This window comes from Mesorhizobium sp. 43Arga, assembly GCF_053714255.1.
In genome coordinates this window covers 111,290-168,960 of record NZ_JBSKBO010000004.1, presented here as the reverse complement: position 1 = coordinate 168,960, position 57,671 = coordinate 111,290, and the positions used below count along the sequence as shown (strand labels likewise).

Annotated in this window: 47 protein-coding genes and 1 riboswitch (2 of these 48 running past the window's edge); of the genes, 16 read left to right on the top strand and 31 right to left on the bottom strand. The window is 64.0% G+C overall.

Annotation, left to right across the window (positions count from 1 at the left end; all coding sequences use genetic code 11):
- Together ACWGS8_RS16415 and ACWGS8_RS16410 are read left to right on the top strand one after the other, a co-directional pair.
- Positions 1-2,030, top strand: the 3' portion of a protein-coding gene (locus ACWGS8_RS16415; protein WP_454581913.1) for a DUF1989 domain-containing protein. Its footprint begins 340 nt before the window's first position; only the last 2,030 of its 2,370 coding nucleotides appear in the window; its start codon lies beyond the left edge, outside the window; it ends in the stop codon at positions 2,028-2,030.
- Between the two features lie 256 nt (positions 2,031-2,286).
- The gene (locus tag ACWGS8_RS16410; RefSeq protein ID WP_454581912.1) at positions 2,287-3,996 is read left to right on the top strand and encodes an APC family permease; all 1,710 of its coding nucleotides are present in this window, start codon (positions 2,287-2,289) and stop codon (positions 3,994-3,996) included.
- 73 nt (positions 3,997-4,069) lie between these two features.
- Here ACWGS8_RS16410 and ACWGS8_RS16405 read toward each other — a convergent pair whose 3' ends face one another.
- The 5 genes from ACWGS8_RS16405 to ACWGS8_RS16385 all read right to left on the bottom strand — a co-directional run bounded on the left by ACWGS8_RS16405 (position 4,070) and on the right by ACWGS8_RS16385 (position 12,630).
- Positions 4,070-5,425, bottom strand: coding sequence for an LLM class flavin-dependent oxidoreductase (locus ACWGS8_RS16405; RefSeq protein WP_454581911.1), 1,356 nt, complete (start codon positions 5,423-5,425; stop codon positions 4,070-4,072).
- A 189-nt stretch (positions 5,426-5,614) separates the two neighbouring features.
- Entirely contained in the window at positions 5,615-8,755 is a 3,141-nt protein-coding gene (locus ACWGS8_RS16400) for an efflux RND transporter permease subunit (protein ID WP_454581910.1), read from the bottom strand.
- 243 nt (positions 8,756-8,998) lie between these two features.
- A complete protein-coding gene (locus ACWGS8_RS16395; RefSeq protein WP_454581909.1) occupies positions 8,999-10,141 on the bottom strand; it encodes an efflux RND transporter periplasmic adaptor subunit in 1,143 nt (380 codons plus the stop codon).
- Positions 10,142-10,195: 54 nt separating this feature from the next.
- Positions 10,196-10,804 (bottom strand): TetR family transcriptional regulator, encoded by a 609-nt coding sequence (locus ACWGS8_RS16390; protein ID WP_454581908.1) that lies wholly within the window; start codon positions 10,802-10,804, stop codon positions 10,196-10,198.
- A 185-nt stretch (positions 10,805-10,989) separates the two neighbouring features.
- Positions 10,990-12,630, bottom strand: coding sequence for an acyl-CoA synthetase (locus tag ACWGS8_RS16385; RefSeq protein WP_454581907.1), 1,641 nt, complete (start codon positions 12,628-12,630; stop codon positions 10,990-10,992).
- 201 nt (positions 12,631-12,831) lie between these two features.
- Between ACWGS8_RS16385 and ACWGS8_RS16380 the strand changes: the two genes are divergently transcribed.
- Both ACWGS8_RS16380 and ACWGS8_RS16375 read left to right on the top strand, forming a co-directional pair.
- A complete protein-coding gene (locus ACWGS8_RS16380; protein ID WP_454581906.1) occupies positions 12,832-13,797 on the top strand; it encodes a sugar-binding transcriptional regulator in 966 nt (321 codons plus the stop codon).
- Positions 13,798-13,884: 87 nt separating this feature from the next.
- A complete protein-coding gene (locus ACWGS8_RS16375) occupies positions 13,885-15,939 on the top strand; it encodes a bifunctional aldolase/short-chain dehydrogenase (protein WP_454581905.1) in 2,055 nt (684 codons plus the stop codon).
- Positions 15,940-16,005: 66 nt separating this feature from the next.
- Here ACWGS8_RS16375 and ACWGS8_RS16370 read toward each other — a convergent pair whose 3' ends face one another.
- The 3 genes from ACWGS8_RS16370 to ACWGS8_RS16360 form a co-directional block, all read right to left on the bottom strand.
- Positions 16,006-17,058, bottom strand: coding sequence for a substrate-binding domain-containing protein (locus ACWGS8_RS16370; protein ID WP_454581904.1), 1,053 nt, complete (start codon positions 17,056-17,058; stop codon positions 16,006-16,008).
- Positions 17,059-17,105: 47 nt separating this feature from the next.
- A complete protein-coding gene (locus ACWGS8_RS16365; RefSeq protein ID WP_091576572.1) occupies positions 17,106-18,101 on the bottom strand; it encodes an ABC transporter permease in 996 nt (331 codons plus the stop codon).
- Between the two features lie 76 nt (positions 18,102-18,177).
- Positions 18,178-19,689 carry a sugar ABC transporter ATP-binding protein gene (locus tag ACWGS8_RS16360; RefSeq protein WP_454581903.1) on the bottom strand — a complete coding sequence of 504 codons (1,512 nt, stop codon included), beginning with the start codon at positions 19,687-19,689 and terminating at the stop codon, positions 18,178-18,180.
- Positions 19,690-19,826: 137 nt separating this feature from the next.
- On the opposite strand from ACWGS8_RS16360, the gene mtnK reads away from it, so the two are divergent.
- Together mtnK and mtnA are read left to right on the top strand one after the other, a co-directional pair.
- Positions 19,827-21,098, top strand: a complete 1,272-nt coding sequence (gene mtnK, locus ACWGS8_RS16355) for an S-methyl-5-thioribose kinase (protein WP_454581902.1) — start codon at positions 19,827-19,829, stop codon at positions 21,096-21,098.
- On the top strand, positions 21,095-22,189 hold the full coding sequence (gene mtnA, locus ACWGS8_RS16350) for an S-methyl-5-thioribose-1-phosphate isomerase (protein WP_454581901.1): 1,095 nt from the start codon (positions 21,095-21,097) through the stop codon (positions 22,187-22,189). Before mtnK ends, mtnA begins: the two co-directional genes overlap by 4 nt.
- Positions 22,190-22,201: 12 nt before the next feature.
- On the opposite strand, the gene ACWGS8_RS16345 is transcribed toward mtnA, so the two are convergent.
- The gene (locus tag ACWGS8_RS16345) at positions 22,202-22,741 is read right to left on the bottom strand and encodes an Lrp/AsnC family transcriptional regulator (RefSeq protein ID WP_454581900.1); all 540 of its coding nucleotides are present in this window, start codon (positions 22,739-22,741) and stop codon (positions 22,202-22,204) included.
- A 48-nt stretch (positions 22,742-22,789) separates the two neighbouring features.
- Between ACWGS8_RS16345 and ACWGS8_RS16340 the strand changes: the two genes are divergently transcribed.
- The 4 genes from ACWGS8_RS16340 (at position 22,790) to dhaL (ending at position 26,522) form a co-directional block, all read left to right on the top strand.
- On the top strand, positions 22,790-23,959 hold the full coding sequence (locus ACWGS8_RS16340; protein ID WP_454581899.1) for an MFS transporter: 1,170 nt from the start codon (positions 22,790-22,792) through the stop codon (positions 23,957-23,959).
- Between the two features lie 126 nt (positions 23,960-24,085).
- A riboswitch (FMN riboswitch) is annotated at positions 24,086-24,228 on the top strand.
- A 77-nt stretch (positions 24,229-24,305) separates the two neighbouring features.
- Positions 24,306-24,779, top strand: coding sequence for a 6,7-dimethyl-8-ribityllumazine synthase (locus ACWGS8_RS16335; RefSeq protein ID WP_454581898.1), 474 nt, complete (start codon positions 24,306-24,308; stop codon positions 24,777-24,779).
- A gap of 69 nt (positions 24,780-24,848) precedes the next feature.
- The gene (locus ACWGS8_RS16330; RefSeq protein ID WP_454581897.1) at positions 24,849-25,862 is read left to right on the top strand and encodes a dihydroxyacetone kinase subunit DhaK; all 1,014 of its coding nucleotides are present in this window, start codon (positions 24,849-24,851) and stop codon (positions 25,860-25,862) included.
- Positions 25,863-25,877: 15 nt separating this feature from the next.
- On the top strand, positions 25,878-26,522 hold the full coding sequence (gene dhaL, locus ACWGS8_RS16325) for a dihydroxyacetone kinase subunit DhaL (protein WP_454581896.1): 645 nt from the start codon (positions 25,878-25,880) through the stop codon (positions 26,520-26,522).
- Positions 26,523-26,620: 98 nt separating this feature from the next.
- Here dhaL and derI read toward each other — a convergent pair whose 3' ends face one another.
- The 3 genes from derI to ACWGS8_RS16310 are packed head-to-tail and all read right to left on the bottom strand — an operon-like array spanning position 26,621 to position 28,668.
- Complete coding sequence (derI, locus tag ACWGS8_RS16320; protein ID WP_454581895.1) at positions 26,621-27,064, bottom strand: D-erythrulose-4-phosphate isomerase; 444 nt, start codon at positions 27,062-27,064, stop codon at positions 26,621-26,623.
- Positions 27,065-27,091: 27 nt separating this feature from the next.
- Complete coding sequence (locus ACWGS8_RS16315) at positions 27,092-27,901, bottom strand: triose-phosphate isomerase (RefSeq protein ID WP_454581894.1); 810 nt, start codon at positions 27,899-27,901, stop codon at positions 27,092-27,094.
- Complete coding sequence (locus ACWGS8_RS16310; protein WP_454581893.1) at positions 27,898-28,668, bottom strand: DeoR/GlpR family DNA-binding transcription regulator; 771 nt, start codon at positions 28,666-28,668, stop codon at positions 27,898-27,900. Before ACWGS8_RS16310 ends, ACWGS8_RS16315 begins: the two co-directional genes overlap by 4 nt.
- Before the next feature lie 267 nt (positions 28,669-28,935).
- Between ACWGS8_RS16310 and fba the strand changes: the two genes are divergently transcribed.
- Positions 28,936-30,000, top strand: coding sequence for a class II fructose-bisphosphate aldolase (fba, locus tag ACWGS8_RS16305; protein ID WP_454581892.1), 1,065 nt, complete (start codon positions 28,936-28,938; stop codon positions 29,998-30,000).
- A 60-nt stretch (positions 30,001-30,060) separates the two neighbouring features.
- Here the strand turns inward: fba and ACWGS8_RS16300 are convergent, their stop codons facing one another.
- From ACWGS8_RS16300 to ftsZ, 18 genes are all read right to left on the bottom strand, one after another.
- On the bottom strand, positions 30,061-31,002 hold the full coding sequence (locus ACWGS8_RS16300; RefSeq protein WP_454581891.1) for a sugar phosphate isomerase/epimerase family protein: 942 nt from the start codon (positions 31,000-31,002) through the stop codon (positions 30,061-30,063).
- Between the two features lie 49 nt (positions 31,003-31,051).
- A complete protein-coding gene (locus tag ACWGS8_RS16295) occupies positions 31,052-32,140 on the bottom strand; it encodes a class II aldolase/adducin family protein (protein ID WP_454581890.1) in 1,089 nt (362 codons plus the stop codon).
- Positions 32,110-33,627, bottom strand: a complete 1,518-nt coding sequence (locus ACWGS8_RS16290; protein ID WP_454581889.1) for a glycerol-3-phosphate dehydrogenase — start codon at positions 33,625-33,627, stop codon at positions 32,110-32,112. The genes ACWGS8_RS16295 and ACWGS8_RS16290 overlap by 31 nt, the downstream gene beginning before the upstream one ends.
- Positions 33,628-33,672: 45 nt before the next feature.
- Positions 33,673-34,713, bottom strand: a complete 1,041-nt coding sequence (locus ACWGS8_RS16285) for a 2-hydroxyacid dehydrogenase (RefSeq protein WP_454581888.1) — start codon at positions 34,711-34,713, stop codon at positions 33,673-33,675.
- 10 nt (positions 34,714-34,723) lie between these two features.
- Positions 34,724-36,277: an FGGY family carbohydrate kinase gene (locus tag ACWGS8_RS16280; RefSeq protein WP_454581887.1), complete on the bottom strand. Its 1,554-nt coding sequence runs from the start codon at positions 36,275-36,277 to the stop codon at positions 34,724-34,726.
- Complete coding sequence (locus tag ACWGS8_RS16275) at positions 36,277-37,401, bottom strand: ABC transporter ATP-binding protein (protein WP_454581886.1); 1,125 nt, start codon at positions 37,399-37,401, stop codon at positions 36,277-36,279. Before ACWGS8_RS16275 ends, ACWGS8_RS16280 begins: the two co-directional genes overlap by 1 nt.
- Positions 37,398-38,516, bottom strand: a complete 1,119-nt coding sequence (locus ACWGS8_RS16270; RefSeq protein WP_454581885.1) for an ABC transporter ATP-binding protein — start codon at positions 38,514-38,516, stop codon at positions 37,398-37,400. The genes ACWGS8_RS16275 and ACWGS8_RS16270 overlap by 4 nt, the downstream gene beginning before the upstream one ends.
- A 2-nt stretch (positions 38,517-38,518) precedes the next feature.
- Positions 38,519-39,376, bottom strand: coding sequence for a carbohydrate ABC transporter permease (locus ACWGS8_RS16265; RefSeq protein WP_454581884.1), 858 nt, complete (start codon positions 39,374-39,376; stop codon positions 38,519-38,521).
- 9 nt (positions 39,377-39,385) lie between these two features.
- Positions 39,386-40,309, bottom strand: a complete 924-nt coding sequence (locus ACWGS8_RS16260; protein WP_027046585.1) for a carbohydrate ABC transporter permease — start codon at positions 40,307-40,309, stop codon at positions 39,386-39,388.
- A 159-nt stretch (positions 40,310-40,468) separates the two neighbouring features.
- Entirely contained in the window at positions 40,469-41,914 is a 1,446-nt protein-coding gene (locus ACWGS8_RS16255) for an ABC transporter substrate-binding protein (protein WP_454581883.1), read from the bottom strand.
- A gap of 46 nt (positions 41,915-41,960) precedes the next feature.
- Entirely contained in the window at positions 41,961-42,935 is a 975-nt protein-coding gene (locus tag ACWGS8_RS16250; RefSeq protein ID WP_010914711.1) for a sugar-binding transcriptional regulator, read from the bottom strand.
- 208 nt (positions 42,936-43,143) lie between these two features.
- Positions 43,144-44,421 carry an amylo-alpha-1,6-glucosidase gene (locus tag ACWGS8_RS16245; RefSeq protein WP_454581882.1) on the bottom strand — a complete coding sequence of 426 codons (1,278 nt, stop codon included), beginning with the start codon at positions 44,419-44,421 and terminating at the stop codon, positions 43,144-43,146.
- Positions 44,422-44,443: 22 nt separating this feature from the next.
- Positions 44,444-45,484: an ABC transporter ATP-binding protein gene (locus ACWGS8_RS16240; protein ID WP_454581881.1), complete on the bottom strand. Its 1,041-nt coding sequence runs from the start codon at positions 45,482-45,484 to the stop codon at positions 44,444-44,446.
- 21 nt (positions 45,485-45,505) lie between these two features.
- The gene (locus tag ACWGS8_RS16235) at positions 45,506-46,351 is read right to left on the bottom strand and encodes a carbohydrate ABC transporter permease (RefSeq protein ID WP_454581880.1); all 846 of its coding nucleotides are present in this window, start codon (positions 46,349-46,351) and stop codon (positions 45,506-45,508) included.
- On the bottom strand, positions 46,348-47,193 hold the full coding sequence (locus ACWGS8_RS16230) for a carbohydrate ABC transporter permease (protein ID WP_454581879.1): 846 nt from the start codon (positions 47,191-47,193) through the stop codon (positions 46,348-46,350). Before ACWGS8_RS16230 ends, ACWGS8_RS16235 begins: the two co-directional genes overlap by 4 nt.
- A 79-nt stretch (positions 47,194-47,272) precedes the next feature.
- Positions 47,273-48,544: an ABC transporter substrate-binding protein gene (locus ACWGS8_RS16225; protein WP_454581878.1), complete on the bottom strand. Its 1,272-nt coding sequence runs from the start codon at positions 48,542-48,544 to the stop codon at positions 47,273-47,275.
- Positions 48,545-48,579: 35 nt separating this feature from the next.
- The gene (locus ACWGS8_RS16220; protein WP_454581877.1) at positions 48,580-49,623 is read right to left on the bottom strand and encodes a substrate-binding domain-containing protein; all 1,044 of its coding nucleotides are present in this window, start codon (positions 49,621-49,623) and stop codon (positions 48,580-48,582) included.
- 177 nt (positions 49,624-49,800) lie between these two features.
- Positions 49,801-50,838: a cell division protein FtsZ gene (ftsZ, locus tag ACWGS8_RS16215; RefSeq protein WP_019856808.1), complete on the bottom strand. Its 1,038-nt coding sequence runs from the start codon at positions 50,836-50,838 to the stop codon at positions 49,801-49,803.
- A gap of 386 nt (positions 50,839-51,224) precedes the next feature.
- Between ftsZ and ACWGS8_RS16210 the strand changes: the two genes are divergently transcribed.
- Entirely contained in the window at positions 51,225-51,923 is a 699-nt protein-coding gene (locus tag ACWGS8_RS16210; RefSeq protein ID WP_454581876.1) for a GntR family transcriptional regulator, read from the top strand.
- 267 nt (positions 51,924-52,190) lie between these two features.
- Complete coding sequence (locus ACWGS8_RS16205; RefSeq protein ID WP_454581875.1) at positions 52,191-53,546, top strand: glutamine synthetase family protein; 1,356 nt, start codon at positions 52,191-52,193, stop codon at positions 53,544-53,546.
- A 262-nt stretch (positions 53,547-53,808) separates the two neighbouring features.
- Here ACWGS8_RS16205 and ACWGS8_RS16200 read toward each other — a convergent pair whose 3' ends face one another.
- On the bottom strand, positions 53,809-54,669 hold the full coding sequence (locus tag ACWGS8_RS16200; RefSeq protein ID WP_454581874.1) for a MurR/RpiR family transcriptional regulator: 861 nt from the start codon (positions 54,667-54,669) through the stop codon (positions 53,809-53,811).
- A gap of 165 nt (positions 54,670-54,834) precedes the next feature.
- Here ACWGS8_RS16200 and murA point away from each other — a divergent pair, with 165 nt between their 5' ends.
- From murA to murQ, 3 genes are all read left to right on the top strand, one after another.
- A complete protein-coding gene (gene murA, locus ACWGS8_RS16195) occupies positions 54,835-56,091 on the top strand; it encodes a UDP-N-acetylglucosamine 1-carboxyvinyltransferase (protein ID WP_454581873.1) in 1,257 nt (418 codons plus the stop codon).
- The gene (locus ACWGS8_RS16190) at positions 56,088-56,972 is read left to right on the top strand and encodes a BadF/BadG/BcrA/BcrD ATPase family protein (RefSeq protein ID WP_454581872.1); all 885 of its coding nucleotides are present in this window, start codon (positions 56,088-56,090) and stop codon (positions 56,970-56,972) included. Before murA ends, ACWGS8_RS16190 begins: the two co-directional genes overlap by 4 nt.
- 156 nt (positions 56,973-57,128) lie before the next feature.
- A protein-coding gene (murQ, locus tag ACWGS8_RS16185) for an N-acetylmuramic acid 6-phosphate etherase (RefSeq protein WP_454581871.1) crosses the window boundary here: on the top strand, positions 57,129-57,671 show its 5' portion. It continues 381 nt past the right edge of the window; 543 of the gene's 924 nt are visible here — the first part of the coding sequence; the start codon lies at positions 57,129-57,131; its stop codon lies off the right edge, out of view.

The window sequence follows — 57,671 nt, the reverse complement described above, 5'->3', positions numbered from 1 at the left end:
AGCTCGATCAGGCAAAGGCGGTGCGGGTGTTCGGCGCCACCACGCCTGCCGGTACGGAACAGGCATTCCCCGTCACCCGCGACGGCTCGATGATCATCGCCGCCCCCGGCGGGCCGATGCTGGTCGACGGCCATGACACGGCTACGCCGCTTACCGTCATCGTGCGCCGTGCCACGATCCGCCTGAAAACAAGATCGCAACTTGCAGATCCCCTCGCCGATCCGGTGCTCGATCTGCGCGTCCATTCGGCAACCGCCGAATCCTATTTCGTCAAAGCGGGCGACTATCTGCAGATCATCGATGTCGACGGCCGCCAATGCACCGATTTCCAGTGCTTTTCGGCGCGCAAGCTGGACAGGGGCATCGACCATCCGCTCGATGTGACGACGACCCGCACGCTGATGGGGTCCAGCTATCCGATGCCCGGCCTGCATTCGAAATACTACGACCAGGACATGGAGCCGCTGGTCGAGGTGGTGCAGGACACATGCGGCCGGCATGACGCCTTCGCGCTGGCGTGTGCCGCCAAATATTACGACGACATCGGCTATCCCGGCCACACCAACTGCTCGGAGAATTTCAACGGCGCGCTGGCCGGCAAGGGTGTCAATCCCCGCGCCGGCTGGATGGCGATCAACTTCTTCTTCAACACGACGATCGATGCGCATGGCGTGATGGTGTCCGATGAGCCGTGGTCACGCCCTGGCGACTATGTGCTGCTCAGGGCGTTGACCGACATCGTCTGCGTCTCCTCCGCCTGCCCCGACGACACGACGCCGGCCAATGGCTGGGATCTCACCGACATCCATGTGCGGACCTATTCCGGCCAGCACAAATTCTCGCGAGCGATCGCCAGACGCATGACGCCCGATTCGGAACCGAAAATGACCCGCGAGACATCCTTTCATTCCAGCTTTGCCAAGCATACCCGCAACTTCGCCGAATACCGGGGCTACTGGCTGGCCAACTCCTTCGCCAAGGAAGGCCCGATCGCCGAATACTGGGCCTGCCGGCAGGACGCCGTGATCATGGACCTGTCGCCGCTCAGAAAATTCGAGGTCACCGGCCCGGATTCGGAAGCACTGCTGCAATACACCCTGACCCGCGACGTGAAAAAACTCGGCGTCGGTCAGGTCGTCTACTCCGCCATGTGCTACGAGCATGGCGGCATGATCGACGACGGCACGCTGCTGCGGCTCGGCAAGGACAATTTCCGCTGGGTCGGCGGCGACGATCTGTCCGGCGAATGGCTGCGCGAGACGGCGACAAAGCTCAACCTCAACGTGCTGGTGCGCTCGTCGACCGACCAGATGCACAATGTCGCCGTACAGGGGCCGAAGAGCCGTGACATTCTCAGGGAGGTGATCTGGACCTCGCCGCTGCAGCCGTCGATCGATGAACTCGAATGGTTCCGCTTCGCCGTTGCCCGCATCGGCGGCGGCAATGGCATTCCGGTCGTGGTGTCGCGCACCGGCTATACCGGCGAGCTCGGCTATGAGATCTGGTGCCATCCGCGCGACGCCGAAAAAGCTTTCGACGCTATCTGGGAAGCCGGCCAGCCGCACGGGCTGAAGCCGATGGGGCTGCAGGCGCTCGACATGGTGCGCATCGAGGCCGGGCTGATCTTCGCAGGCTACGAGTTCTCCGACCAGACCGATCCGTTCGAGGCCGGCATCGGCTTCACCGTGCCGCTGAAGACCAAGACCGACGATTTCATCGGCCGCGACGCGCTGATCCGCCGCAGGGAACACCCGCAGACGAAATTGGTGGGCCTCGACATCGACAGCAATGTCGCGGTCGGCCATGGCGATTGCGTGCATGTCGGCCGTGCCCAGATCGGCGTCGTCACGTCAGGCATGCGCTCGCCGGTGCTGAACAAGAACATCGCGCTGGCGAGGCTCGACGTCACCCATGCGGCCATCGGCAGGGAGGTCGAGATCGGCAAGCTCGACGGCCATGCCAAGAGGCTGCCGGCGCGAGTCGTCGCCTTCGCCCATTACGATCCGCAGAAGACCCGGCCGCGCTCCTGACTGCTGCCTTCCGGACAGGGCAAAACCGGGCGCCGGCAGCGCCGCGAGGCGTATAGTTGCCTGCGCGCGCAAGCGTGATGTGCACGGCGTCACAAAACGCTTGACGTGAAAGCGCGTCGGATCAATCTTCACTCCTAAGAAAAAAATACGACTGAGTGGAAACACCGGAGTCGTGAGGTCATGTGCCGGGGAGCAAAGCTTCGCAAAGCCGAGGCATCGCTGGCGGGGAACACGAGAAAAAGGGGAAGTCACTGACATGAGCACCATAAGCACGGCCCTCGAGCAGCCTGCCGAAAGCAAGCTGCTCAGGCATATCGACTGGCGCGGCGCCTTCTGGGTGGCGAGCGGCGTTCCGGCGCTGGTCCTGTTTTCGATCGGCGGCATTGCCGGCACGACCGGGACGCTGGCCTTCCTGATCTGGACGGTGTCCATGATCATGGGCTTCCTGCAATCCTTCACCTATGCCGAGATCGCCGGCCTGTTCCCGAACAAGTCGGGCGGCGCCTCGATCTACGGCGCCACCGCCTGGCTGCGCTACTCCAAGTTCATCGCGCCGCTGTCGGTGTGGTGCAACTGGTTCGCCTGGTCGCCGGTGCTGTCGCTCGGCTGCTCGATCGCCGCCGCCTATATCCTCAACGCACTGGCGCCGGTGCCGATCTTCACCGAGACCTCTGCGGAAGTGGTCGCCTATATAGCGGCGCATGCCGGAACGGCGCCGGCCGACGCCATCACGGCGGTGACCGCGGCCGCGACGCCGGCGATCCGCAACTGGACGCTGTACAGCCACACGCTGGGTCCGGTCTCCTTCACGCTCAACGCCACCTTCGTCATCGGCGCGGTACTGATGCTGATCATCTTCTCGATCCAGCATCGCGGCATCCTCGGCACGGCCAATGTGCAGAAATATATCGGCCTGCTGGTCATCATCCCGATGCTGATCGTCGGTGTCGTGCCGATCTTCACCGGACAGATCAACTGGGCCAACTTCTCGCCGTTGGTGCCGCTGGCCGCCGCCTATGCGCCGGACCCAGGCACCTGGAACATCGCCGGCTGGACGCTGGTGCTCGGCGGCATGTTCATCGCCGCCTGGTCGACCTACGGCTTCGAAACCGCCGTCTGCTACACCTCCGAGTTCAAGAACCCCGGTACCGACACGTTCAAGGCCATCTTCTATTCCGGCCTGCTCTGCATGCTTCTGTTCATCCTGGTGCCCTTCACCTTCCAGGGCGTGCTCGGCTTGAACGGCATGCTGGCGACACCCATCGTCGACGGCTCGGGGGTCGCGGACGCGCTGGCCGGCATGGTCGGCGGCGGCAAGATCATCCACAGCCTGCTGGTGATGCTGATGATCCTGGCGCTGGTGCTGTGCATCATGACGGCGATGGCCGGCTCCTCGCGCACGCTCTACCAGGGCTCGGTCGACGGCTGGCTGCCGCGCTATCTCAGCCACGTCAACGAACATGGTGCGCCGACGCGGGCGATGTGGACCGACCTCTGCTTCAACCTGATCGTGCTGGCCATCGCCTCGGCTGACGCGACGAGCTTCTTCTTCATCCTCGCCGTGTCGAACTGTGGCTACATCATCTTCAACTTCCTCAACCTCAATGCCGGCTGGATCCACCGCATCGACAACGGCCACATCGCGCGGCCGTGGAAGGCGCCGACCTGGCTTCTCGGGATCGGAGCGATCTTCGCCTATGTCAACGCGATCTTCATGGGCGCCGGCGCCAAGGTGTGGAACCCGATGGCGCTGTGGGCCGGACTGATCACAGCGGCCCTGATCATCCCGGTGTTCTGCTTCCGCCACTACATTCAGGACAAGGGCAAGTTCCCCGACCACATGCTGGCCGATCTCGGCATGACGGGAGCTGACCTCGCGGTGAAGAAAGCCGGCATGCTGCCCTATCTGACGCTGGTCGCCGGTGTGGCGGTGATGCTGATCGCCAACTGGATATTCGTCATCTGACAGGCCGACTTAACTGACATCGGGCGCGCTACGGCGCGCCCGATTTTTTTCGGCCACTGACCAGAGCCTCGCATCAACCAGCCTTGCGAACTGCCGATTTCGCGTCTTCGAAGAACCGGTTAGGCGGCCGCTTCAGGCCGAGATTCTCGCGCAGCGTCGATCCCTCATACTGCCGCCTGAAGATGCCGCGCCGCTGCAGCTCGGGCACCACCTTCTCGACGAAATCGTCGAGCCCGGCGGGCAAATAGGGGAACATGATGTTGAAACCGTCCGATCCCTCGGTGACCAGCCATTCCTCCATCTCGTCGGCGATCGTTTGCGGTGTGCCGACGAAGGCGAGGCCGGAATAGCCGCCCAGCCGCTGGGCAAGCTGGCGCACGGTCAGGTTTTCGTTCCGGGCGAGCTCAATGACGCGCTCGCGGCTGCTCTTCGAGGCATTGGTTTCCGGTATTTCAGGCAAAGCGGCGTCAGGATCAAAGGTCGACGCGTCATGCCCAAGGGCGATCGACAGCGAGGCAATGCCGCTCTCGTAATAGACCAGGCTGTCGAGCTTCGCCCGCTTGGCCCGCGCGTCCTCGACACTGTCGCCGACGATGACGAAAGCACCAGGTAGGATCTTGATGTCGTCACGGGAGCGGCCGAGTTTTTGTGCCCTGCCCTTGACGTCGGCAAAGAAGCGTTGCCCGGCGGCGAGATCACCATGGGCGGCGAAAATCACCTCGGCCGTTTCAGCCGCCAGTTGCCGCCCGGCTTCCGACGCACCGGCCTGGACGATGACCGGCCAGCCCTGTACCGGACGCGCAATGTTGAGCGGCCCGCGTACGGAGAGGTGCTCGCCCTTGTGGCCCAGCACATGCAGTTTGGCCGGATCGAAATAGAGCCCGCTCTCGGCGTCGCGGATGAAGGCGTCGTCGGCGAAACTGTCCCACAGGCCGGTCACGACATCGTAGAATTCCCGCGCCCGGTGATAGCGCTCGTCATGCTCGACATGTTCGTCCAGCCCGAAATTGAGGGCCGCATCAGGGTTGGACGTGGTGACGATGTTCCAGCCGGCGCGGCCGCCGCTGATATGGTCGAGCGACGCGAAGCGGCGCGCAATGTGATAGGGCGCGTCGAAAGTCGTCGATGCGGTGGCAACCAGCCCGATATGGTCTGTGACGGCGGCCAGCGCCGACAAGAGCGTGAACGGCTCGAACGAGGTCACCGTATGGCTGCGCCGCAGCGCCTCGATCGGCATGTTGAGCACGGCCAGATGGTCGGCCATGAAGAAGGCGTCGAACTTCGCGGCTTCCAGCGTCTGAGCGAAGCGCTTCAGATGCGCGAAGTTGAAGTTGGCGTCAGGATAGGCGCCGGGATAGCGCCAGGCGCCGGTGTGCAAGCTGACCGGGCGCATGAACGCGCCAAGCCGCAATTGCCGTTTTTCTGTCATGGAAAGACACCCTGATGAGGACGAGCGTTGCCGCTCCGGTGTCACCCAGCATGGAGCCGCTTTGCGGCCCTTGGAAGGAATTCTGTTTTGCAAAATCGGCAGCGGCGAGAATTTTCATCGGCGTGTCGGCGCAGCCGTCACGCCGCCTCATCCGCCATCGCCGACGGCGGATGATCCGACAGAACCGCTCTATTCCGCGGCCAGGGCCAGTTGCGGCCGCTCAGTCGCCAACTCTGGCTCGGGCGCCTGCTCACTGTTCACGACCTTCTTCGGTTCGCGGCCGAAGAACAGGGCGTAGCCTGCCGGCAGCACCAGGATGGTCAGCACGGTGGCAACCATGATGCCGCCCATCATGGCGTAGGCGAGCGGCCCCCAGAACACGGCGCGCGAGATCGGGATCAGCGCCAGCACCGCCGTCATCGCCGTCAGCACGATCGGCCGGAAACGGCGCACGGCCGAACCGATGATGGCCTCCGATCGCTCCATGCCCCTGGCGATGTCCTGGTCGATCTGGTCGACCAGGATGATCGAGTTGCGCATGATGATGCCGAGCAGCGCGATGACGCCGAGGATGGCGACGAAGCCGAACGGCGCACCGCTGATCAAAAGCGCGGCAGCCGCCCCGATGATGCCGAGCGGGCCGGTTGCCAGCACCAGCATCGCCTTGCCGAAGTTCTGCAGCTGGATCATCAAGAGCACGACAATGATGGCCAGCATGATCGGCGCCTTGGCGGCGATCGACGCCTGGCTTTCGGCCGAATCCTCGGCACCGCCCTGGATCTCGATCTTGTAGCCGGGCGCCAGACCGTCGCGCAGGCCCTGCATGTCCTTGTACATTTTGGTGACGACGTCGTTGGATTGCACACCGTCGGGCAGCGTTGCGCGCACGCTGATGGTCGGCAAGCGGTCACGGCGCCATTCGATGCCTTGCTCCAGCACCGGCACCACCTTGGCCACCTGCGACAGCGGCACGAAGCCGCCGAAATCGGTCGGGATATAGACCGAGTCGACCGAGGACAGCAGGCTCCGGCTGGCATCCGGCTCGCGGGCGACGATGGAGACCGTCTCCTCGCCATCACGGAAGTCGTCGAGCGGCGCACCAGCCATGGTCGCCTGCAGCATCTGGCGGATGCGCTGCGAGGTGACGCCGAGCGCCCGGGCGCGATCCTGGTCGATGACCAGCTTCATCGCCGGCACCGGCTCGAGCCAATCGTCATGCACGGCGCCCAGCAGCGGATCCTCGCGGAATTTCGCCTTCACCTGGTCGGCGATGCGGCGCACCTCCTGGCGGTCGGGACCCATGACGCGCATCTGCACCGGCCAGCCGGTCGGGGGGCCGAGGAACAGGCGGTCGACCTTGGCGCGGATCGAGGGGAAATCCTCGGCCAGAACCGTGCGCAGCTTGACGATCAGCCGCTCGCGCGCCGGCTCGTCATTGGCCATCACCAGCATCTGGGCGAAGTTCGGGTTGCGCAGCTGCTGGTCGAGCGGCAGGAAGAAGCGCGGTGCGCCTTCGCCGATATAGGTGGCGATGAAACGCTTGTCCTTGTCGTCCATCATCTTGGCTTCCAGCGCCTTGGCCTGCGTTTCGACCTCCTTGATGCTGGTGCCTTCCGGCAGCCAGAGATCGACCAGGATTTCCGGCCGCGACGATTGCGGGAAGAAGTTCTGCGGGATGAACTGGAACGCCCAGAGGCTGGTGCCAAAAGTCACCAGCGTCATGACGAGCACGATGATGCGGTGGCGCACGGCCCAGCCGACGGTAGCGCGCAGCCGACGGTAGAAACGCGTGTCGAAGACGTCATGATGGGTGCCGGCATGCTTGCGCTGCTTGAGGATCATGTTGCCGAGCCATGGCGTGAAATAGACCGCGACGAACCAGGACACGATCAGCGCGATGCCGACGACATAGAACAGGGTGCGCACATATTCGCCGGCCGTGGAGGCGGCGAAGCCGACCGGGATGAAGCCGGCGGTGGTGATGAGCGTGCCGCTCAGCATCGGGAAGGCGGTCGACGTATAGGCGAAGCTCGCGGCCTCTATCTTGACCAGCCCCTCCTCTAGCTTGCGCTCCATCATCTCGACGACGATCATGGCGTCGTCGACGAGCAGGCCGAGCGCGATGATCAGGGCGCCCAGCGAAATGCGCTGCAGGTCGATGCCGAGCTCGTACATGATGGCGAAGGTGGCGGCCAGAACCAGTGGAATGGCGATGGCGATGACCAGCCCTGAACGCCAGCCGATCGAAAGGAACGAGACGACAAGCACGATCAGCAGCGCCTCGCCGAGCGCATGCATGAATTCGGCCACCGCATCCGTGACGACGCCCGGCTGGTCGGAAATCTGGTCGACCGACACGCCATAGGGCAGCGCTTCTTCAAAGCGCTTGTAGGTCGCCTCGACATCCTTGCCGACATCGGTGACCTTGAACCCCCTGGCCATGACGACACCAAGCTGCACGCTGTCATGACCGTTGAAACGGTATTTGCGCTGGAATGGATCTTCGAGCCCGGATGTCACAGTGGCAATGTCGCCGAGACGGGTAACCTGTCCGCCGGCACGCAGGCGCAATTCCCTGATATCGGCGGCCTTGGTGACGTCGCCTTCGACGGAGATGCGCACCGAATTGACGCCGGTGTCGACGGCACCGGCCGGATCGACATTGTTCTGGCCCTTGATGGCGTTCTGCAGATCGGGCAGCGTCAAGCCACGCTCGGCGAGCGCCTTGGACGAGACGTCGATGTAGAGCTTTTCCGGCTGGTCGCCGATGATGACGGCCTTCTCGACGCCGGGCGTCGTCAACAGCATGTCGCGCGCCTGGATGGCGAACTTTTTCAGCTCTGGATAGGAGAAGCCGTCACCGCTGATCGAATGCAGGGTGATGAAGGTGTCGCCGAACTCGTCGTTGAAATAGGGGCCGAGCAGGCCTTGCGGCAGGTCGCCGGAGATGTCGCCGACCTTCTTGCGCACCTGATAGAAGGCGTCCGCCACTTCGGCGGCGTTGGTGTCGCCCTTGATCTGCACGGTGATGATGGCGCTGCCGGCGCGGGTGAAGGAGCGCACGAAGTCGAGATGCGGCGTTTCCTGCAGCTTGCGCTCGATCTTGTTGACGACCTGGTCCTCCATTTCCTGGATCGAGGAGCCAGGCCAGATCGCCTGCACGACCATGACGCGGAAGGTGAAATCCGGGTCTTCCTTCTGGCCCATGCGCATCAGGCCGAGCGCACCGGCGATGATGATCAGCCCGAACAGGAAGCGCGCGATGGAGGGATGGCCGATGGCCCAGCGCGACAGGTTGAAGGGCCGCTTTTCTTCAGTGGAGGTCGTCATCGTTGCAGGTCCACTTTGCTTGTTTGCCGGCGCCTGGCGCTTCGAAGAAGCACGGCGCGCGAAACGAAATCATCCGCGTTCGATCTGGCTTCCGGGCGGCGAGGCTTTCCGAGCGGAGAGACACTCATCGCGGTGGGACGCTTAGGTCGATGCGGGGGTACATCGGCCGTGACGTCTCAACCTTCGGGCGCACGCCGCCCGGAAACCTGCGGCCGCGGGAACGCGCGGCCGACCTATCTGTCCTCAGCGCAGCCGGCTGGCGTCGTCGCCCTCGGCTGAGGCTGATTGCTGCGCTACGCCGCCGGCGAGCTTCACCCTGAGATTCTCGGTCATGAACTGGGTGCCGGCGGCGACCACGACATCGCCGGGCTTCAATCCTTCGGCGACGCGCACGCCATCGGCGGCGAACTTGGCAACCTTCACCGGACGGGCATGAACGGTGTCGGCGCCACGATCGACGGTCCAGACGATCGACTGGCTGTCTTTTTCTGCCAACGCGCTCAAGGGGATCGAAACCAGCTGCTTCTCATTGGCGGCCGAGGCCTCGATACTGGCGGTCATGCCGAGAAGCACACGTGGATCATTGGGCAGGCTGACACGGACGGCGAAGGTGCGCGACTGCGGATCGGCGCTGCCGGCAACCTCGCGGACCTTGCCGTCAAGCGCCAGCGTGCTGTCGGCCCAAAAGCCCGCCTTGACTGACTTGCCCGGCTTGAACTCGGCGATTTCCATTTCCGGCACCGCGATCAGCACTTCCTTTTCGCCGTCGACAGCGACTGAAACCACCGGCGTGCCGGAGCCGACCACCTGGCCGACATCGGCGTTGACAGCCGTGACGATGCCGTCCCTGTCGGCCTTGAGGTCGGTATAGCCGACCTGGTTCTTGGCCTGGTCAAGCGACGAACGGGCGGAATCGCGCGTGGCGACGGCCTGATCGCGGGTCAGCGTCGCCTGTTCTAGCTGCGATTTCGGCGCGAAGTTCCTGGTGAAAAGCTGCTCGGCGCGCTTGCGCGCAAGCTCCGTCGTCTCGACCTGCCGTTCGGCGGCATCAAGCGCTGCCTGCGCGCTCTTGACCGACAGGTCGTAGTCGATGGGATCGATGCGGGCGAGCACATCGCCCGGCGCCACATGCTGACCGATGTCGACCAGACGCTCGGTGATCTTGCCGTTGACGCGGAAAGCCAGGGCGCTTTCGGTGCGAGCCCGCACAGACCCCGAATAGGAAAGCATGCGGGTGTCGTGCGCCTGAGCGATTTCGACGACCTTGACCGGGCGGATGATCTCCTTGACCTCGGCCTTCTCCTGGCTGCAGCCGGCAAGCGCGAGCGCCGCGACGACAAGGCCCGCGACCGGCAACCGGCGGATGATGGAATGGGACAAAGACACCTTGGCACTCCCGAACTGGAGATAAACTGTCGACCTGCGCCCGACGGGCGCCGGCTATTTCTTCAAGGCCTTGATCGCATAGTCGATCAGGTCGTCGGGCATGGCCCGGTTGGTCTTGGCAAGGCACTGCGCCACCATCTGCGGATGGCAAAGGATGATTGTAGCGGCGCCGAAGCAGCGCGAAGCGATCGCCGGGTCCTGCTCCGCGAACTCGCCGGCCTCGATGCCGTCACGGATGACCTCCGCGAAAAGATCGTGGATGCTGTCGACGTGCTTGTCGATGACGCCCCAGTCGCGCTCCAGCGCGACGATGACCATCTCATGGACCTTCTGCGCATCGAGCATGGTCTCGAGCGTCATCTTGTATTGCGCATGGATGTAGCGACGAAGCCGCTCTTCGGCGCCGATCGGCAGATGCATGATCTCGTAGGCCATCTTGTAGCTGGCGCCGAGCATCCGGCCACACACCGCCTGGTGGATTTCGACCTTGGAGGCGAAGAACCGATAGATGTTGGCCGGCGACATGCCGAGCTCGCGGGCGATGTCGGCAACATTGGTCTTGCCGTAGCCGTAGTGCCGGAACAGGCGCTCGGCGCAATCGAGAATGCGCGTCACATTCTCCTGTCTGGCGGCATCAACCACGATGTTGGCGGCTTCGGACATGGCTCTTTCGTTTGACAAGTGACGAATTTCAATTTTCGTCAGTCGTAAATTGAAGCAGGCGGGATGTCAACGCGAAATCGACGTACGCGTACAACATAGTGACAGATGGTGACATCCAACAGACGTCACCAAGCGGCCAAAGGATGCGGGCAACTCAAAATATTTTGAAAGAGGCCGCCGGCGCTTCAGGCGAGTTTGGCCATTTCCCGCAGCCGGAATTTCTGGATCTTGCCGGTCGAGGTCTTCGGGATCTCCGCGAAAATCACCGCTTTCGGCACTTTGAAGCGAGCAAGCAGCGCGCGGCAGTGCTCGACGATCTCGGCCTCGGTCGCGGTCTTGCCGGGTTTCAGTTCGACATAGGCAACCGGCACCTCGCCCCATTTGTCGTCATGGCGCGCCACTACGCCGCAGGAGGCGACCGACGGGTGTTTGTACAGCGCATCCTCGACTTCGATCGAGGAAATGTTCTCGCCCCCCGAGATGATGATATCCTTGGAGCGGTCCTTGAGCTGGATATAGCCGTCTGGGTGCATGACGCCGAGATCGCCGGAATGGAACCAGCCGCCGGCGAAGGCTTCATCACTGGCCTTGCGGTTTTTCAGATAGCCCTTCATGACGATGTTGCCACGGAACATGACCTCGCCGATGGTCTCGCCGTCGGCCGGCGTCGCCTGCATCGTCTCGGGGTCCATGACGGTCAGGCCCTCGAGCGCGGCATAGCGCACGCCCTGCCTTGCCTTCCTGGCGCTGCGCTCGCCCTTTGCGAGGCTGTCCCATTCGCCGTGCCATTCGTTGACCACGGCCGGGCCATAGGTCTCGGTCAGGCCGTAGAGATGGGTGACGGCAAAGCCGGCATCGGCCATGCCCGACAGCACGGCTTCCGGCGGCGGCGCGGCCGCGGTGTTGAAGGTCACCGTCTGCGCGAACGTGCGCTTGTCCTCATCCCTGGCATTGATCAGCACCGACATGACGACCGGCGCGCCGCAGAGATGGGTGACGCCATGATCGGCGATGGCATCGTAGATCGGCTTCGGCCGCACCCAGCGCAAGCAGACATGGGTGCCGGCCTGGACGGCCAGCGTCCACGGAAAGCACCAGCCATTGCAGTGGAACATCGGCAGCGTCCAGAGATAGACGGCGTGCTTGGCCATGCCGGCATGGATGGTGTTGGTGTAGGCCATCAGGGCGGCACCGCGATGGTGATAGACGACGCCCTTGGGATTGCCCGTCGTGCCCGAAGTGTAGTTGAGCGAGATGGCGTCCCATTCATCGTCGGGCATCGACCAGGCGAAATCCTCGTCGCCGCCGGTGACAAAATCCTCATAGTCGAGCCCGCCGATCCGTTCCCCCTTCGGATAGGGGGCGTCGGCGGCGTAGTCGGGATCGTCATAGTCGATGACCAATGGCTTGACCTTGGCCAGATCGAGCGCCTGCCGGACGACGCCGGAGAATTCGCGGTCGACGATGAGCACCTTGGTCTCGGCATGGTCGAGCTGGAAGGCGATGACCGCGGCGTCGAGGCGGGTGTTGAGCGAATGCAGCACCGCCTTGGTCATCGGCACGCCGAAATGCGCCTCCAGCATTGGCGGCGTGTTGGACAGCATCACGGTGACCGTCTCGCCCTTGCCGATGCCGCGCTTTTGCAGTGCCGAGGCAAGCTTCAGCGAGCGGCGCCAGAAATCGCGGTAGCTGATGCGCTGGCGGCCGTGGATGATGGCGACGTGATCGGGATAGGTCTTTGCCGCGCGCTCCAGATAGGTGAGCGGCGTCAGTGGCTGGTGGTTGGCCGCGTTCCTGTCGAGATCCTGTTCGTAAGGATTGCCCATCCGTCCTCCCCAAAGTCCTTTTCGAGCTTTCTAACCTTAGGGCTCTCGTCATGCCATCCCCCTGAATGGCCGAAAATGCTATGCTATCCGGGCTTTCTAGAATGACCATCCCGGATACTGTTTGTTTAGAGACGATCGCGCTCACACATCCCAATTTGACTTTTGTCGAGAGCCGTGACTAATGTCAGCCGAGGAGACGGCATGGCGATCCGACCGGCAGAACAACTCATTCACAAAGCCGCCTGGCTCTACTATGCGCATGGCCTGCGGCAGGATCAGGTTGCAAGCCAGCTTAACATTTCGCGTGCTTCGGTGGCCATGTATCTGCGCAAGGCGCGCGAGACCGGCATCGTCAACATCTCGACCTCGACCCAGCTATTCACCGACGACGTGATGGCGCGCAGGCTCGAGGACGCGCTTGGCCTCGACGCGGTCTGGATCGCGCCGGAGAACGGCCATATCCCGGACCCATCGACTGATATCGCCGTACTGGCGGCGAGCGTCTTTCTCGAACTGGTCAAGAAAGGCGACCGCATCGGCGTCGCCTGGGGCCGCACCGTCTACATGATCGCCGATATCATGTCCTATGCCGACCTGCAGGATGTCACGGTGGTGCAGCTCTGCGGCAATCTCGGCGCGCCCTACTCCTATCGGCCCGACCAGTGCACCATGGAGATCGCGCGGCGGCTCAACGCCAAGGGGCTTAATTTCTACGCGCCGCTGGTGCTGTCGACGGAAGAGCTGGCGCGTGCGCTGCGCGCCGAGCCGGTGATCCGTGAGCAGTTGGGCGGCGTCAGTGATTGCAATCTCGCGCTTTTTTCCGTCGGCACCGTCGATGCCGACAGCCATGTCGTCAAATGCGGCGCGCTGAACCCGGACGAAATGGCCGCGTTGCGCGGGATCGGCGCCGCCGGGGTGATCGCCGGACAGATCATCGACGCCAGGGGCGAGGCGCTCGACTGCAGCTACAACCGCCGGGTCATTTCGGCTGAACTCGCTTCGCTGCGCGCCATCGAAAAACGCCTGATGGTGGTGCAGGAGGACAGCAAGTTCGAACCCCTGCTGGCGGCACTCGCCGGCGGGCTTTGCACGCATCTGGTGGTCGGCGCGCATATGGCGCAACGGCTGCTCGATCATGCCGGAGCGGCACCACAAAAAGCATCCTGAAAAAGCACCCCCTCGCCGGCGCATTGTCATCAAGGCGTCGCGGCATTCCTGTTTCACCACCCAAGACAGCAACTGGACGAAGCGAACATGAAGAATTTGTGGAACGACGACGCGGCCGAGAAACTTGTTGCCGACTATGCCAAGAAAGGCGTCGGCCGCGACCTCGCACTGCGCGTCTACACGACGCGGCTGCTGGGCGGCGTGCCGCAGCTGGTCCTGCATGGCGGCGGCAACACGTCCTGCAAGATCAAGGCGACCGACCTGGTCGGCGATGAGTGGGACGTGCTCTGCGTCAAGGGCAGCGGCTGGGACATGGCCGTCATTGAGCCGCAGGGCCTGCCGGCGGTGAAGATGGGCGCGCTGCTCAAGGCGCGTGCTCTGGACAGGCTTTCCGACGAGGACATGGTGGCACTGCAGCGGGCGAACCTCATCGATCCGTCCTCGCCCAACCCTTCGGTCGAGACGCTGCTGCATGCCTTCCTGCCGCACAAATTCGTCGATCACACCCATTCGACCGCGATCCTGGCCATCGTCGACCAGGAGGACTCGAAGCCGTTGGTGAAGACGGTGTTCGGCAGCAAGATGGGCTATGTGCCTTACATCATGCCGGGCTTCGACCTCGCCAAGGCGGCGGCCAACGTCTTCGATGCCGATCCGACGGTCGAAGGACTGATCCTCGACAAGCACGGCATCTTCACCTTCGGCGACGATGCCAAACAGGCCTACGACCGGATGATCCACTATGTGAATGTCGCCGAGGAGTACGTCGCTGAGAATGCCAAGCCGAAGGCGGCAAAGGCGGCGTTGCCGGCAAAGCTCGCCACGCCGGCTTCCATCGCGCCGATGCTGCGCGGCGCCGTTGCGGTGCCGCGTGGCGAAGGCCGCTTCGACCGCATGATCTCTGACTTCCGCACGTCGGACGCCATTGTCGATTTCATCAATTCGGCCGCGATCGCCGACTATGCCGGACGCGGCGTGTCGACGCCGGATCTGTCGATCCGCATCAAGACCGGACCGATGGCGGTGCCGGCGCCCGATGCGGAGAAGGCCGGCGACTACAAGGCCGTCATCAAGAGCCATGTCGACGCCTTCGCCAAGGACTATCGCGCCTATTTCGAGACCAATGACGCGCTCGACGACGTCAAGCGCACCATGCTCGACCCGATGCCTCGGCTGACGCTGGTGCCGGGGCTCGGCATGTTTGGCCATGGCCGCACGCTGAAGGATGCCAGGATCGCCTCCGATGTCGGCGAGATGTGGATCGAGGCGGTGCGCGGCGCCGAAGCTGTCGGCCGTTTCCACCCGCTGTCCAAGGCCGATTTGTTCCCGCTGGAGTACTGGTCGCTCGAACAGGCCAAGCTTGCCTCCAACAAGCCGAAGCCGCTAACCGGCCAGGTGGTGCTGATCACTGGCGGCGCCGGCGCGATCGGGGCTGCGACGGCAAAACTGTTCGCCGACAATGGCGCCCATGCGGTCGTCGTCGATGTCGATGGCGACAAGGCCGCCGATGCAGCCAAGAAAGCAGGCAACAATTCGATCGGCGTCGCCGCCGACATCACCGACCCGGCCCAGGTGCGCGCCGCCTTCGACAAAGCGGTCGCCGTGTTCGGCGGCGTTGACATCCTGGTCTCCAATGCGGGTGCGGCCTGGGAAGGCCGGATCGGCGAGCTCGACGATGCGCTGCTGCGCAAGAGCTTCGAGCTTAATTTCTTCGCCCATCAGTCGGTGGCGCAGAACGCCGTGCGCATCATGCTGGAACAGGGCACCGGCGGTGTGCTTCTGTTCAACACCTCCAAGCAAGCGGTCAATCCGGGTCCGAAATTCGGCGCCTATGGCGTGCCGAAGGCGGCGACTTTGTTCCTGTCCAGGCAATACGCGCTCGACTACGGCGCCCATGGCATCCGTTCGAACGCGGTCAACGCCGACCGCATACGCTCGGGGCTTTTGACCGACGCCATGATCGCCAGCCGCTCCGGCGCGCGCGGCGTGTCTGAGAAGGAATACATGTCCGGCAATCTGCTCGGCCAGGAAGTGACGGCACAGGATGTGGCGCAGGCCTTCCTGCATCACGCGCTGGCCGAACGCACCACCGCCGACGTGACCACGGTGGACGGGGGCAACATCGCGGCAGCGCTGCGGTAGGCTTTTCGGCAGACAACAAAAAGGGCGGCCCGCGGACCGCCCTTTTCATATGTGCTACGACGACCCCTACTTCGCGTTCGGGTTCGGCATCCAGGCCGGCATGGCGACATTGGCATGGGCGAACTGCGGCAGCTTGGCCGACAGGTCTTCCATGTTCTTGATGTCCTTGTCGATCAGCTCCTTCTGGGTGATCAGCGTCGGCGGCACGATGACGTTGTGGCCGGGGTCTTCACCGGCGAGCAACTGCGCCAGAGCGCGCACCGAAACCTGGCCGACGACGGCCGGGTTGGTCGCCGCGGTCGCCGCCCAGGCGCTGTCGGGTTCGCGCATCGCGGATATGTCCGATGTCGAGATGTCGGCCGAGTAAATCTTGATGCCCTTGTTCAGGCCGGCTTCGTCGACGGCGATCTTCACGCCCTTGGCGAATTCGTCATAGGGGGCGAACATCACCTTGATATCCGGATGCGCCGACAGCACCGAACGCGCCTGATTGGCGACGGAGTTGGCGATCGGGTTGTCGAGCGTGCCGAACATCGCCACTTCCTTGATGCCCGCATATTTCTTCTTCACGTCGACCCAGGTCTCGTTGCGGCGGTCGAGCGGCGCGATGCCGGCGACATAGACATAGCCGGCATTCCAGCTGTCACCATTGTCCTTCACCGCCTGCTCGAGCGCGAGGCGGGCGAGGTCCTTGTCCGACTGTTCGATCTGCGGGATCTTGGGGTTTTCGACATTGACGTCGAAGGCCACCACCTTGATGCCGGCGTCGACCGCGCGCTGGGCCGCATCCTTCATCGATTCCGTCAGGCCGTGCTGAATGATGATGCCTTGCACGCCGAGCGCGATGGCCTGGTCGACCATGTCGGACTGAAGGGCGGCATCCTGGCGGCTGTCGAGCACGCGCAGGTCGATGCCGAGCGCCTTGGACTGCGCCTCGACGCCCGAGAGGTAGGCCTGGAAGAAGTCGCCGGTCGAGAGATAGCGCACCAGCGCGATCTTGACGCCGGGCTTGTCGAACGGCGCCGGCTTATCGGCGCCCAAAGCCGGGACCTGCATCAGCATGGTTGCGCCGGCCAGCCCGAGCGCCACCTTCCCCAGAAGTCTTCTCGTGATGTTCACCTTGTTTTCCTCCACTCTTGTTGAACCCAAATCCTGTCAGGTCGAGACTACCCCCTGCCCCTGCCCGAAAGGGCAAAGGTGAAGACAAGGGCGACGACCAGAACCACGCCCTTGACGAAATCCTGCGTGTAGTAAGGCGCGTTCATCATCGTCAGGCCTTGCAGCAAGATGCCGACGAACAGCGCGCCGACAGCGGTACCGAAGGCGTTCGGCTTGGCGGCGCCAAGCACCGCGTAGCCGATCAGCGCCGCGGCAACCGCATCGAGCAGCAGATTATTACCCGAGGCGATGTCGCCTCGTCCAAGCCGGGCGGCGAGCAAAATGCCGCCGATCGAGGCAAAAACTCCTGAAATAACGTAGGCCCAGATCTTGTATGCCTTGACAGGCGCGCCGGCGAGTTCGGCGGCACGCTCATTCGAGCCGACCGCATACATCATGCGGCCGAAGCGAGTGTATTCGAGGAAGAACCAGATCAGCACGGCCAGCACCAGCAGCACCACCACCGACACCGGAATGAGGTTCGGGATGAAGAAGTCGAAGCGGTGGCGGCCGAGCGCCAGGAAGGCGTCGCCGAACTTGCCATTGGCGACCGAACCGTCAGGCATGGTCATGCCGGTGGCGATCGAGCGGCCCTCGGTCGGGATGCGCTGCAGGCCAACCAGCAGGAACATCATGCCGAGCGTCGCCAAGAGATCGGGCACGCGCATATAGACGATCAGCCAGCCATTGATCAGGCCGACAATGGCACCGATGAGCAGGCAGACGACGACCGCCACGACGGCGTTCTGCTCCAGCACCACCATCACATAGGCAGCCGCCATCATGGCCGATGTAGCGACCGAGCCGATCGACAGGTCGAAGCCGCCGACGACCAGCGTGGCGGTGACGCCGAGCGCCAGCACGCCGGTGATGGCGACCGATTGGAAGATGAAGACGGCACTTTGCGGCGAGACGAACCCATCGGCGGCGATCGCGAAATAAGCGACGAGCCCAAACAACAGGACGATAAACCCATAGCGTATGGCGTGGTCGCGCAACGTCATTCAGCGCACCCGCGCGACGCAGCCATTCTTATCCAACTCGGACCCATGGTCTCTCCATTCCAATCTACCGCCACGCTCAGGCGGCGCTGTGCAGCGGCCCGCCGGCGACTTCGGCCAGCAGGCGATCGAGATCGACTTCGGCATTGCGGTGTTCACCGACGATTGTGTGTTCCGACATCACCAGGATGCGGTCGGCCGTCTCCAGCGCCTCGTCGAGTTCGGTGACGAACAGAAGCGTCGCACGGCCATTGGCGCTTGCCCTCAATTTGGCGGCGATGTCGCGCCTGGCCGAGATGTCGACGCCCTGAAAGGGCTCGTCGAGAATGAACAACGCGGCATTCTGCGCCATCCAGCGGGCAACCATGACCTTCTGCTGGTTGCCGCCGGACAATGCCGACATTTCGTCTTTCTCGGAGCGGCAGACGATGCTGAGTTCCTCGATCTGGCGGCGAGCGGTGGCGCGTTCGAGGCGGCGCTTGAGCACACCCAGATTCGACATCCGCTTGAGGAACGGCAGGCTGACATTGCGCTCGATGTTGAAGCCGCCGACGATGCCGCTGGTGGCGCGGTCCTTGGCGACGAGGAACACGCCGGCGTCGATAGCATCGCCGGCCGATCGCGGCGCATACGGCCTGCCGTTCATCGTCATGGTGCCGGCCAGCGGCTTGCGCACGCCGAACAGCGTCTCGGCAAGCGCCGTCTTGCCGACGCCGACGAGGCCGGTGATGGCAACGACCTCGCCATCGCCAAGCGTCAGCGAAATCGGCCTGGCGCCCTGCCCTATGCGCAGGCCTTCGACGGTCAGGACCGGCCTGGCGGAACTCCTGGCAACGATCTGGTCGAGATGGATCTTGCGACCGAGCATGGCATTGACCGCGCCTTCATAATCGAGCGGCTTGCTGTCGAAGACGCCCGAAATGATCCCGTCACGCATCGAGACGATGCGGTCGGCGAGCCGCCTGATGTCGGACATGCGGTGCGAGATGTAGAGGATCGCCACCCCTTGCTCGCGCAGCCGGTCGGCCAGCGCGAACAGCCGGTCGGCCTCGGCGCTGGAGAGCGAGGAGGTCGGCTCGTCGAGGATCAGCACTTTCGGCTGATGCGCCAAGGCGCGCGCGATCGCCACCATCTGGCGATCGGCCAGCGAAAGGTCGTTGACGCGGGCCCTGAGATCGATGGCCAGACCCATGCGGTCGGCGACCGCCTTGGCCTCGCGGCGCACCCGGGCGGGATTGAACAGGGTCGGCACGCCCTTGCCGCTCAGCCTGTCGAGCGTCAAATTGGTGGCGACATCGAGGTCAGCGACGACACCGTCATTGATATTCTGGTGCACGGTGACGACGCCGGCGCGGATCGCTTCCGCCGGCGTGTTCGGGGCAAAAGCCTGGTCGGCGAGGATCATGCTACCGCCGCCGCGTTCGTAGACGCCGCTGATGATCTTGACGAGGGTGGATTTGCCGGCGCCATTGGCGCCCATCAGCACGGTGACTTCGCCGGAATGCAGCTCGAGCGAGATGCCGCCAAGCACCTCGTTACGGCCAAAGGATTTCCTCAGTCCCTCTACACGGAACACGGCATTGCCGACCATGCGTTCCTCCCTGACCATGACGCTATGGGCTACATCGGCAATTGTCAACACGATTGACAATTGCCAGATCGCTTCCTAGCTTGGCCCCGCCGTCAAGGCTCCCTTATGATCGGAGCGCACAGACGGGAGGGAGACGAATGACCAGAAAATTGCCGTTCGAAGCACTGTCGGTGGAGACGCTCGCCACGCGCCTCGGCACGAACGAGGCGCTGTGCGCCAAGATCGGCAGGGACACGACACACTGGAAAGTCCGCGAGGTCGGCGACGGTAATCTGAACCTGGTGTTCATCGTCGAGGGCGCCGGCGGCGCGGCGGTCGTCAAGCAGGCCCTGCCCTATGTCCGCCTGGTCGGCGACAGCTGGCCGCTGCCGTTGAAGCGCTCCTTCTTCGAGTATCACGCGCTGACAAGGCAAGAGGCGCGCGCGCCGGGCTCCGTGCCGGCGATCTATTATTTCGATGAAGGCCAGGCGCTGATCATCATGGAGTATCTGGCGCCGCCACATGTTATTCTCAGGCGCGCCCTGATCGACGGGCGCCAGTTGCCCAACATCGCCAGGGATATCGGCTTGTTCATGGCCCGCACGCTGTTTCGCGGTTCCGACCTGTCGATGGTGACCAGGGATCGCAAGGCCGATCTGGCGCTGTTCGCCGACAATGTCGAGCTCTGCGACATCACCGAGAATCTGGTGTTCTCCGATCCCTATTTCGACGCCAAGATGAACCGGCATACACCGCAACTCGACAGCGTTGTTGCCGAACTGCGTGCCGATCGCGACCTCAAGGTCGAGGCGCAACGGCTGAAGCACATTTTCGCCGCCAACGCCGAGACGCTGCTGCATGGAGATCTGCATTCCGGCTCGATCATGGTCACCGACACGGAGACCCGGATGATCGATCCGGAATTCGCATTTTACGGGCCGATGGCCTTCGATGTCGGCATGCTGCTCGCCAATTTCTGGATGTCGTTCTTCTCGCAGCGCGGACATGAGGAGAAGGGCAAGCGCGACGCGATGCGCGCCTATCTGCTTGGGGTCACCGCACAGACATGGGCGGTATTCCGCGCCGAATTCTCGCATCTGTGGCACACGGAGCGCAGCGGCATGCTCTACCAAAGAAGCCTGTTCGAGGATCGGGGCGACAGGCTGGGCGCGGAACAGGCGCTCGACCATGTGCTGCACCAGATTTGGACCGATCTGCTCGGCTTTGCCGGCATCGAGGTGCACAGGCGCATCCTCGGCCTCGCCCACAATGCCGATTTCGAGACCATTGCCGATGAAGAGCTTCGCGCCAGTTGTGAGTCAAAGGCGCTGAAATTCGGCCGTCACATCGCCGTCAACCGGCGCCAGATACACAGCATCGACGAGGTCAACACCCTGGCCACGCTGATCGAACAGGAGAGCAGCATTTGAACGTCGGCGACCGCCACTACCGCACCATCTGGCTGAGCGACGACGGGCGTTCCGTCGAGATCATCGACCAGCGCTGGCTGCCGCATGATTTTCGCATCGAGACGATCGGCACGGTTGCCGGCATCGCCACCGCAATCCGCGACATGTGGGTGCGCGGCGCGCCGCTGATCGGCGTCACCGCGGCCTACGGCGTCGCCATGCAGATGGCGGATGATCCGTCCGACGCAGCGCTCGACGGCGTGTGGGAGACGCTGCACGAGACGCGCCCGACGGCGATCAATCTGCGCTGGGCGCTGGACGAGATGCGGCGCTTCCTCGAGCCGCTGCCAACGGAACAACGCGCCGCAGCCGCCTATCGGCGTGCCGGTGAGATCGCCGACGAGGATGTTGGACTGAACCGCGCCATCGGCGAGAACGGTCTCGCCATCATCAAGGCGATCGCGGCGCGCAAGCAGCCGGGCGAGACGGTCAATATCCTCACCCATTGCAATGCCGGCTGGCTGGCGACCGTCGACTACGGCACCGCCACCGCGCCGATCTATCTGGCAACGGAAGCCGGCATCCCGGTCCATGTCTATGTCGACGAAACGCGGCCGCGCAACCAAGGCGCCCAGCTCACCGCCTGGGAGATGGCCGGCCACGGCGTTCCGCACACGCTGATCGTCGACAATGCCGGCGGCCATCTGATGCAGCGCGGCGCGATCGACATGGTCATCGTCGGCACCGACCGGACCACCGCCGACGGCGATGTCTGCAACAAGATCGGCACCTATCTGAAGGCGCTTGCCGCCGCCGACAATGATGTGCCGTTCTATGTCGCGCTGCCCTCGCCGACCATCGACTGGACGGTGCATGACGGGCTCGAGGAGATCCCGATCGAGCAGCGTTCGGCGGACGAGGTCTCGCTTGTGTGGGGCAAGACCGCCGGCGGCGAGATCGCCCAGGTGCGCATCTCGCCCGAAGCGACGCCCGCCGCGAACCCGGCCTTCGACGTGACCCCTGCACGGCTGGTCAGCGGGCTGATCACCGAACGCGGCATCGCCAAGGCGTCACGCGAGGGCCTGAAGGCAATGTTCCCCGAGCGAGCATAGCGCCGAAACCGGCTAATACAGCGGCTTGCTCATGTGTCCCGGCGTCGGCCACTTGTCGGTGATGCCGGGCTGCACCGGCCGCTCGAGATAGGTCGACAGCACCACATAGCTGCGCGTCGAGGTGACGCCGGGCGTTTCGTAGAGGCGTGCAAGCAGGCCTTCCAGCGCCCTCGTATCTTCCGTGCGGACCTTCAGCAGCATGCAGGTATCGCCTGCGACGGTGTGGATCTCCTCGACTTCCGGATACTGCGAAACCGCCATCAGCTCCGGCGTCTTGCCCCAGCCCCTGGTGTCGATATGCACGAAGGCGAGCAGCGGCTTCTTCACCGCCTTGGGATCGATGATAGCAGCCGTGCCGCGAATGGCGCCGTTGCGCCGAAGGCGTTTGACCCGTTCATGCGCGGCTGGCGGCGAAAGCCCGACCCGATCGCCGAGTTCCGCATAGCTGACCGTCGCGTCGTCAACGAGAACGCCTAATATTTTTCGGTCAATTGCATCGATATCGCGGGGCGCCGGCCTGTTCTGCAGAATGCCATCTGTTTCTTCATCCATATCGACAATCCTGATTGCCACAGAATTTAATGCGGCCATTATGATGATATGTCGAACAGCAATCAAGCCGCTGCCCTGCCAGCAGACGCCAGACCGCCGATCCCGGCCCTCGCCTATCTGTTGACCGGCTGCATTGCCGTAATAGGCTCGAATTCGCTGGTCCTAGGCCCGATAGCTCCGGCCGTGGCGTCGTCCTTTGAAAGCAGCGTCCCGACCGTCATGATCGCGGCGGCGGCTTTTGGCCTCGGCACCTCGGCGAGCGCTCTGTTCCTGGCCCGCTATATCGACCGGCTCGGCGCCCGCCGGATGCTGCAAGGGGCATTGCTGTTGCTGGCCATTGCTCTCGTCGCCAGCGCGGCCGCCCCGATACTGATCATGCTGGTCGCGGCCCAGCTCGTCGCCGGTATAGCCGCCGGCGTCGCCATGCCGGCGATCTATGCCAGTTCGGCGGCGATCGCGCCGCCCGGCCGCGAAAGCGGCACCATCGGCGTCGTGCTGACCGGATGGACGCTCAGCATGGTGGCCGGCGTTTCGCTGTCGGCGGTGCTTGCCGATCTCGTGCATTGGCGCGCCGTCTTCGCCGCGGTCGCGGTGCTGGCAATGCTGGCGCTGGCCAGCCTCACCATGACGTCGCTGAGCGACATCAGGAAGAGCGGCCCGGCACCAACACCGCTGGCGGCGCTCGGCATTCCCGGCATTGTGCCGCTTCTCATCGCCTGCGCGGCCTTCATGACCGCCTTTTACGGCGTCTATGGCTATCTCGGCGACCACCTGCACAGCGGACTGGGCAAATCGGTGAGCGCCAATGGCTGGGCAGCACTTGCCTATGGCATCGGGTTCGGCACGGCTGCCCTCCTCGACGGCGTGATCGATCGCCTGGGCGCCCGCCGCGTCATGCCGTTCGCCTATCTTCTTGTCGCCGCTGTCTATGTCGCCATTGCCGCGGCGAGCGACAGTTTCGGCCTGACGCTCGCCATGGTGGCGGTGTGGGGGCTTGCCAATCATTTCGGGCTGAATGTCCTGGTGATGCGCCTCTCGGCGCTCGATCCCTCACGGCGCGGCACGATCATGGGCCTGAACAGCTCCGTGACCTATCTGGCGGTCTTCATCGGCACCACCGGCTTCGGGCCGATCTATTCCAGCTTCGGCTTTGCCATCTGCGCGATGGTTGCGGCGCTGCTGATGCTGGTTGCCGCTGCTGCGGCGGCGTGGCACTAAGGTGTATTGATATTCAGGTGACGCCGGCCCGACCTGAATCTCAACACACCTTAGTCGACGGAACGTGATGGGCCAGGACCTTCACGCGGTTGACAGCAGCGCCCTGCCCTTCCATACAAACCGCGTTAAAGTTCTCAGGGCGGGGTGAAAGTCCCCACCGGCGGTAAGGGTCTCGACCCAAGCCCGCGAGCGCTTTCCAATTGGAAAGGTCAGCAGATCCGGTGTGATTCCGGAGCCGACGGTTACAGTCCGGATGAAAGAGGACGAAACGGAAAACGGACCGCTCCGGCGGGCCGGATTGCGTATCGTGCGTCCTGATTCTGGTTCGAAACGGAAGGATGGACCCATGAATCAGCATTCCCACAAAGACTATGAAACTGTTCGCATCGCCGTCATCCGCGCGCGCTGGCATGCCGATATTGTCGACCAGTGCGTAAGCGCTTTCGAGGCGGAACTGGCCGATGTCGGTGGCGACCGCTTCGCCGTCGATGTCTTCGATGTGCCCGGCGCCTACGAAATCCCGCTGCATGCCAAGACCTTGGCTGAGACCGGCCGCTATGCCGCCATCCTCGGCACCGCTTTCGTCGTCAATGGCGGCATCTACCGGCATGAGTTCGTCGCCAGCGCCGTTATCGACGGCATGATGAACGTGCAGCTGTCAACCAGCGTTCCGGTGGTTTCGGCAGTGCTGACGCCGCACAATTATCACGACAGTGCCGAGCACCATCGCTTCTTCTTCGAGCACTTCACCGTCAAGGGCAAGGAAGCGGCCAGGGCCTGCGTGGAAATTCTCGCCGCACGGGAAAAGATCGCGGCATGAAATCTTCCCGGCCGGGTGGAAATCGCGATAACACCCGGTAGTATTTGCGAAATACCGAGTTCGGGGAGGATGCCGGTGCAGACCAAGAAGATCATCAATGACGGCAACCGCGCCGTCGACCAGATGCTCGAAGGAATCCTCGCCGCGCATCCTCGCCACCTGAGGAGCGCGGACGGCAGCCCGCGCTCGATCATCGCCCGCGACGGGCCACGACCCGGCAAGGTCGGGTTGGTGATCGGCGGCGGCTCAGGCCATGAGCCGACCTTTCTCGGCTTTGTCGGCAAGGGACTGGCGGATGCGGCGGCCATCGGCAATGTCTTTGCCTCGCCGCCGCCCGATCCGATCCTCGAATGCGCCAAGGCGGTCAGCGGCGGCGCCGGCGTCTTGTTCATGTACGGCAACTACGCCGGCGACGTGATGAATTTCGACATGGCGGCCGAGATGGCTGCGATGGACGACATCGAGGTACGCACTGTCCTGACCACCGACGACGTCGCCTCGGCGCCGCGCGCCCAGCGGCAGAAGCGCCGTGGCGTCGCCGGCAATTTCTTCATCTTCAAAGCGGCCGGTGCGGCCTGCGACCGCATGCTCTCCCTGGACGAGGTCGAGCGCATCGCGCGCAAGGCCAACGACCGGACCTTCACCATGGGCGTGGCGCTGTCACCCTGCTCGCTGCCGCAGACAAGGCGGCCGAATTTCGAGATCGGCGCGGACGAAATGGAGATCGGCATGGGCATCCATGGCGAACCCGGCATCGCCCGCGGCAAGCTCGGGAGCGCCGACGCGATCACGGACGAGATGCTGGACAATATCCTCGGCGAGATGGCGCCGAAGCGCGGCGACAAGGTCGCGGTGCTGGTCAACTCGCTCGGCTCAACGCCGCTGATGGAGCTCTACATCATGAACCGGCGGGTCAAGCAGCGGCTCGACGATATCGGTGTTTCCATTCATGCGACCTGGGTCGGCAATTACTGCACGTCGCTGGAAATGGCCGGCGCCTCGGTGACGCTTTTCCATCTCGACGAGGAACTGCAGACCATGCTCGACCACCCCTGCGACTGCGCGATGTTCCGTGCCGGCTGACGAAAGAGCGTTCCCGTGACCATCGACACCGCTGACCTGAAAAGGATGTTCGATACGATCGCGGTGGCGATCGAGGCCGACAAGGACCGGCTCTGCCAGCTCGACGGCGTCATTGGCGACGCCGATCACGGCATCGCCATGGCGCTCGGCTTCGATGCGGTGCGCGATGCGCTAGCCTCGCTCGACCTTGCGGCGACCGAGCCGACGGCGTTGCTCAACACGGCGGCGAAGTCATTCCTCAATGCCGTCGGGGCGTCCTCAGGCCCGCTCTATGCGACGGCCTTCATGCGCGCCGGTGCTGCCGTCAAGGGCAAGGCGGCGCTGGCGGACGCGGACTTTATCGCCCTGTTCCAGGCCATGGCACAAGGCGTCAGGGATCGCGGCAAGGCCGAGCTTGGCGAAAAGACGATGGTCGATGCCTGGCAACCGGCGGCCGAAGCGGCCGCCGCGGCCAGTGTAGCCGGCAAGACCTTGGCTGAGAGCCTCGAGGCGGCCCTTGCCGCCGCCGAGCGTGGGGCGGAAGCAACCAAGGACATGATCGCCGCCAAGGGACGCTCCTCGCGGCTCGGCGAGCGCTCGCTCGGGCATATCGACCCCGGCGCGGCATCGGCCGTCACCGTCATCGGCGCGATACGCAAGAGCCTGACGTCGGCACTATAGTTTCAGATCGAAGCGCCGGCATCGCCGCGCGCGGCATGCCGGCGCGGTACGCCAGGACCGAACTTTCTCAGCCTCTGCCGCAGGCTTGCCTGTGCGGATCATACGGGTTTTGCCGCGTCGAGCCTGTTGATCGCCTGGACATTGCCGGCCGATGGACCTTGTTCGTCGAACTCGGAGGCGAGCCACGTATCGACGATCGCCTTGGCCAGTTCCGGGCCGATAACGCGGGCGCCCATGGTGATGATCTGCGCATTGTTGGATTTCGCCGCGCGCTCGGCCGAATAGGTGTCGTGGGTGAGCGCGGCGCGGATGCCCGGCACCTTGTTGGCCGAGATCGAAACGCCGATGCCGGTGCCGCAGAACAGGATACCGCGATCGTTCTCGCCGTCGATGATGGTCTGGGCGAGTTTTTGCGACAGGTCGGCATAGTAGCCGGCCTGGCTGAGATCGCTGACTGTCAGGCCGGATTTGGTGGCAAGGTGCGCGGCGATGACGTCGAGCAGCGGCTTGCCGGCGCTGTCGGCTCCAATGGCTATCTTCATGCTTTTCCCTTTCCTGTTCGGATGGTTTCAGATCGCCGCCGAGGCGCGGCGGAGAATGTCGATGTAGCCGTCCGCCTGCCAGGCGGAGCGGCCGATGAAGAGGCCGTCGATATCGGGCTGGCCGACCAGTTCGGCGGCATTGCCGGGATTGACGCTGCCGCCATAGAGCACCGGCGGCACCGACGGCAGCAGGCCGCCGGCCACTGTCTTGATCAATGCCTGCTGCTTGTCCGCATAGTCGGCGCTGGCCGGAATGCCCTTGTCGCCGATCGCCCAGACCGGCTCGTAGGCGAAGAGGATTTTTGCGCCCTTTGCTTCGCCTTCGAGGAACTGCAGCGCGCCCTCGACCTGGGCGCTCAACACGGCATCGGCCTGCCCGCTTTCGCGCTCGGCCAGCGTCTCGCCGACACAGATCAGCGGTATCAGCCCGTGCTTCACGGCGGCCGCCGTCTTCAGGCCGACAGTGTGGTCGGTCTCGCCAAAATGCTCGCGCCGTTCGCTGTGGCCGAGTTCGACCAGATCGAGGCCGCAATCCTTCAGCATCGGCGGCGAGATCTCGCCGGTCCAGGCGCCGGCTTCGGCCCAATGCATGTTCTGCGCGCCGACCTTGATGCGCGTCGACGACAGCACCCGCTTGACCTCGCGCACCGCCGTGAAGGGTGGGATGACGAAGGGGTGGATGCGGTCATCGAAACCGGGAATGAAGCCGGCCAGGCGCTCCGCGAAATCCAGTGCCTCGGCGAGCGTCTTGTTCATCTTCCAGCTTGTACCGACCCAGTAGACCACGCGTACTGCTCCTTGACGTTGCTGATCACGATCCGCCGATTTCCGGGTCATGATCCCTTGTCGACCACCGTCAGCGAAACGCCGGCGGCATCCAGCGCCGCGCGCACGCCCGGCTCGAGCGCGCGGCCGGTGAAGACCGTGTCGAATGCGCTGAGATCAGTCAGGAAGTGCAGCGCCGTGCGGCCGAACTTGCCGTGATCGACCAGCAGATATTTGCGGGTCGCGGCCGCCATCATCAGCCGCTTGGCCTGCACCACCTCCTGGTCCTGGTGGAAGGCGGAAGCGTCATGGATGGCCGAAGACGACAGGAAGGCGACGTCGGCGCGCAGCGATTTGAGCGAGGCCTCGGCGAGCAGGCCGAAGAAGCCGTGGAACTTCTTGCTGTATTGGCCGCCGAGCGCGATCAGGTTGATGCCTCCGGCGCCGGCCAGGTCCTGGATGACGGCCAGATTGTTGGAGATCACCGTCAGCGGCCGCAGGTCGGCGAGATGTCGCGCGATGCCGCCCGCCGTCGAACCGTCATCGATGATCACCGTCTGGCCGGGTTCGATCATGGCCGCTGCGGCCACGGCCAGGCGCTGCTTTTCCTCGGTCGCCTGCTTCTGCCGGTAGCGGAAATCGCTTTCGAACAGGCTGCTCGGCTGGATCGAGGCGCCACCGCGCACCTTGCGCAGGAAACCGCTTTCCTCGAGTTCGTCGAGGTCGCGGTGCACGGTCATCTTCGAGACGCCAAAGCGCAAGGCGAGATCGTCGACGCCGGCCTGACCGGCGTCCATCAGAAACTCCATAATGCCTTGCCGTCTGACGTCGCTTTTCATCGCCGCTGACCGCCAACGCGTGGCTCCTTAATCGAGCGCCAGATATAACAGTTTCCGTCGCAAAAGTATCAAATATTTTGTGATAATGAGATAAATCCTTGGGATATTCCGCTTGCCCTGATCGCGGCGCTGTAACAAGAATTGCTGCCGTGACAGCCGGTGACGGTTGCGGTTGCTCGGAAATCCGGCCAGAAGCATCGGTGGGCTGGACGATGCGCGGACAGTCCGCAACCACCAGGTTTGAAACCAGATACGGGAGACTATTCGTTGGCTCGCATCACACTGAGACAATTGCTCGATCACGCCGCCGAATACGGCTATGGCGTGCCGGCCTTCAACATGAACAACATGGAACAGGGCCTCGCCATCATGGAGGCGGCCGAAGAGACCAAATCGCCTGTCATCCTGCAGGCAAGCCGCGGTGCGCGTGCCTATGCCAATGACGTGGTGCTGGCCAAGCTGATCGACGCGCTTGTCGAAATCCACCCCGACATCCCGGTCTGCATGCATCTCGACCACGGCAACAACGAAGCCACCTGCGTCACCGCGATCCAGTACGGCTTCACCTCGGTGATGATGGACGGCTCGCTCAAGGAAGACGGCAAGTCGCCGGCCGACTACGCCTATAATTCCGGCATCACGAAGCGCGTCGTCGACATGGCGCATTGGGGCGGCGTGTCTGTCGAAGGCGAGATCGGCGTGCTGGGGTCGCTGGAGAGCGGCGGCGGCGAGCAGGAAGACGGCCACGGCGTCGAAGGCGCGATCAGCCACGACCAGCTCTTGACCGATCCGGAACAGGCGGTGGAGTTCGTCAAGGACACCCATGTCGACGCGCTGGCGGTCGCCATGGGCACCAGCCATGGTGCCTACAAATTCTCGCGCAAACCGGACGGCGCGGTACTGGCGATGAACGTCATCGAGGAGATCCATCGCCGCCTGCCGAACATGCATCTGGTCATGCACGGTTCGTCCTCGGTGCCGGAGGAATTGCAGGAGATCATCAACAAATATGGCGGCCAGATGAAGCCGACCTGGGGCGTGCCGGTGGAAGAAATCCAGCGCGGCATCAAGCACGGCGTGCGCAAGATCAACATCGATACCGACAACCGCATGGCGCTGACCGGTGCGATCCGCAAGGTGCTGACCGAGAACCCCAGCGAGTTCGACCCGCGCAAATATCTGACGCCGGCAATGGCGGCGATGCGCAAGCTCTGCAAGGAGCGCTTCGAGCAGTTCGGCACCGCCGGCAACGCACCGAAGATCAAGCCGTTGCCGGTCTCGGAGATGGCCAAGCGCTACAAATCTGGCAGCCTAAACCCGAAATTCGGCTGAACTCCAGCGGCTAATCTGCTGAATTCAACGGGCAGGAGCCGCATCGGCTCCTGCCCGTTTCTATTCAGCCTTTGGCAGGAGATCGGCCCTGCCCGTCTCGATGAACGGCGCCCAGTAGTCGACCGACTCGCGGATCATCGCGACCACCTGGTGGTCGACCGGCTCGCGCTCACGGAACGACAGTTCGAGGCAGATCTCGTTGTCGGTGCCGCCGCCGCGCCGCACCGTGTCCAGCAACTTTTCAGGCGTGATGCGGCCATCCCTGTTGTAGGCCGACGTGAACGGCCAATGGCCACCCTTGTTCATCGACGATTGCTTGACGTGGATGATCGGCGATTTCCTGGGAAAGGCCTCGGCCCAGGCATAGGGATCGATATCGGCCGGATTGCTTGATGTGACGTCGCCATGGTCGATGTCGACCATCATCTCCAGTGGAATGGCCATGCCTGCGGCGTCGATGGCGCCTTGCAGTTGCCGGCAATTCTCGATGGTGTGGCCGAACTCGCGGCCAACCGACATCGGCTCCCAAAACAGGTAGGTCAGCCCGGCCGCCCTGGCGTGCTCGGCCACCTCGCGCCAGCAGTCCAACGCGATGTCGAACAACCGCGCGCGGCGCTCGGAATCGTCAAAGTCGCGATGGGTGAAGATGGCGAATTGCGTGCCCATGCCGTCGGCGCCAAGCTCGGCCGAGATGTCGGCAAAGGTCTTGAACCAGTCGACATAGTAGCGGCGCACATCGGTGTCGGGATGGCCGAAATGATTGAGCCGGCCGTAAGGGCCGGTCATGCCGGACGTGACACGCACACCGGTGCGTGCGAGCGCGCCGCGAAACAGACGGATGAATTTGACGATTGTCGCCGCCGGCCAGCCCGGATTGACGAATTCATGCGTGAGCTGCACATCCCGGATGCCGATGCCATAGGCGATGGCGTCGATCAGGTCGTCCGGATCGGCAAAGCGGTTGACCAGCGGATTGGTGTTGAGGGAAAGCGTGAAGGCCAACGTCGCTATCCCTCCCCGAAGCAGGGCACGACAGTGGGACGGAATGCCGTCATTGCAGCGTCGCCCCCTCGCGGTTGAGTTGCTGGCGGTATTTTTCGGCGTCCCAGTTCAGCAGTTCCGCATTCTCCTTCGGGCTGAGATAGTTGACACGCGTCGCGTCATCGACGCGCGCCACGACGTCGGCCAGGCAGCGCGCCATCGCTTCGGCGCCGGCATTGGCATCCCGGCGCATCAGCACACCCTTGCCGGGAAAGAGGATGGATGTCGGCGCGGCAGCAGTGCGGGCAACGACCGCCGCCGCGTTCTCACCGGGGCCAGCGATCACCGAGCCGACACCGAGGAAGATCACATGATCCGGGTAGAGGCTGCCGGAGGCGGCGATGCGGCAACTGGCAAGATCGGTCGCGACGGCATGGGCGGCGGCCGAGGCCGGCAGCCGGTAGTCGCTGCCGGCGGCAAGCCTCAGCAGCGCATCGAGATCGGGCGGCGGAGCCGGGCGTGGCTGCCGTGCGAGCAGCCCGGTCACCCGCTGCAGCAGCAAGGCCGCCGCGGCAACCGTATCGGCGGCGACCACCAGGCCGTGATTACCAAGCACGAGCACGTTGGTCGCGGGTTTCAGCCGCTCGGCGATCGCCTGCGCCAGCGGCAGGCCTGGCCGGCGATAGGGCACGAAGGCCCAGTCGAGGCCGCGCAGGCGCTCCTCCAACAAGGCTTCGGCATTGGCCTGCACGGCGATCGAAATCGTCTCGACACAATGGACGTGGATGACGACCTTCTGCGGCAGCAGCGCGTGCACCGTCGTCTCGATGGAGGGCCGCAGTTGGCGAGGGTTGAGGTCCGCCAGCGTGAACTGCCCGGCCGTCTCCGCCGCCGGGCTGCGATGCGCCACGGCATCGAGCAACGGCGCCAGCGCGACGGGCACCATGATCTCATCGTCGCGCGCGTTCTTCAGCCAGGTGCCCGATGCCTTTATCCACAGCACGCCGGCCTGCTTGATGGACGTGTTGCCGCCGGCGCCCTGGACCAGCAGCGGCTCCGCGCCGATACTGGCCGACAAGGAGCGCAGCATGCGGAATTCGATGGCGGCGGTATCGACGGGATGGACCATCAGCCTGCCCTCGCCAGCCGGTTCGCGCACCAATGCTCGAAGGCCGCCCTCTCTTCGGCCGACAGATGCAGGCCGTGCTTGGTGCGCCGCTCGAGAATATCAGCCGATGTCACGGCCCATTCCCGGTCGAAAAGGTAGTTGGCCTCGCGCTCGAAGAAATCCTTGCCGAAGCAGCGTCCGAGTTCATCGAGCGAACGCGCCGCGCCAACCAAGGCCCGCGTCCTTGTTCCGTAGAGCCGGCCATAGTGCTTCAGCAACGATGCCGGCATCCAGGGATATTCGCCTCCGAGGTCGCCGAGAAACTGTTCGAAATCGGCATTGGCAATGTCGCCGCCGGGCAGATGCGCCTTCGCGGTCCAGGGCTTGCCCATTTTGGGAAAGAACGGAGCGATCCTGTCCAGCGCATGCTCGGCCAGTTTTCGGAAGGTGGTGATCTTGCCGCCGAAGACGGAGAGCAGCGGCGCCTGCGCGTCCGGCGCGTCGAGCTCGAAAATATAGTCGCGGGTCACAGCGCTTGGGTTGTCGGCATTGTCGTCATAGAGCGGCCGGACGCCGGAGAAGGAATAGACGACATCGCCGCGCGCAAGGCCGCGCTTGAAGTAGCGGTTGACCACCTTGATCAGGTAATCGATCTCGCTCTCATCCGCCGCCACGTCCTCGGGCCGGCCGTCATAGGGGATGTCGGTGGTGCCGATGAGAGCGAGATCGTTCTGATAGGGGTTGATGAAGATCACGCGCTTGTCGCTGTTCTGGATGAGATAGGCCTGCCGCCCCTCCCAGAATTTCGGCACGACGATGTGGCTGCCCTTGACCAGCCGCACATTGCGCCTGGAGTTCTGGCCGGCAACGCGGTTGACGATGTCGTTGACCCAGGGGCCGGCGGCATTGATCAGCGCACGCGCCCGAACCACCGTTCTGATGCCCGTCCTGCCGTCCTGCATCTCGACGACCCACAGGCCGTTCTCGCGGCGGGCGGCGGTGCAGGCGGTGCGGGTGAAAACCCTGGCGCCGCGCTCGGCGGCGTCGAGCGCGTTGATGACGACGAGGCGGGCATCGTCGACCCAGCAGTCGGAATATTCAAAGCCGCGCCGGAAGGCATCCTTGATCGGCGCGCCCTCGGGCGCGGTGCGCAAATTGAGCGTGCGGGTCGCCGGCAGCCGCTTGCGGCCGCCGAGATGGTCGTAGAGGAACAGGCCGAGCCGCACCAGCCAGGCCGGCCGGTCGTCAGGGCTGTGCGGCAGCACGAAGCGCATTGGCCAGATGATATGCGGCGCCGATTCCAACAGCACCTCACGCTCGATCAGCGCCTCGCGCACCAGGCGGAACTCGTAATATTCGAGGTAGCGCAAGCCGCCATGGACGAGCTTGCCCGAGCGCGAACTGGTGCCTTCGGCTAGATCGTCCTTTTCGCACAGGATGACGGAAAGGCCGCGCCCCGCGGCGTCGCGCGCAATGCCCGCGCCATTGACGCCGCCGCCGATGACGAAGAGGTCGACGATTTCAGGGCCGCCGTTCATGTTGCCGTGGCCTCGATGTCGATTTGATGCGTCATGGCCACTGCCTCAGCACGGATTGACCGGAGGCAGGCCGGCCAGGTAGCGGCGCACCTCTTCGGCAGCCTGTTCGGCGGCATAGGTGACGGTACGCACCGAGGCGCCGGCGATGTGCGGCGTCAGCGTCACGTTAGGCAGTTGCAGCAAGGGCCAGTCCGACGGCACCGGCTCGACCGCGAAGGTCTCCAGCATGGCGCTGGCGATCTGGCCTGAAACCAACGCCTCGTAGAGCGCGTCATAGTCAACCAGCGGCCCGCGCGCGGTGTTGACGAAAATCACGCCAGGTTTCATCCGCGCGATCGTGTCCTTACCGATCAGGCCGCGCGTCTCCTCGGTCACGCGGGAATGCAGCGTCACCACATCGGAACGGGCAAGGAGATCGTCCAGCGCGACGAGTTCGACGCCGGCATTGCGGTCTTCGGCGCTCAACTGCACATAGGGATCGCTGACCAGCACATGGCAGCCGAAGGCGCGCAGCAGGCGCACGACCTTGGTGCCGATATTGCCATAGCCGACGACGCCGACGGTCATTTCGCTGAGTTCGCGGCCGGTGCGGTCGGCGCGGTAGAGGTCGCCGCGCCATTCGCCCTTGCGCAAGGCCTCGTGGCCGACCCGGATCAGCCGCGTCTCGGCCAGGATGGCCCCGAGGGTAAACTCGGCCACGGCCGTCGCGTTGCGGCCCGGGACGTTGACCACCGTGATGCCATGCGCCCTGGCGGCAGCCATGTCGATGTTGATCGGGCCGCCGCGCGAAACCGCGACCATCTTAAGCGCCGGCAAGCGCCGCATCATGGCCTCCGACAGGGGCGCCAGCTGGGTGACGAGGATTTCGGCATCGCCGATGAAATCGACGACCTCGTCGGGATGGCCGAAATACTCCTTCACCTTGTCGAGGCCGAGCGCCGGATTGCCGAACTCCATCGGCTCGTCGGGCCAGGCCGTCTGCAATGTCCTGATATCGAGGTCGCCACGCGCGACCTTCTCGATTTCGGCGCGAAAAACCTGCGGAAGCATGAAGTTGTCGCCAATGATCGCTATTCTCTTACGCATACTCGACTTCTCAATTTGCCTGCGATGCCGCCATTGCGCGCCAGACCGGCCGCAGCGCCTGGTGTGCCAACATGTAGGACGGGGTCATCTCGTCGTAGATCGCGGCAAGGTTTCGATCGCTCGGCTCGGCCTCGCCAAGCAGCGGCGTAACCCATTCACCGACGCACGCGTCCATGGACGGGTACAGACCGACGCAGACTGCGGCGATCATCGCAGCTCCAGCCGCGCCCGCCTCCTCGCGCGCGCTGGTGCGAATGTCGGCGCCCAGCGCCGCCCCCAGGATCTTGCGCAGCGCCGGGCTTCTGGCGGCGCCGCCGGTGAGGCGGACTTCGTGCGGCAGCGGCCCCATGGCGGCGTAGCAGTCGCGCGCCGCGAAGGCCAAGCCCTCGAAGACGGCGCGGACGAGGTCGGGATAACCATGCCGCGAGGAAATGCCGACGAACCCTGCCCTGGCGTTGGCGTCGACGAACGGCCCCCGCTCACCGGCTTCCGACACGTAGGGCTGATAGAGCAGCGATGCGGGCCGCGCGGCTGCGATCCAGGCATCGACCAGCGCGATCATCTCGCCATTGCTGCGCGAAATGCCTTGCGAGGCGAGAATGCCGGAGGCGAGCCCAAGCACCCAGTCGATGTTGAGCGTCGCCGCCATGTTGGACTGCATCTGCGCAAACACGCCGGGCGCCGGCATCGCCATCGTATATCCGGTCGCCGCTTCGTTCAGTTGCACGTCGTCAGGGGTTTCGGCCAGCCGCATATGCATGCCGGTGGAGCCGATGATCGAGCAGCCGGGCTTGCGCTGGCGGTCGAGCAGGCCAGCGCCGAGTGCAGTGCAGACGACGTCGACATAGCCGAGCACCACCGGCGTGCCGGCCAGCATGCCTGTGGCCTCGGCGGCTGCCTGCGACAGAGCGGTGCTGTGCCGGGTGCCGTCGACGATCGGCGGCAGCAGATGCCTGAGATCGGCGACGCCGAGCACTTCGAGCACATCGTCGCTATAGTCGCGGGTGTGGAAATCGCCGAAGGTGAAGGTACCCTCCGACGGATCGGTGGCGCGTTCTCCGGTCAGCTTGAAATAGAGCCAGTCCTTGCAATGGAACGCGGTTGCTGCCTTGCCGAGCATTTCGGGCATGGTGCGCTTCATGAAGACGAATTGCGAACCCTGCTGGCAGGCCGCGAGCCCGCTGCCGGTCTTTTCGAAGCGGAGCCGATCTTCAGGTCGCGCGCGGATTTCCTCGACGACGGCCGCGGCGCGCGCGTCGAGCCAGAGCCAGCCCTTGGCGACCGGCTCGCCCTTGGCGTCGATCAGCCAGGTGCCGTCGCCTTGCCCGGTCACCGCGATCGCCACCGTCCGGCTGGCGAGATTGGGCACTTTGTCGGCGAGCTGGCGCAAGGTCGTGGCGGCATCGCTCCATGTGCGCGCCAGATCCTGTTCGGCGCCGCCGCCCGGCAGCGTTTCATAGCGGTTGGGCAACGCGGCGGCGGCAATCTGCCGGCCCGAAATGTCGAAGGCGATGGACTTGATGACGGACGTGCCGGCATCGATGCCGATCAATATGTCGCTCATCAGGCAAGCTCCATGCCGTGCGAAATCGCCATGCCGCTCGCCTGGTCGAAGACATGCAGGTTCTTCGGATCGATGCTGACATTGATCGGCGCGCCAAGGTCGAGGCGGGTGCGGTCATGCTCGACCAGCACCAGCGAGCCGCCGGCGAAGTCGGCGGCGATATGCGTCTGGTCGCCGAGCCATTGGTTGGCCGAAACCCTGGCGGGAACACCCTCCTTCGAGCGTCGGACCGCGTAGGGCCTGATGCCGATCACCACCCGCTCGCGACAGAGCAATTGGTCACGAACCGGAGCGCTGAAGGCGTCCTTGTCGTATTCGAGCGACAGGCCGTCGGGCAGTTTGAGATTGATGCGGCCGGCGGCGGTTGCGACATAGGCCTCGAAGACGTTCATCGGCGGCTCGCCGACAAAGGTGCCGGTGAACAGGTTCGCCGGACGTTCCTTGATCCGATCCGGCGTGTCGAACTGCTGCAGCACGCCGCCTTCCATCACCGCGATGCGGTCGGCGAGCGCATTGGCTTCGGTCTGGTCGTGGGTGACCAGGATCGCGGTCAGGCCGCGCTCCTTGATGAAGTGCTTGATGCGGCCGCGCAGCACGGCGCGCAACTGCGGTTCGAGCTGCCCCATCGGCTCGTCGAGCAGATGCAGGTCGGCCTCGCGGATCAGCGCCCGGCCAAGGCTGGCGCGCTGCTGCTGGCCGCCGGAAATGGAACTCGGATAGCGCTCCAATATGTCCTCGATCTCGAGCAATTTGGCGATGCTCGCGACCTTGGCGTCGACCTCGCTTTTCGGCAGCCGGGCAGCCTTGAGCGCGAAGGCCATGTTCTCGCGCACGGTCAGCGGCGGATAGAGTGAATAGCCTTCGAAGGCCATCGCCACATTGCGCTTGACCGGCGGCAAGGTGTGCACCTGACGGCCACCGACCGAAATGGCGCCGCGCGACACCTCCTCGAAACCGGCAATCATGCGCAGCGTCGAGGTCTTGCCACAGCCGGAAGAGCCAAGCAGGGCGACGATCTCGCCCTTGCCGATTTCCATCGTCAGGTTCTTGACCGCGTGAACGCCGCGATCGATCGGGCCGTAAAACTTGTCGACAGCCGATATGGTGAGCGTGCTCTGGCTCATGCCGCTTCTCCATTGCGCAAGGTGACGACGTTCTTTGAACCAATGCGGTCGCCGCTGGCATGATCGAACAGCAAGGCGCTCTTGCCGTCGACGGCGATATGGGCCTTGCCCTCGCTGCGGCCCGGCGTTCCAGCTGGGCGCGAGACCAGGATCTCGCGGCCACGCAAGGTGCGCACAAGCGTGACGGTCTTTTCGTTGAGCGGCGTCTCGGCCTCGACCGTCACCGGAATGGCACCCGGGATGCCCTCCTCGACGAAACTCAGTGCTTCCGGCCGCAGACCGATCACGCAATCGCGGCCGACCGCGGCGTCGTAAGCGCCGGCCAGATGGACTTGGACGTTGGACAAGCCGACATAGATGCCCCTGGTATCCCGCGCGGGCTTGACGTCGAGCAGGTTGATGGTGGGATCACCGAACAGCCGCGCGATCTCGATATTGGCAGGCTCCCGATAGATCTGCTCGGGCGTGCCGAGCTGCCTGATGACGCCTTGCGACATGACCGCGATGCGATCGCCGAGCGCCATGGCTTCCTTGTAGTCCTGGGTGACGTAGACGACGGTGGCGCCGCGATCGGCAAGCAGGCGCGGCAATTCTAGCCGCATCTCGAAGCGCAGCTTGGCGTCGACATTGCGCAAGGGGTCATCGAGCAGCAGAAGCGGCGGCGAGCCGACCAAAGCGCGGGCAAGCGCGGTGCGCTGCTTCTGGCCATTAGAGAGCGCGCGCGGCTTGTGCGAGAGCACATGGGCGATCTTCAACAGCTTGGCGACGCTCTCGACACCAGCCTTGATCGCGCCCTGCGACGACCGCTTGGCCTCCAAGGGTGTCGCGATGTTGTCGAAGGCGCTCATATGCGGAAACAACGCGAAGTTCTGGAACGCCATGCCGACGCCACGGAATTCCGCGTCGACATCGGTCATGTCGTCGCCGCCGATGAGGATCTTGCCCTCATCCGGATCGATGACGCCGGCAACCAGCCTGAGCAGCACCGTCTTACCGGCGCCGGACGGGCCGAACAGCACCAGCGTCTCGCCATCGGCAACCGTCAGCGACAGATTGTCGAGGACGGTCTGGCTCTTGTAACGCTTGACGATGTTTTTGAGTTCGAGGCTGGCCATGTCTATCCTTTCACCGCGCCGAGCGAGAGGCCTTCGACGAGATAGCGCTGCGCATAGAGGGCGAGCGCCAGCGTCGGCGTGATCGAGAGCACGATGGCCGCCGAGATCTGGCCGTACTGGATGCCCGATGAGGTGATGAAGGCGAGCGCGCCGACCGTCACCGGCTGCTTGTCGGCCGAGGCCAGCACCAGGGCGAAGACGAAATTGTTCCAGGCGAAGATGAAGGCGAGCAGGCCGGCGGCGGCGATGCCGGGACCGGCGAGCGGCAGCGCGATCTTGCGGAAAGTGGCGAACCAGGAATGGCCACCGATGCGGTAGGCATATTCGATGTCGGCCGGGATATCCTCGAAATAGCCGCGCACGATCCACAGGATCAGCGGCAGGCAGATCAGTTGGTAGACCCAGATCAGGCCGACATAGGTGTTGGCGAGCCCGAGCTTCTGGAAATAGAGGGTGAGCGGCAACAGCACCAACAGCGCCGGCGCGAACTTGAACGACAGCAGCGTGAAGGCGATGTCCTCGGAGCCGCGGAACTTGTGGCGCGCGAAGGCGTAGGCGGCCGGCACGCCGAGCAGCAGCGAGACCGCCACCGAGGTCACCGACAGGAATACCGAATTCCAGAGGTTGCGCATGAAGGCGATGTCGAGCGTGCCGGCGGCGGTCATCAGCTTGCCGGTGATCAGCGCCGTGTAGTTGGCAAGCGTCGGCTCGAAGATCAGTTGCGGCGGAATGCGCAGGATCGTCTCGTTGGTCTGGAATGACATCATGAAGATCCAGACGATCGGGAACATGAAGAAGATCACGACCAGCGTCAGGGCAACGCCGCGCAGGATGCGCTCGAGAAGCGAGGTGTGTTCCATCCCGGCCTCCTATGCCTGGCCACGGGCGCGTTCGCGCAGCCTGAGCCAGTTCTTGATGAAGATGTTGGAGAGGAAATAGGTGATCGCCCACAGGATGATCATCAGCGCCGCCGAGCGGCCGACATTGGTCGACTGGAAGAAGTTGAGATAGGCCTCGACCTGGAAGACGGTCAGCGTGTCGCCCGGCCCACCTTGGGTCATCGCATAGATGATGTCGAACTGCTGGATGGAATCGAGCAGGCGAAACAAAGTCGCCGTCAGGATGTAGGGCGTCAGCATCGGCAAGGTGATGCGGAAAAAGACGAAGCTTCGGGGCACGCCATCGAGCGCGGCGGCTTCGAAGGGCTGGGTCGGCAGGCTGCGCAGGCCGGCAAGCAGCAGGATCATGATGAAGGGCGTGTAGACCCAGATGTCGACGAGCACGACGGTGAACAGCGCTGTCGACGGCGACGACGCCCAGCGGAAATCCTGCAGCCCGATAAGGCTGGCGAGATAGCTCAAGACGCCGAAGCCGGGATTGGTCATCAGCTTCCACATCAGTGCGGCGAGCGCCGGCGCCGTCATCAGCGGCATCAACAGCATGATCGAGATGAAATTGTTCAGCGTCGAGCGCTTCTGCAGCAGGAGGGCGATGGCGAGGCCGAGAAGCAGTTCCAGCACGACGGTGGTGCCGGCATAGAGCAGCGACACCTTCAGCGTGTTCCAGAATTTCGGATCGGTGAAGAAGGAGATGTAGTTGTCGCCCCAGTTGAACTGCCGCGCCCAGGGCTGGCTCAGCCGGTAGCGCTGGAAGGAATAGACGACCGAGGTCAGGAACGGGATCAGGATGCCGATGCAGACAAGCAAGGCCGGCAGGCTGAGCACATAGGGCAGCACCTTCTTGCTGATCCTGAAGCCGGATGGCTTGGGCCTTTGCGATACCACCGCGGTCATCGAACTGCTCCGTTGTTGCTGTCGCTTCGCCCTGCCGGTCGCCCAAGGGAGCAAGGCGACCGGTCGGGCGAAATAGCGGTCACCTTCCGGCACCGCATCGCAAGCTTGAAAAGGTATGACGGGGGCCGGCCCGCCAGGCAGGCCGGCCCCCGTTGCGAGTTAACCGAGGCCGGCTTCCTTGAGCTGGCCGTTGATGCTTTCGGCGAGCTTGTCGAGGCCTTCGTCGACCGGCACCTGCTTGGCCACCATCTTCTGCAGCGTCGCCGCCCATTCGGTGGTGAGGTCGAAGAACAGCGGTTGCGCCGTGAACTTGATCGAGGCGCCGGGCGCCGAGGCGTCGAACATCTCGACATAGCCGGGATAACTCTTGTTCAGCTTCTCGCGGAACATCTCGTCCTTCCAGACCGACTGGCGGACCGGATTGACGAAGTCCATCTTGGTCGCGCCGAACAGCCCATGCTCCGGACCGGAGGCCCATTGCATGAAATACCAGGTGGCGTCCTTGTCCTTCGAGAAATTGGACATTGCCAGCGACCAGATCCAGATGTTGGGTGTCGCCGCCTTGGCTGTCGGGTTGGCCTTGAAGCTTGCGAAGGCGAGCTTGCCGGCCATCTTGTTGTCGCCGCCATTCATGAAGTAACCAAGGATATCGGCGTCGAAGATCATCGCCGAAGCGCCGGCGCCGAGATCGGTGCCGACCTGATACCAGGTGTAGGTCGACCAGTCCTTGGGACCGCTCTCCTGGATCATCTGAACCCACTGCTTGTGGAAAGCCTTGGACTGGGCGGTGTTCATCGCGGCCGACAATTTGCCGTCTGCCGAAACGTCGAGGTCCTTCTGGTCAAAATTGGCGTAGGCCGACAGGAAGCCCGGATGGATCGTCGCCCAGGAGCGCGAGCCACGCACGCCGATGCCGTAGACGCCGCCACCGACATCCTTGGTGAGCTTGGCCGCCGCGGCGACCATCTCATCCATGTTGCCGGGAATGGTGACGCTGGCCTTGTCGAACATCGCCTTGTTGTAGGTGATGTTGTTCTGTTCGAAGCCCCACGGAATGCACCACTGCTTGGCATCATCCGAACCCAGCGCGCCGCCCGGCTTGCCATTCCAGGCACAGGAATTCTTGACGCCGGGCAGGAAGTCGTCCCAGGCATAGTTCGGGTTGGTCTTGGCCGGATCCTTGATCCATTCGTTGAGATCGGTAATCCAGCCGGCAGGGCCATAGGTCCAGGTCATGTAGGCACCGGTCATGAAGGCGTCGTATTCGGGCGAGCTTGCCGAAAGCGCTGCCGTGACCTTGTCGAAATAGACGTCTTCCGGGAATACGTCATAGACGACGTTCATGCCGGTCAGCTTCTTGAAGTTCTCGAGATCGGCGATCATCGCATCGGCATAGGGATGCTTGTTGAGCAGGAGCTTGATGGTCTTGCCCTTATGCGCCTGCCAGTCGAAATCCGCGGCCAGCGCGCGGGTCTGCCCCAGATTGAGCAGCGTGCCGGCTGTGCCGGCGGCAAGGCCCATGGCACCCAGGCCCTTGATCAGCCCGCGACGGTCGACTTGTCCGCGCAGGAAGGCGTCAATGAGGTCTTTCTCTTTCTCATGCATTTCGTCTTCTCCTCCACAGGGTAGTTTCAACTGAAACTGATACCGGCTACCCGACCGGCGTCTCTTCCACGAGCGATCGCGCCGTCCGCTCGTCTGTTATCAGGCCCTTGAGATAGCGGCCTTCGAGCACCGACTTGATGGCGCGAACCTTGATCTTGCCGCCGGCGACGGCAACGATCCGGCGGCTGCTGATATCCTCACGTGTCAGCGCCAGCGCCCGGTCGGAAACGGTCGTCGCCACGGCCTTGCCGGCCTCGTCGAAGAAATGGCCGAGCAATTCGCCAACGCCGCCATTGCGGCGGATCTCCTCCATCTCGCCCTTTTCGATCATGCCCGTGGCGACCAGCGACGCCTCGCGTTCGGCGGTGCCAATTCCGGCGAACAGGAGGTCAGCGGATCGCGCGAGATCGAAGACCTCGCTGATGCCCTTCTGCCCGAGCAGCACGGTGCGGTCCTCGGCCGTGTTGGCGAACATCGGCACCGGCATGACATAGGCTTCGGCGCCGGTTCGTTCGGCCAGGCGGTGAATGACATCGTGTGGGTTGGCCGAGAATTTGCGCGTCAGGCCGCCCAGCAGCGAGACAAAGCGGATCTTGTCGGTCGAGGTGCGCGGCAGATATTCCACGCAAGCGGCAAGCGTGCGGCCATGGCCGACACCGATCAGCGCCTCCTCGCCGCGCTCGATCTCGCGCTTGAGGAACTGCGCGCCGGCAATGCCGAGCGCCTTGAGCGGCAGATCCTCGGAATCGAAATCCGGAACCACCTCGCAATAATCGAGGCCATAGCGGCGGGACAGTTCGTCCTCGAGCTCGACGCATTCCGACACTTCGCCGTCGATGTAGACCTTCACCAACCCTTCCTGGTTGGCCTTGGTGATGAGGCGGTGGGCCTTGAGGCTGGTCAACCCCAGCCGCTTGGCGACCTCGGACTGGGTCAGGCCACCGGCATAGTGAAGCCACGCGGCACGCGTCGCCATGCTGGTTTCGTCGTCGCGCAGGAGGCCATTGCCGAACCCTACCATTTCCACCCTATGATATTTTTATCAATTGCTGCAAAATTTTTCACAACGAGCGATCGGAGTCAAGCGCCAGCCTTCCCCGATCATGCACGGAGGTTCAAAACGGCTCCTGGCCGTCCAAATGACAGTTGTGGTTGGCAGCGACGCGGTAGCCGGCCGCATTCGCAGCCCGGTCAGGAGTTGCGATGGCTGCGGACGTGGAAAAGGGCGCTTATGCCTGGCGCAGGAACTCGATCACCATGGCGGCCGTCCAGGTGAAGCGGCCGCCGCCGAGCGGCTCGCCGGTGAGCGGGTCGTAATACTCGGCAAAACCGCTTTCCCGGATCAAATCAAGGCTGGACTGGGTGATGCGTTGCGCGACCTTATCGTGGCCGGCGGCGGCGAGCCCGTCTGATATCATGTAGTTGACCACCAGCCAGACCGGACCGCGCCAGTAACGCTTGGCGTCGAAGCGCGGATCGCCGGGATCATGCGACGGCACGACATAGCGTGCCTTGCCGGCGAGCCGCTCGACGGTCGCGGCGATCGCGACGGCACGAGGCTTGGGGATGGCCGCGAAGGCCGGCAGGATGCCGCCGACCGACGCGCTGTCGATCAACTCGCCGGTGAGGCGGTCGAGGCAGAGATACTGGCCATGCGCATCGCTCCACAGCCGCTCCATGGCAGCCAGACCCTTTTGCGCGCGGGCGCGGTTGGCGGCGGCAATTTCGGTTTCGCCCAGTTCCTCGGCGAGATCGGCAAGATCGGCCGCGGCGCGGATCAGGATGGCGTTGAAGCCGGGATCGACGACCTGGAAGGGCGAGGCGTCATGCAGCCTGGCATTGTCCCAGCCGAGCCCGCGAAAGTGCTGCACCAGCCAGATGTAGCGGTCATACTGTTCCCGTGTCGGACGGTGCGCCGGGTCGGCGTGCAGGGTGTCGCGGCGGGTGTAGGGCTCGACGCCCTCGGTCGGCACACGCTCGAAGGCATCGTCCCAGTCGATGGAATTGTCGCGGCCGGACTCCCAGGGATGGATGATGGCGACCAGCCCCTCGCCCTTGGGATCGCGGTTCTCATAGAACCAGCGGTGCCAGGCGTCGATTTTCGGCAGCAAAGCGCGGGCTCGCTCCGCAGCCAGTTTCTTGTCGTTCGCCCGGTCGAACAGCCGGCGCGCGGCAAAGCCGGCGACGGCCGGCTGGGTGATGCCGGAGGTGGCCGTCGGACGGCTGGTCCGCCAGACCTCAGGGCCGGGAAAATAGCCGTCGTTCCAGACATGGAAGACGATATGCGGCACCATGCCGTCCGGCCATTGATGCGCGAACAAGGTCTCGATTTCGGTCCAGGCGCGCGCCTCGTCGTAGTGGGCAAGGCCGAGCGCGGTCAGGCAGGAATCCCAGTTCCATTGGAAGGGATACAGGCCTTTTGTCGGAATGGTGTAGGCGCCCTGGTCGTTTTCCCTGAGCACCTCGACGGCGCGGGCGATGATGTCACTGGTGGCAGAAGCAGTCATGGGCGTTTCAGGGCTTTCGGCGTCAAAGGGCATTGGTGGTTTCAGGATCGAACCAGCGGATGCGGTCGAGTTTGGGTGCCAGGCGCAGGTGATCGCCGACCTGGACGCTGGCGTTGGAGTCCAGGATGGCGCGGAACAGGCCGCCATCGACATCGCAGGTGACCAGCGTGTGCGGCCCGAGCGGCTCGATGACGCGCACCGTGGCGTGCAAGCCCTCGCCGCCGGCATCGACGTCTTCCGGGCGGATGGCGAATTCTATTCTTGGCTTGTCTGATCTGGGACCCGGCAGCGTCAGTCCGGCAACGGTCCAGCTGCCGTTCGCGGCCTTGGTCGCCGGGATAAAATTCATCGGCGGATTGCCGATGAAGGAGCCGACGAAACGCGCGGCCGGGTTGCGGTAAACCTCGACCGGCGAGGCCGCCTGGACGATGCGACCCTGATGCATGACGGCAATGCGGTCGGCAAGGCTCATCGCCTCGACCTGATCGTGGGTGACGTAGATGGTGGTGGTCTTCGACGCCGCCAGCACGCCCTTGAGTTCGGCGCGCATTTCCAGCCGCAGCAGCGCATCGAGGTTCGACAGCGGCTCGTCCATCAGGATGACGTCGGGCTCCATGGCGAGCGCGCGGGCGACGGCGACACGCTGGCGCTGGCCGCCGGACAGCTGGCCAGAATAGCGCTTCAAAAGCTGCTCGATATGCATGAGCTCGGCGGTGCGGTTGACGCGGCGCTCGACCTCCTGCTGCGACAATTTCCTCATGCGCAGGCCGAAGGCGATGTTCTCGAACACGGTCAGATGCGGGAAGACGGCATAGTTTTGGAACACCATGGCGATGCCGCGCTCACGCGGCGGCAGATGGTCGACACGGCGGCCGCCGATCCACACCTCGCCCTGGCTCGGGCGTTCCAGCCCGGCTACGATCCGAAGCAGCGTGGTCTTGCCGCAGCCCGAGGCGCCGAGCAGCACCATGAATTCCTGGTCTGCTATTGTGACGTCGACCTGATGCAGCGCGGTGAAGCCGCCGAAGCGCTTGGCCACGCCCTTGATTGCGATTTCAGCCATGGGCCGTCTCCGTGTAGCGCGTCATCGGTTGGCGATCCCCCACATGGCGAAAAGATATTTGCGGACGGCGAAGATGAAGATCAGCGCCGGCACGACCAGCGCCGCGCCGCCGGCGAATTTGAGATAGAGCGGCGATTCACCAAGGCTCTGCAGCAGGAAGGCGGTCAGCGTGCGGTTTTCGATGGTGAGCACGGCAGCGGCGAACACCTCGTTCCAGGAGATGGTGAAGGCAAACACCGCCGAGGCGGCTATGCCGGGCAGCGCCAGCGGCAGGATTACCTTGCGGAAGGCCTGCCAGCGCGTGCAGCCGAGCGTCCAGGCCGCCTCCTCGAGCTCGACGGGAATGCCCGAGAAGAGCGAGAAGGTGATCAGCACGGCAAAGGGCAGCGCCAGCGTCGTGTGCACCAGCGCCAGCCCGATGGCGGTGTCGTCGAGGCCGGTGCGGATGAACATCACTGCCAGCGGCAGCGCCAGAAGCGGCAGCGGAAAGGCACGGGTCATCAGCACCAGGAAGCGGAAGGTTCCCTTGCCCGGAAAGTCGAAGCGCGACAGCGCGTAGCCGGCCGGCGCGCCGAAGCCGATGGCCAGGATCATGGTCAGCGTGGCGACGAGCACCGAATTCCACAGCGCCCGGGCGACGCCGGCGAAATTGATGAAGAACGAAAGACTGCCGAGATCGAAGGACGGGAAGAAGCGTTTGGGGAAAGCCGTCACCTGGTCGGGCGACGACAGCGCGTTGACGATCAAGAGATAGATCGGCAGCAGCACCCAGACGCAAAGCAGGATGGCGGTGGCGATCAGCAGCCAGTCGCCGGCCTTGCGTGCGTCGCCGATCGCGGCGACCGGCGCTTCGGTGATGGCGCTCATATCCGCGCCTCCTTGGGAACACGCAGCACCCTGAGGAAAAACAATGTGAAGCCGATCGAGATGGCGAGGATGAGCAGCGCCGAGGCGGCGGCGACGTTGCGGTCCTGCAGCGTGAATTGCCAATTGTAGGTCTCGCCCATCAGCACCGGCAGATTGGTGCCGCCGAGTGCGGCGACCACGGCGAAGACCTCGAAGGCGAGGATGACGCGCAGGATGATCGCCGTCTGCAGGCTGGGGCGCAGCAATGGCAGTGTGATACGCCGGAAGCGCTGCCACGGGTTTGCCCCGAACACCTCGGCCGCCTCGTAATACTCCTTGGGGATCAGCCCCATGCCGGCAACAAGGATGACCATCATGATTGCCGTGGCCCGCCAGATCTCGGCCAGCGCCACTGCGATGAAGATGGTCAGCTTGTTCTGGTAGCCGAGGAACATGACCGGCCTGTCGACGACGCCGAGGCTGGAAAGCAGCGTGTTGAGGAAGCCGGACTGATCGAAGATGGCGAGCCAGATCAGGCCGGCGGCGAGGTCGGAAATGCCGAGCGGAATGGCGAAGACGTAAAGTGCGGCACTGCGCCCGGTCTCCAGCCGCGACACAACGCTTGCCATCAGCAACGCCATGGTGAGCTGGATCGGCACGACGATCGCGGCAAGCAGCAGCGTGTTGCGGATCGTGACCGGGAATTTCCAGCTGCCGGCCATGGTGCGGAAATTGTCGAGGGTGAAGGCACCGTCGCGGGTCACCGCCTCGAAAGCGACCAGCGCGAACGGGTAGAGGAAGAAGATGCAGAGGAACAGCGTCGCCGGCATCAGCAGCAGATAGGGCAGAGCCTTGCCGTGCATGGTGGTGTCCTTTGCGTGCTGCGGTCGAGTGCTGCAGTCTGGGCGCCCGGAGTGCTCCGGGCGCCCCCTCGGGAGGATTTTAATCGACCGGGCAAGCGCCGGCGGACGGCTTGTCAGGCGCCCAGCACGGCGCCTTCGCCTGGTCGATGATCGCCTTGAGCGCCGTCGCTTCTTCACCGAGCACGCCGTGGACATCTTCGCCGCCGAGCACGATGCGCTCGAAGGAGTCGGTGTAGACCTGGTTGAACTTGCCGCCGAGGTCGCCGAGCCCCATCGGCAACAGCGCCGGCAGTGCATCGGGAGCACCGGTCATGGTGGCGATGGCCGGGCCGAACGCCTTCACCGAGGCCGGCATGTCGTCGGGCAGCTTGACGTCGACGACGGGGAAGAAATTGGTCGCCTTCAGCGTGGCGATCTGGGTTTCCGGCTTCAGCATATAGGCGACCAGCGCCTTGGCCTTCTCCTGGTCCGGCGAGGTCTTCGGAATGGCGACGCCGGCCACGACAGGCATGAAGCCACGACCGGCGGGGCCTGCCGGCGCCGGGAAGGCGACGAAGTCGTCCGGCTTCTTGTTGAAGGCGTCGGCGAGACGCGCGACATGGTCGAACGCCACCCAGACTTCGCCCGAAAGCAGCGGCTCCTGCATGAAGGCGTAATTGGTCGAATTGGGGTTGGTGTACTGCCACAATTCCTTGAACTTGTTCCATGCCGTCTCGGCTTGCGCTGAACGGAATTTCGTGACCATCGAACCGGTGAAGGACGGATAGAGAAAGCCTTCGAAGAAGCGATGCTTCAGCCCCTTCGGGCCGGCCGGAAAACCGAATTTCGGCGAACCGGTCTTCTCGGCGATATTCTTCGACCATTCGATCAGCTGGTCATAGGTGATGGTGTTGAGATCGGTGCCCGCCGGCAGATATTGCAGCGCCTGCTTGTTGGCGGCCATCAGATAGGTGGCCTGCATCCAGGGCATGTATTTCTGCTCGCCGGTGCCGAGCATGCCGAGCTTCCTGTAGGCCTCGTTGACCTTGACCCCGCCGACGTCGACAGCCGACAGGTCGACAAGGTTGGCGCCGACGGTGGAGAAATCGCCGTGCAGGCCGCCAAGCAGGCCGATCGTGCCGGAGCCGGCCTGCAATTCCGCCTGCAGGCGGGTGAGCCAGGGACCGTCCTCGGCAACCTGATAGTCGACCGCGCCCTCGAAGCCCTTGAGCACCTCGTCGCGCATCTTCTGCGTCTCTTCGACCGGCCGCGCCTGCGTCGACCAGAACAGTACCTGCTGGGCTTGCGCGCCACCGGCGACGACCGACAGCGCTAGCGCCGTGCCTGCCAATATCTTCAATGCTCTCATCATGGTCTTCCTCCCTGGATATGCGCCGTCAGGCGGCGTCAGCTTCTTGTCTGCGGTGCGGGTCCATGGCTTGCCCGCGCAACCAGCGTCGGCCGGATCAGTCGCGTCAGCGGTGTGGCGGGTTTCTCGGCGATGATTGTCAGCAGCATGTCGGCGATCTCGCGCGCGCAGTGGCGGATCGAGGCATCGAAAGTGGTGAGGCCCGGTGGCGCGTAGGCCGACGCGGTGATGTTGTCGAAGCCGATCACGGAGAGGTCGCGCGGTACGCGGAGACCAGCGCGGGCAGCCTCCTCCATCACGGTCAGCGCCAGTTCGTCGAACAGAGCGACGATGGCCGTCGGCCTGTTGGGGGCTCGCAGCATCCGGTTGACGGCCTCGATGCGCGCCTCCTGGTCGAAGCGCGGCGCCGTGACCACGTCGAGCCGTACCGAGGGATCGCCCCGCCGGGCGATGGCCGCGGCAAGGCCATCCTGCCTGAGATGCCGAAAGGTCATCGCCTCCGAGATCGTCACCAGGCCGAAATGGCGGTGGCCGAGATCATAGAGCATGTCGAAGGCTTCACCGAAGGCGTGCGCGCCGTCGGTGTCGAGCCAGTTGTAGCCAAAGTCACTGTCGAGCAGCCGGCCGTGAGCGACGAACGGGAAGCCACGCTCGCGCAGATAGGCAAGGCGTTCGTCGGTCTCGGCGATACGGGTTACGACGACACCGTCGGCGCGCCCGGATTCAACGACGTGGCGCAGCACGGACAGCTCGGAATGGCCAAGTGCGGCGGTGGCCAAAATGAGGTCGGCGCCATGCGAGACCAGCCCTTCGCCGAGCCCGGTGACGAATTCGCCGAGGAAGGAATCGACGAGATTGGGGCCGCGTATCGGCAGGACGAGCCCGACGAAGCCACTGCGGCCCGAGACAAGCGTGCGCGCCGCGGTGTTGGGCACATAGCCGGCCTGGCGCGCCGCCTGCGCGACGCGCTCGCGGGTCCTCAGCGCGATCTGCTCATGGCCGGCAAGTGCGCGCGAAACCGTCGTTATCGACAGGTCGAGGCTTGCGGCTAGCTCCTTCAGCGTGATGACGCGGCTGGTCATCGATCCTCCCTCAGGCGAGTTTGAAACGTTTGTAATTGCCTTTTGCCAAAATGCAAACGTTTTAAATCTCGATCAGAGATAGCCGCTTTGTCCGAGCAGGAGCGCAAGCGAGTGCGGTGCGCCTGCGTTACTCCGCAGGTCGCCTGCCCGAGGCTCCGTCAATCCGAAGGAAAAGCTCTACTGCAAGATCCGTGCGGCGGACGGCATGGAGTGGTCATGCGCGATGCCAGCATCGGCGTCGCCCACGCCGAGCGCTCGGTCGAGGCCGGTCGCCACCACAGAGACCCTGAAACGGCCTTCCATGCTCTTGTCGAAGATGGCGCCGACGATGATGTCGGCGTCCTCGTAGACCTCCTCGCGGATGCGGGTGGCGGCCTCGTCGACCTCGAACAGGGTCATGTCGCGGCCGCCCGATATCGAGACCAGAACACCCTTGGCGCCCTTCATCGATACTTCGTCGAGCAGTGGGTTGGCGATCGCGGCTTCCGCCGCCTTCATCGCCCGGCTTTCGCCCGACGCCTCGCCGGTTCCCATCATGGCGCGGCCCATGCCGCGCATGACCGATTTGACGTCGGCAAAGTCGAGATTGATCAGACCTTCCTTGACGATGAGATCGGTGATGCAGCTGACGCCGGAATAAAGCACCCGGTCGGCAATGACGAAGGCGTCGGCGAAGGTGGTCTTGGCATCGGCGATGCGGAACAGGTTCTGGTTCGGGATGACGATCACCGTGTCGGCGGCTTCGCGCAGCCGCTCGATGCCTTCCTCGGCCATCTGCATGCGGCGCCGACCCTCGAAGGTGAAGGGCTTGGTGACGACGCCGACCGTCAGGATGCCGGCCTTGCGCGCCGCCTGCGCAATGACCGGGGCAGCGCCGGTTCCGGTGCCGCCGCCCATGCCGGCGGTGACGAAACACATATGCGTGCCGGCCAGATGGTCCATGATCTCGTCGAGCGATTCCTCGGCCGCGGCGCGGCCGATCTCGGGCAGCGAGCCGGCGCCAAGGCCTTCGGTGACATGCGCGCCAAGCTGGATCAACCGCGTCGCCTTCGACATGGTCAACGCCTGGGCATCGGTGTTGGCGGCGATGAATTCGGTTCCCTGAAGCTGCTCCGCGATCATGTTGTTGATGGCGTTGCCGCCGCCACCGCCGACACCGATAACGGTGATCTTGGGCCTCATCTCGGAGATTTCCGGCTTCTTGAACTCGGCCATGCCTGCTTCTCCTTCGTCAAATTCGCGCGCTTCACGACCCATGAGCAGACTGTCCGCAAGACGTTGCAATCGAGCGGCATGACGCGAATCAGTCCGTTCGGATGGGTGTCCCAAAAAGCCAGAGAGCGGCCGGACGTGCAAGTGCGCGCAAGGTCAAGATTTGTGATCGCGATATTGCAAACCGCTGCGCGGATGCCGCGTGCGCCGGCTTCGTACCGCGCGACCTGCCCCTCGCCGCATCACTGACGGCTTGCCGCGTAACGATCGAGGCGTCTATCATGCGCCGATATATCGCTGACTTCGGCGCCCGCCTTGCTCGGCCCAATCAGGATCATCCGCAGCTGCCGTCGTCAGGCCAGATTACAGAACGAAGTAGCGCCCCGCCAATGGCCGACAGAACACAATTCGGGTTGACCGCCGTCGACAGCGTGCCCCTGCATGAGAAAGTCTATCTGGAGCTTGTGCGGGCGCTGATGTCCGGCCAGTTCACGCCGGGCCAGAAGCTGACGTCGCGCAAGCTTGCCAAGGAACTCGGCACCAGCGACATGCCAGTGCGCAGCGCCTTCATGCGGCTGCAGGCGCTGCGGGCGCTGAGCCCGATGCCGAACGGCAGCGTCGAGGTGCCTGTCATTTCGGCCGAACGGTTTTCGCAATTGACTGCCGTGCGCACGATCCTGGAAGGCGAGGCGACCGAGCTCGCGACAAGGCGCATCAACGGCAACAATCTGCGGGCTATCCGGCGCCACAGCAGCGAATTGACCCTGGCGGCTCGCGAGGGCGATATCGACGACTATCTCAGGAAGAATTACGCTTTCAAATTCTCGATCTATCGCCATTGCGGCAACGAGCAGATGATCTTCCTGATCGAGACCGTGTGGATGCAGATCGGCCCCTTCCTCCGAAACCTCGCCATGGGGTTCGAGGACGATCTCTCCTCCATCCTCGACATCGACTATCACGAGGAAGTCGTCGCCGCGATCGAGGCGCAGGACGCGGCGCGTGCTCGAGCGGCCATCGTTCGCGACATCGACGAAGGCGCGGCGCACATCCTGCGCCAGGCCAGATTTCCGGGGGCCAAAGGCTAGGTTGGAGGGTGATAGCCGCTCGACCCAAAGGCCGATCGTGCCTGCCGAATGCCTCTTGGCTTTCTGCCTTCTAGCCTCTATGTTGCGATCGCAGATCGCGCAATTGGTTTTGAAATGCCTCCCGACATCCCAGCTAGTGACTTGAAAAAATAGGGAAAAATATCCGGCAGTGGCCGGATAGGCTTTCCGAAAACTCGCAAGCATTTTTTACCAGGGATAGCGCAGCCGGCAGGGCTTGTGCACGTTCGAAAACCAGAGGTTTTAAAATTGAGCGATGCAATTGCGGACGTTCTGAGCTGGCTTGAAAGCAGAAGCGACATACAGAGCCTGAGGGCGGCGGTGTGCGACCTCAACGGCGTCATGCGAGGAAAACGCATACCCGTGGAGCAGGCCCGTAAGGCGCTGGAAGGCAAGCTGCGCATGCCCTATTCGCTGATCGGGCTCGACATCTGGGGCGAGGACATCGAAGGCAACAGTCTGGTTTTCTCGACCGGCGATGCCGATGGCCTCTGCCAATGGACGGGACGCGGCATCCTGCCTGTGGACTGGACGGCGCATCCGACCGCGCTCGTTCCGCTCTGGCTCGCCGACGAAAGCGGCGCGCCCTATCTCGGCGATCCCCGGCGGGCGCTGGCCCGCATCCTCGACCGCTACAAGGCGCTCGGCCTGACCCCGGTCGCAGCGACGGAACTCGAATTCTATCTGGTCGATCCGCAGTCGCAGCGGCCGGTCGGGCCGGTATCACCGGTCACCGGGCGGCGCCTCGATTCCGACGCGGCGCTGTCGATCGACGAGATCGACGATTTCGAGGCCTTCATCCATGACGTCTACGAAGCCTGCAGGGCGCAAGGCATTCCCGTCGACACGGCGATTGCCGAAAACGGCGTCGGCCAGTTCGAGATCAATCTGAACCATGTCGCCGACGCGCTGCGGGCGGCCGACGACGCGGTGCTGTTCAAGCGCACCGTGAAGGGCATTGCCCGCAAGCACGGCTTTGCTGCTTGCTTCATGGCCAAGCCCTATGGCGACCGGGCCGGCAACGGCTTTCACGTCCATTTCAGCCTGGTCGACACCGAAGGCCGCAATGTGTTCGACGACCGCACCGACCAGGGCTCGGAAACCATGCGCCATGCGGTCGGCGGGTTGCTGGCGGCGATGGCCGAGAGCACGCTGGTGTTCGCGCCGCACTTCAATTCCTACCGCAGGCTTCGCCCACGCTCCTATGCGCCGACCGCGGTCGCTTGGGGTTACGAGAACCGCATGGTCGCGATCCGCATTCCCGGCGGCCCGACCGGGGCGCGCCGCATAGAGCATCGCGTGTCGGGAGCGGACGCCAATCCCTATCTGGTGCTTGCCGCCATACTGGGCGCGGCACTGATCGGCATCGAAAGGCAGCTGTCGCCTGGCGAGCCGACCGGGAGCGACGGACAAGGCGCGGCACCCGCCAAGCTGCCGCCGGACTGGGCCTCCGCCATCGCCACCTTCGAAAGCGGCACGCATGTGGCGGAGATTTTCCCGGCGATCCTGCGCGACTCCTTCGTCGCCTGCAAACGCCAGGAGTTGAATACGTTTGCTCTCAACGTCAGCGATTTCGAGATCGAGACCTATCTCGAAAGCGTTTAGACGCTGGACGCTAGACCCGGACAAACAAGTTCCTATTATGCAGCTGATGGGGATACTTAAACCGCGACAGAAACCCAAGAAGGTTTATCCGAATAGTGACAGCTTCGAGGAAGATGGTCGGCGCATTTACAGTGCTTATGCACCAGCATCCCCGCCTCGTCGCAAGAGATCAGCGCAACGCCTCCGTCTCGTGGCAATCATAGCCGTTTTTGCCGTCGCCGCCGTGGCGCCAGCTATCGTGCTTGCGTGGCGGCCAAACTAGCTACGAGGATCGCTCGGCCTTCAGCACCGATACCGCCGCTTCGCTGTTGTGGACATAGTCGTTGGCGTCCGGCTGCTTCTGCAGCAAAAGGATGAACAACAGATCGGTCAGGGTCAGCTGCGCATCGCGCGCGGTGATGGATGAGGAGCGCGCACGCTCCTCATCGGCGATGGTGTAGAGGCGGATGTCGGCGACCCGGCTCAGCGGATTGTCGTGTGGGCCGGTGACGGCGATCACCATGGTGCCGCGCTTGGCGGCGAGTTCGGCGATGCGCAAGGTTTCGATGCTGGCGCCGGAATAGGAGAGCGCGAACAGCACGTCGCCGGGCCCCAGCGTCGCGGCATTGGCCATCTGGATGTGGCTGTCGCTGTCATGCAGCACGTTGCGGCCGAGCTTCATCAGCTTGTAGGAGAAATCGCGTGCCACCAGCGAGGAGGCCCCGACGCCGACCAGATGGATGCGGCGCGCGCCATCCAGCAGTTCCAGCGTGCGGCCGATGATCCGCTCGGTGTTGGCGGCGACGGTCTGCTGCATCGACAGCAGCTTGCTGCCGATCAGTTTCTTCAGGATGACCGGATAGGTGTCGCCGACCTCGATCGAACCATGGATGACGCCGGCCGGCACCTGCCAATCCTGCGCCTTGGCCTCGCTGACGGCGAGTTTCAGCTCCTGATAGCTGGCATAGCCGAGTTTTTGGCTGAACTTGACGACGCTCGACTGGCTGCGGCCGATCTGGGCCGCAAGCGCTGCCGTCGACAGGCGCAGCATCTGGTCGGGATTGTCGACGATGTACTGGCCGATCTCGCGATCGCCGGGCGCCATGCCGTCGAGCTTCGCATGGATCTTCTTGAGAACGGACATGAACCCTCTGGAGCGCTTCGGTGCTCGGAGGAATAAAATATTCCAATTTCGATTGACAGCCAAGAACGCAGAATTAATTCTCGAACCGGCCAGCTTCGGGAATCGAATGGCTTTCCCGGAGAGGCCGGATCGCGGCCCGCGCTTTCGGCACAAAAGGGTTCAGCCATGGACAGATTGCGGATCGTCGGCGGACAAAGATTGGAAGGCGCGGTCACCATTTCCGGCGCCAAGAACGCCGCCTTGCCACAGATCGCGGCCGCCCTGCTCAGCCCCTACCCGCTCGAACTGACCAATTTGCCAGACGTAACCGACGTCGAGAACATGCTGGGCGTGGTGCGGCTTCACGGCGCCGACGTGACGCGATCGGCCCATGCCGCGACGATCGATACGAGTGCCGCCGTTTCGAAGGAAACGTCATATGACACGGTGCGCAAAATGCGCGCGACGGTGCTGGTGCTCGCGCCTTTGCTCGCCCGGTTCGGCCATGCCCGGGTTTCGCTGCCCGGCGGCTGCGCGATCGGCGCGCGGCCTGTCGATATGCATGTCTCCGCCCTCGCAGCACTCGGCGCCAAGATCGCCATCGAGAACGGCCTGATCGTCGCCTCGGCGCCGAACGGGCTGGCCGGGACGCGCATCGTGCTCAGTTCGCCGTCCGTCGGGGCAACGGAAACCGCCATGATGGCGGCGACCACGGCTAAAGGCGAAACCGAGATCCTCAACGCGGCGCGCGAGCCGGAAGTGGCCGATCTCGCCGCTTGCCTCAATGCCATGGGCGCGCGCATCGAGGGCGCCGGCACGCATCGCATCCTGATCGCCGGCGACACCGGCTGGCACACGGCCAGGCACGACATCATTCCGGACCGCATCGAGGCCGGCACCTACGCCATCGCCGCGGCCATCACCGGCGGCCAGCTTGAGCTGACGCATGCCCGGCTCGAGCACATGGCCTCGGTGGTGCAATTGCTGGAAGCCACCGGCGTCAGCGTCTGGCCCGGCGATCGCGGGCTCATCGTGTCGCGCGACCGGCCGCTCAAGGCCGCCGATCTCACGACGGAACCCTATCCGGGCTTTCCGACCGACCTGCAGGCGCAGTTCATGGCACTGATGTGCTGTGCCGAGGGTGCATCGCTGCTGCGCGAAACCATCTTCGAGAACCGCTTCATGCACGTGCCAGAACTGATGCGGCTTGGCGCCAACATCAAGCTGCAAGGCACGATGGCGCTGGTGCGCGGTGGCGAGAGGCTGCACGGCGCGCAGGTGATGGCCACCGATTTGCGCGCTTCGGTGTCGCTGGTGCTGGCCGCGCTGGTCAGCGAAGGCGAGACGATCATCAACCGCGTCTATCATCTCGATCGTGGCTACGAGCAGTTGGACCGCAAGCTGCGCCTTTGCGGCGCCGATATCGAGCGGCTGAGCACATGAGCGGCCCGGACTATTTTCTCGGCGTCGACGGCGGCGGCACCGGCTGCCGGGCCCGTATCGAAGATGTGGAAGGCAACGTGCTGGGACAAGGCCTGTCCGGCCCGGCGACGACGCGGCTCGGCATCGACGCGGCCTGGGCCTCCATTGCCAAAGCTTTTGGCGCGGCGACCGAGGAGGCTGGCTTTGGACCGACCGAGATCGCCCGGATCCACGCAGGCATCGGGCTTGCCGGTATCGGCCGGAAGGGCGCGCTGGAAGCGTTGCGGGCGATCGCGCACTCCTTTGCCAGCATCGATTTCGTCAGCGACGGCGTCGGCGCCTGCCTGGGCGCGCATTCCGGTCAGGACGGCGCCATCGTCATTGCCGGCACCGGCTCGATCGGTCTCGGCTTCGTCGAAGGGCGCGACCTGCGCGTCGGCGGCTACGGCTTTCCGATCTCCGATGAAGGCAGCGGCGCCGATCTTGGCCTGAAGGCGGTACAGCTGGCGTTGCGCGGCCATGACGGACGGCACGAGCGGACGGCGCTGCTGGCGGAGGTGATGCAGCGCTTCGAAGGCGACCCGATGGCAGCCGTCGCCTGGATGGACCGCGCCAGCGCCACGGACTACGCCGCGCTGGCGCCAATGGTGATGCGCCATGCCGACCAGGGCGATCCGGCAGGACGACGCATCGTGCAAAGTGCCGCCGAGCAAATCGACACGCTGGTGCGGGTGCTGTTCGAAAAAGGCGCGCCGCGCGTGACCTTGCTGGGCGGCCTCGCCAGCCCTCTCGAACCCTGGCTTTCGCCCGATGTCCGGCGCCGCCTGAAGCCTGCTGATGGCGACGCCGTGTCCGGCGCAATCATCCTTGCCAAGAGATCGCCCTGCCTAAGGCGGGCTTAATATCGATAGGAATAAAATATTCCAATCTCCTGTTGACGATACGAATATCCAATTCTAAAAAGTTAACAAAGAAAAACTGCGATGACGGACCCGAGGTCCGCACGCCCTGGCGTCCGTTGAGCCATGCGCGGCAGCAGAATTTTTGAAAGCACTGGAATGACCGAGCACGGGTTGATGTCTGAGCTGGACCTGCTGGTTTCCGAAGGCCGCAACCCGCGAACGATGGACATCGACCTGCTGCCGACCATCGACGTGCTGCGCAAGATCAATGACGAGGACAGGATTGTCCCGGCTGCAGTCGAGAAGGTGCTGCCGGAAATCGCCGCCGCCGTCGACCGCATCGTGCTTGCCTTCCAGAAAGGCGCGCGGCTGATCTATATCGGCGCCGGCACCAGCGGCCGGCTCGGCGTTCTCGATGCTTCGGAATGCCCGCCCACCTTCGGCGTGCCAGAGGACATGGTAGTCGGCCTGATCGCCGGCGGCCCGGACGCTTTGGTGCGGTCGACGGAAGGTGCTGAGGATGACCCGAAAATGGGCGCCAAGGCATTGCAGGAGATCGGGCTCACACCGGACGACGTCGTGGTGGGCATCGCGGTCAGTGGGCGCACGCCTTACGTCATCGGCGGACTGAACTATGCCAGGCAGGTCGGCGCCACCACGGTTGCCCTGTCCTGCAATCCTGCCTCGACCATCGCGGGC

Coding starts and splice junctions, on each gene's coding strand:
- ACWGS8_RS16240 (WP_454581881.1), bottom strand. CDS start 45,484: ATGGCTGAAATCGCAATCAAGGGCGTGGCCAAGCGCTTCGGCGGCTTC.
- ACWGS8_RS16255 (WP_454581883.1), bottom strand. CDS start 41,914: ATGCATGAGAAAGAGAAAGACCTCATTGACGCCTTCCTGCGCGGACAA.
- ACWGS8_RS16375 (WP_454581905.1), top strand. CDS start 13,885: ATGAAGAATTTGTGGAACGACGACGCGGCCGAGAAACTTGTTGCCGAC.
- ACWGS8_RS16275 (WP_454581886.1), bottom strand. CDS start 37,401: ATGAGCCAGAGCACGCTCACCATATCGGCTGTCGACAAGTTTTACGGC.
- mtnK (WP_454581902.1), top strand. CDS start 19,827: ATGACCAGAAAATTGCCGTTCGAAGCACTGTCGGTGGAGACGCTCGCC.
- ACWGS8_RS16265 (WP_454581884.1), bottom strand. CDS start 39,376: ATGGAACACACCTCGCTTCTCGAGCGCATCCTGCGCGGCGTTGCCCTG.
- ACWGS8_RS16260 (WP_027046585.1), bottom strand. CDS start 40,309: ATGACCGCGGTGGTATCGCAAAGGCCCAAGCCATCCGGCTTCAGGATC.
- ACWGS8_RS16250 (WP_010914711.1), bottom strand. CDS start 42,935: ATGGTAGGGTTCGGCAATGGCCTCCTGCGCGACGACGAAACCAGCATG.
- ACWGS8_RS16290 (WP_454581889.1), bottom strand. CDS start 33,627: ATGAACGGCGGCCCTGAAATCGTCGACCTCTTCGTCATCGGCGGCGGC.
- ACWGS8_RS16410 (WP_454581912.1), top strand. CDS start 2,287: ATGAGCACCATAAGCACGGCCCTCGAGCAGCCTGCCGAAAGCAAGCTG.
- ACWGS8_RS16360 (WP_454581903.1), bottom strand. CDS start 19,689: ATGGTCGGCAATGCCGTGTTCCGTGTAGAGGGACTGAGGAAATCCTTT.
- ACWGS8_RS16235 (WP_454581880.1), bottom strand. CDS start 46,351: ATGAGCGCCATCACCGAAGCGCCGGTCGCCGCGATCGGCGACGCACGC.
- ACWGS8_RS16345 (WP_454581900.1), bottom strand. CDS start 22,741: ATGGATGAAGAAACAGATGGCATTCTGCAGAACAGGCCGGCGCCCCGC.
- ACWGS8_RS16380 (WP_454581906.1), top strand. CDS start 12,832: ATGGCGATCCGACCGGCAGAACAACTCATTCACAAAGCCGCCTGGCTC.
- ACWGS8_RS16220 (WP_454581877.1), bottom strand. CDS start 49,623: ATGACCAGCCGCGTCATCACGCTGAAGGAGCTAGCCGCAAGCCTCGAC.
- ACWGS8_RS16330 (WP_454581897.1), top strand. CDS start 24,849: ATGCCGGTGCAGACCAAGAAGATCATCAATGACGGCAACCGCGCCGTC.
- ACWGS8_RS16285 (WP_454581888.1), bottom strand. CDS start 34,713: ATGCGTAAGAGAATAGCGATCATTGGCGACAACTTCATGCTTCCGCAG.
- ACWGS8_RS16280 (WP_454581887.1), bottom strand. CDS start 36,277: ATGAGCGACATATTGATCGGCATCGATGCCGGCACGTCCGTCATCAAG.
- ACWGS8_RS16365 (WP_091576572.1), bottom strand. CDS start 18,101: ATGACGTTGCGCGACCACGCCATACGCTATGGGTTTATCGTCCTGTTG.
- ACWGS8_RS16200 (WP_454581874.1), bottom strand. CDS start 54,669: ATGTCCGTTCTCAAGAAGATCCATGCGAAGCTCGACGGCATGGCGCCC.
- ACWGS8_RS16210 (WP_454581876.1), top strand. CDS start 51,225: ATGGCCGACAGAACACAATTCGGGTTGACCGCCGTCGACAGCGTGCCC.
- ACWGS8_RS16225 (WP_454581878.1), bottom strand. CDS start 48,544: ATGATGAGAGCATTGAAGATATTGGCAGGCACGGCGCTAGCGCTGTCG.
- ACWGS8_RS16390 (WP_454581908.1), bottom strand. CDS start 10,804: ATGTCCGAAGCCGCCAACATCGTGGTTGATGCCGCCAGACAGGAGAAT.
- ACWGS8_RS16245 (WP_454581882.1), bottom strand. CDS start 44,421: ATGACTGCTTCTGCCACCAGTGACATCATCGCCCGCGCCGTCGAGGTG.
- ACWGS8_RS16335 (WP_454581898.1), top strand. CDS start 24,306: ATGAATCAGCATTCCCACAAAGACTATGAAACTGTTCGCATCGCCGTC.
- ACWGS8_RS16315 (WP_454581894.1), bottom strand. CDS start 27,901: ATGACCCGGAAATCGGCGGATCGTGATCAGCAACGTCAAGGAGCAGTA.
- derI (WP_454581895.1), bottom strand. CDS start 27,064: ATGAAGATAGCCATTGGAGCCGACAGCGCCGGCAAGCCGCTGCTCGAC.
- ACWGS8_RS16190 (WP_454581872.1), top strand. CDS start 56,088: ATGAGCGGCCCGGACTATTTTCTCGGCGTCGACGGCGGCGGCACCGGC.
- ACWGS8_RS16230 (WP_454581879.1), bottom strand. CDS start 47,193: ATGCACGGCAAGGCTCTGCCCTATCTGCTGCTGATGCCGGCGACGCTG.
- ACWGS8_RS16400 (WP_454581910.1), bottom strand. CDS start 8,755: ATGACGACCTCCACTGAAGAAAAGCGGCCCTTCAACCTGTCGCGCTGG.
- ACWGS8_RS16310 (WP_454581893.1), bottom strand. CDS start 28,668: ATGAAAAGCGACGTCAGACGGCAAGGCATTATGGAGTTTCTGATGGAC.
- ACWGS8_RS16270 (WP_454581885.1), bottom strand. CDS start 38,516: ATGGCCAGCCTCGAACTCAAAAACATCGTCAAGCGTTACAAGAGCCAG.
- ftsZ (WP_019856808.1), bottom strand. CDS start 50,838: ATGGCCGAGTTCAAGAAGCCGGAAATCTCCGAGATGAGGCCCAAGATC.
- murA (WP_454581873.1), top strand. CDS start 54,835: ATGGACAGATTGCGGATCGTCGGCGGACAAAGATTGGAAGGCGCGGTC.
- ACWGS8_RS16340 (WP_454581899.1), top strand. CDS start 22,790: ATGTCGAACAGCAATCAAGCCGCTGCCCTGCCAGCAGACGCCAGACCG.
- ACWGS8_RS16405 (WP_454581911.1), bottom strand. CDS start 5,425: ATGACAGAAAAACGGCAATTGCGGCTTGGCGCGTTCATGCGCCCGGTC.
- ACWGS8_RS16385 (WP_454581907.1), bottom strand. CDS start 12,630: ATGGGCAATCCTTACGAACAGGATCTCGACAGGAACGCGGCCAACCAC.